This is a genomic window from Actinomycetospora straminea (genome assembly GCF_028737255.1).
In the GTDB taxonomy this organism is placed as follows: Bacteria; Actinomycetota; Actinomycetes; order Mycobacteriales; family Pseudonocardiaceae; genus Actinomycetospora; species Actinomycetospora straminea.
On sequence record NZ_JAQZAN010000024.1, the window covers coordinates 1 to 57,671 of the forward strand.

At 74.8% G+C, this 57,671-nt stretch carries 52 protein-coding genes and 1 tRNA gene (1 of these 53 running past the window's edge); 38 read left to right on the top strand and 15 right to left on the bottom strand.

What is annotated here, in order from left to right:
• On the bottom strand, positions 1 to 1,614 hold a 1,614-nt coding region (locus tag PH190_RS25610; protein ID WP_274234368.1), incomplete at its 3' end, for an AMP-binding protein.
• Between the two features lie 15 nt (positions 1,615 to 1,629).
• A complete protein-coding gene (sbnA, locus tag PH190_RS25615) occupies positions 1,630 to 2,616 on the bottom strand; it encodes a 2,3-diaminopropionate biosynthesis protein SbnA (RefSeq protein ID WP_274234369.1) in 987 nt (328 codons plus the stop codon).
• Between the two features lie 321 nt (positions 2,617 to 2,937).
• Between sbnA and shbA the strand changes: the two genes are divergently transcribed.
• The gene (shbA, locus tag PH190_RS30660) at positions 2,938 to 3,999 is read left to right on the top strand and encodes an RNA polymerase sigma factor ShbA (protein ID WP_337993856.1); all 1,062 of its coding nucleotides are present in this window, start codon (positions 2,938 to 2,940) and stop codon (positions 3,997 to 3,999) included.
• Positions 3,996 to 5,285 (top strand): hypothetical protein, encoded by a 1,290-nt coding sequence (locus PH190_RS25625; protein ID WP_274234370.1) that lies wholly within the window; start codon positions 3,996 to 3,998, stop codon positions 5,283 to 5,285. The genes shbA and PH190_RS25625 overlap by 4 nt, the downstream gene beginning before the upstream one ends.
• A gap of 25 nt (positions 5,286 to 5,310) precedes the next feature.
• Here PH190_RS25625 and PH190_RS25630 read toward each other — a convergent pair.
• Positions 5,311 to 5,394 (bottom strand) — tRNA-Leu (locus PH190_RS25630).
• 64 nt (positions 5,395 to 5,458) lie between these two features.
• On the opposite strand from PH190_RS25630, the gene PH190_RS25635 reads away from it, so the two are divergent.
• Both PH190_RS25635 and PH190_RS25640 read left to right on the top strand, forming a co-directional pair.
• Entirely contained in the window at positions 5,459 to 6,775 is a 1,317-nt protein-coding gene (locus PH190_RS25635; RefSeq protein ID WP_274234371.1) for a M20/M25/M40 family metallo-hydrolase, read from the top strand.
• Positions 6,775 to 7,722 (top strand): NADPH:quinone oxidoreductase family protein, encoded by a 948-nt coding sequence (locus PH190_RS25640; protein WP_274234372.1) that lies wholly within the window; start codon positions 6,775 to 6,777, stop codon positions 7,720 to 7,722. Before PH190_RS25635 ends, PH190_RS25640 begins: the two co-directional genes overlap by 1 nt.
• Positions 7,723 to 7,943: 221 nt before the next feature.
• Here PH190_RS25640 and PH190_RS25645 read toward each other — a convergent pair whose 3' ends face one another.
• Together PH190_RS25645 and PH190_RS25650 are read right to left on the bottom strand one after the other, a co-directional pair.
• The gene (locus PH190_RS25645; RefSeq protein ID WP_274234373.1) at positions 7,944 to 8,192 is read right to left on the bottom strand and encodes a DUF5703 family protein; all 249 of its coding nucleotides are present in this window, start codon (positions 8,190 to 8,192) and stop codon (positions 7,944 to 7,946) included.
• Between the two features lie 102 nt (positions 8,193 to 8,294).
• Positions 8,295 to 9,284 (bottom strand): aldo/keto reductase, encoded by a 990-nt coding sequence (locus PH190_RS25650; RefSeq protein WP_274234374.1) that lies wholly within the window; start codon positions 9,282 to 9,284, stop codon positions 8,295 to 8,297.
• A gap of 102 nt (positions 9,285 to 9,386) precedes the next feature.
• Here PH190_RS25650 and PH190_RS25655 point away from each other — a divergent pair, with 102 nt between their 5' ends.
• From PH190_RS25655 to PH190_RS25680, 6 genes are all read left to right on the top strand, one after another.
• Complete coding sequence (locus tag PH190_RS25655) at positions 9,387 to 10,235, top strand: undecaprenyl-diphosphate phosphatase (protein ID WP_274234445.1); 849 nt, start codon at positions 9,387 to 9,389, stop codon at positions 10,233 to 10,235.
• 24 nt (positions 10,236 to 10,259) lie between these two features.
• Positions 10,260 to 11,012 (top strand): histidine phosphatase family protein, encoded by a 753-nt coding sequence (locus PH190_RS25660; protein ID WP_274234375.1) that lies wholly within the window; start codon positions 10,260 to 10,262, stop codon positions 11,010 to 11,012.
• Between the two features lie 70 nt (positions 11,013 to 11,082).
• Positions 11,083 to 11,652, top strand: a complete 570-nt coding sequence (locus tag PH190_RS25665) for a DUF3090 domain-containing protein (protein WP_274234376.1) — start codon at positions 11,083 to 11,085, stop codon at positions 11,650 to 11,652.
• A gap of 4 nt (positions 11,653 to 11,656) precedes the next feature.
• Complete coding sequence (locus PH190_RS25670) at positions 11,657 to 12,487, top strand: SCO1664 family protein (protein ID WP_274234377.1); 831 nt, start codon at positions 11,657 to 11,659, stop codon at positions 12,485 to 12,487.
• 81 nt (positions 12,488 to 12,568) lie between these two features.
• Positions 12,569 to 13,510: an MBL fold metallo-hydrolase gene (locus tag PH190_RS25675; protein ID WP_274234378.1), complete on the top strand. Its 942-nt coding sequence runs from the start codon at positions 12,569 to 12,571 to the stop codon at positions 13,508 to 13,510.
• Positions 13,507 to 14,811 carry an MFS transporter gene (locus PH190_RS25680; RefSeq protein ID WP_274234379.1) on the top strand — a complete coding sequence of 435 codons (1,305 nt, stop codon included), beginning with the start codon at positions 13,507 to 13,509 and terminating at the stop codon, positions 14,809 to 14,811. The genes PH190_RS25675 and PH190_RS25680 overlap by 4 nt, the downstream gene beginning before the upstream one ends.
• Here PH190_RS25680 and PH190_RS25685 read toward each other — a convergent pair.
• The 4 genes from PH190_RS25685 to PH190_RS25700 form a co-directional block, all read right to left on the bottom strand.
• Positions 14,757 to 15,557, bottom strand: a complete 801-nt coding sequence (locus PH190_RS25685) for an enoyl-CoA hydratase/isomerase family protein (RefSeq protein ID WP_274234380.1) — start codon at positions 15,555 to 15,557, stop codon at positions 14,757 to 14,759. The two genes, PH190_RS25680 and PH190_RS25685, sit on opposite strands and share 55 nt — an antisense overlap.
• A 71-nt stretch (positions 15,558 to 15,628) precedes the next feature.
• Positions 15,629 to 16,387, bottom strand: coding sequence for an SDR family NAD(P)-dependent oxidoreductase (locus PH190_RS25690; protein WP_274234381.1), 759 nt, complete (start codon positions 16,385 to 16,387; stop codon positions 15,629 to 15,631).
• Between the two features lie 34 nt (positions 16,388 to 16,421).
• Complete coding sequence (locus PH190_RS25695) at positions 16,422 to 17,072, bottom strand: class F sortase (protein WP_274234382.1); 651 nt, start codon at positions 17,070 to 17,072, stop codon at positions 16,422 to 16,424.
• Positions 17,069 to 17,413, bottom strand: coding sequence for a hypothetical protein (locus PH190_RS25700; RefSeq protein ID WP_274234383.1), 345 nt, complete (start codon positions 17,411 to 17,413; stop codon positions 17,069 to 17,071). The genes PH190_RS25695 and PH190_RS25700 overlap by 4 nt, the downstream gene beginning before the upstream one ends.
• A gap of 209 nt (positions 17,414 to 17,622) precedes the next feature.
• On the opposite strand from PH190_RS25700, the gene PH190_RS25705 reads away from it, so the two are divergent.
• The 6 genes from PH190_RS25705 to PH190_RS25730 all read left to right on the top strand — a co-directional run bounded on the left by PH190_RS25705 (position 17,623) and on the right by PH190_RS25730 (position 25,654).
• Positions 17,623 to 19,059, top strand: a complete 1,437-nt coding sequence (locus PH190_RS25705; protein ID WP_274234384.1) for an ATP-binding protein — start codon at positions 17,623 to 17,625, stop codon at positions 19,057 to 19,059.
• Complete coding sequence (locus tag PH190_RS25710; RefSeq protein ID WP_274234385.1) at positions 19,049 to 21,031, top strand: vWA domain-containing protein; 1,983 nt, start codon at positions 19,049 to 19,051, stop codon at positions 21,029 to 21,031. Before PH190_RS25705 ends, PH190_RS25710 begins: the two co-directional genes overlap by 11 nt.
• Positions 21,032 to 21,328: 297 nt before the next feature.
• A complete protein-coding gene (mshC, locus tag PH190_RS25715; protein ID WP_274234386.1) occupies positions 21,329 to 22,579 on the top strand; it encodes a cysteine--1-D-myo-inosityl 2-amino-2-deoxy-alpha-D-glucopyranoside ligase in 1,251 nt (416 codons plus the stop codon).
• A gap of 19 nt (positions 22,580 to 22,598) precedes the next feature.
• Complete coding sequence (locus PH190_RS25720) at positions 22,599 to 22,955, top strand: DUF2237 family protein (RefSeq protein ID WP_274234387.1); 357 nt, start codon at positions 22,599 to 22,601, stop codon at positions 22,953 to 22,955.
• A 30-nt stretch (positions 22,956 to 22,985) separates the two neighbouring features.
• On the top strand, positions 22,986 to 24,410 hold the full coding sequence (gene eccB, locus PH190_RS25725) for a type VII secretion protein EccB (protein ID WP_274234388.1): 1,425 nt from the start codon (positions 22,986 to 22,988) through the stop codon (positions 24,408 to 24,410).
• A 38-nt stretch (positions 24,411 to 24,448) separates the two neighbouring features.
• Complete coding sequence (locus tag PH190_RS25730) at positions 24,449 to 25,654, top strand: MFS transporter (protein ID WP_274234389.1); 1,206 nt, start codon at positions 24,449 to 24,451, stop codon at positions 25,652 to 25,654.
• Positions 25,655 to 25,851: 197 nt separating this feature from the next.
• Here the strand turns inward: PH190_RS25730 and PH190_RS25735 are convergent, their stop codons facing one another.
• Positions 25,852 to 26,988: an MFS transporter gene (locus PH190_RS25735; protein WP_274234390.1), complete on the bottom strand. Its 1,137-nt coding sequence runs from the start codon at positions 26,986 to 26,988 to the stop codon at positions 25,852 to 25,854.
• Positions 26,985 to 27,863, bottom strand: coding sequence for a PAC2 family protein (locus PH190_RS25740; protein ID WP_274234446.1), 879 nt, complete (start codon positions 27,861 to 27,863; stop codon positions 26,985 to 26,987). Before PH190_RS25740 ends, PH190_RS25735 begins: the two co-directional genes overlap by 4 nt.
• A 128-nt stretch (positions 27,864 to 27,991) precedes the next feature.
• On the opposite strand from PH190_RS25740, the gene metH reads away from it, so the two are divergent.
• From metH to hisG, 4 genes are all read left to right on the top strand, one after another.
• Positions 27,992 to 31,537 carry a methionine synthase gene (gene metH / locus PH190_RS25745; protein WP_274234391.1) on the top strand — a complete coding sequence of 1,182 codons (3,546 nt, stop codon included), beginning with the start codon at positions 27,992 to 27,994 and terminating at the stop codon, positions 31,535 to 31,537.
• Between the two features lie 5 nt (positions 31,538 to 31,542).
• On the top strand, positions 31,543 to 32,244 hold the full coding sequence (locus PH190_RS25750; protein ID WP_274234392.1) for an HAD family hydrolase: 702 nt from the start codon (positions 31,543 to 31,545) through the stop codon (positions 32,242 to 32,244).
• Positions 32,245 to 32,325: 81 nt separating this feature from the next.
• A complete protein-coding gene (locus PH190_RS25755; protein WP_274234393.1) occupies positions 32,326 to 32,589 on the top strand; it encodes a phosphoribosyl-ATP diphosphatase in 264 nt (87 codons plus the stop codon).
• Positions 32,590 to 32,624: 35 nt separating this feature from the next.
• On the top strand, positions 32,625 to 33,521 hold the full coding sequence (gene hisG, locus PH190_RS25760; RefSeq protein WP_274234394.1) for an ATP phosphoribosyltransferase: 897 nt from the start codon (positions 32,625 to 32,627) through the stop codon (positions 33,519 to 33,521).
• Positions 33,522 to 33,545: 24 nt separating this feature from the next.
• Here the strand turns inward: hisG and PH190_RS25765 are convergent, their stop codons facing one another.
• The gene (locus PH190_RS25765) at positions 33,546 to 34,358 is read right to left on the bottom strand and encodes a thioesterase family protein (protein WP_420791711.1); all 813 of its coding nucleotides are present in this window, start codon (positions 34,356 to 34,358) and stop codon (positions 33,546 to 33,548) included.
• Positions 34,355 to 35,308, bottom strand: a complete 954-nt coding sequence (locus PH190_RS25770) for a RecB family exonuclease (protein ID WP_274234395.1) — start codon at positions 35,306 to 35,308, stop codon at positions 34,355 to 34,357. The genes PH190_RS25765 and PH190_RS25770 overlap by 4 nt, the downstream gene beginning before the upstream one ends.
• Positions 35,309 to 35,754: 446 nt before the next feature.
• Here PH190_RS25770 and PH190_RS25775 point away from each other — a divergent pair, with 446 nt between their 5' ends.
• The 18 genes from PH190_RS25775 (at position 35,755) to PH190_RS25860 (ending at position 54,717) form a co-directional block, all read left to right on the top strand.
• Positions 35,755 to 36,777 carry a tRNA (adenine-N1)-methyltransferase gene (locus tag PH190_RS25775; protein WP_274234396.1) on the top strand — a complete coding sequence of 341 codons (1,023 nt, stop codon included), beginning with the start codon at positions 35,755 to 35,757 and terminating at the stop codon, positions 36,775 to 36,777.
• Between the two features lie 157 nt (positions 36,778 to 36,934).
• Entirely contained in the window at positions 36,935 to 38,740 is a 1,806-nt protein-coding gene (arc, locus tag PH190_RS25780) for a proteasome ATPase (protein WP_337993855.1), read from the top strand.
• Between the two features lie 37 nt (positions 38,741 to 38,777).
• Positions 38,778 to 40,013, top strand: coding sequence for an esterase/lipase family protein (locus PH190_RS25785; RefSeq protein ID WP_274234398.1), 1,236 nt, complete (start codon positions 38,778 to 38,780; stop codon positions 40,011 to 40,013).
• Positions 40,010 to 41,233, top strand: coding sequence for a multidrug effflux MFS transporter (locus PH190_RS25790; RefSeq protein ID WP_274234399.1), 1,224 nt, complete (start codon positions 40,010 to 40,012; stop codon positions 41,231 to 41,233). The genes PH190_RS25785 and PH190_RS25790 overlap by 4 nt, the downstream gene beginning before the upstream one ends.
• 10 nt (positions 41,234 to 41,243) lie before the next feature.
• Positions 41,244 to 42,761 carry a depupylase/deamidase Dop gene (dop, locus tag PH190_RS25795; RefSeq protein WP_274234400.1) on the top strand — a complete coding sequence of 506 codons (1,518 nt, stop codon included), beginning with the start codon at positions 41,244 to 41,246 and terminating at the stop codon, positions 42,759 to 42,761.
• An 85-nt stretch (positions 42,762 to 42,846) separates the two neighbouring features.
• Positions 42,847 to 43,041, top strand: coding sequence for a ubiquitin-like protein Pup (locus PH190_RS25800; protein ID WP_116710823.1), 195 nt, complete (start codon positions 42,847 to 42,849; stop codon positions 43,039 to 43,041).
• A 165-nt stretch (positions 43,042 to 43,206) separates the two neighbouring features.
• The gene (prcB, locus tag PH190_RS25805; protein ID WP_274234401.1) at positions 43,207 to 44,052 is read left to right on the top strand and encodes a proteasome subunit beta; all 846 of its coding nucleotides are present in this window, start codon (positions 43,207 to 43,209) and stop codon (positions 44,050 to 44,052) included.
• Positions 44,053 to 44,112: 60 nt separating this feature from the next.
• Positions 44,113 to 44,943: a proteasome subunit alpha gene (prcA, locus tag PH190_RS25810; RefSeq protein ID WP_274234402.1), complete on the top strand. Its 831-nt coding sequence runs from the start codon at positions 44,113 to 44,115 to the stop codon at positions 44,941 to 44,943.
• 71 nt (positions 44,944 to 45,014) lie between these two features.
• A complete protein-coding gene (locus PH190_RS25815) occupies positions 45,015 to 45,971 on the top strand; it encodes a LysR family transcriptional regulator (RefSeq protein WP_274234403.1) in 957 nt (318 codons plus the stop codon).
• A gap of 85 nt (positions 45,972 to 46,056) precedes the next feature.
• On the top strand, positions 46,057 to 47,373 hold the full coding sequence (locus tag PH190_RS25820; RefSeq protein ID WP_274234404.1) for an FAD-dependent oxidoreductase: 1,317 nt from the start codon (positions 46,057 to 46,059) through the stop codon (positions 47,371 to 47,373).
• A 10-nt stretch (positions 47,374 to 47,383) separates the two neighbouring features.
• Positions 47,384 to 48,664: an aconitase X catalytic domain-containing protein gene (locus PH190_RS25825; RefSeq protein WP_274234405.1), complete on the top strand. Its 1,281-nt coding sequence runs from the start codon at positions 47,384 to 47,386 to the stop codon at positions 48,662 to 48,664.
• Positions 48,661 to 49,146, top strand: coding sequence for an aconitase X swivel domain-containing protein (locus PH190_RS25830; RefSeq protein ID WP_274234406.1), 486 nt, complete (start codon positions 48,661 to 48,663; stop codon positions 49,144 to 49,146). The genes PH190_RS25825 and PH190_RS25830 overlap by 4 nt, the downstream gene beginning before the upstream one ends.
• A complete protein-coding gene (locus PH190_RS25835) occupies positions 49,143 to 49,625 on the top strand; it encodes a Rieske (2Fe-2S) protein (RefSeq protein ID WP_274234407.1) in 483 nt (160 codons plus the stop codon). The genes PH190_RS25830 and PH190_RS25835 overlap by 4 nt, the downstream gene beginning before the upstream one ends.
• Positions 49,622 to 50,752 (top strand): amidohydrolase family protein, encoded by a 1,131-nt coding sequence (locus PH190_RS25840; RefSeq protein ID WP_274234408.1) that lies wholly within the window; start codon positions 49,622 to 49,624, stop codon positions 50,750 to 50,752. Before PH190_RS25835 ends, PH190_RS25840 begins: the two co-directional genes overlap by 4 nt.
• Complete coding sequence (locus tag PH190_RS25845) at positions 50,749 to 51,873, top strand: amidohydrolase family protein (RefSeq protein WP_274234409.1); 1,125 nt, start codon at positions 50,749 to 50,751, stop codon at positions 51,871 to 51,873. Before PH190_RS25840 ends, PH190_RS25845 begins: the two co-directional genes overlap by 4 nt.
• Positions 51,870 to 52,913, top strand: coding sequence for an ABC transporter substrate-binding protein (locus tag PH190_RS25850; protein ID WP_274234410.1), 1,044 nt, complete (start codon positions 51,870 to 51,872; stop codon positions 52,911 to 52,913). Before PH190_RS25845 ends, PH190_RS25850 begins: the two co-directional genes overlap by 4 nt.
• A gap of 50 nt (positions 52,914 to 52,963) precedes the next feature.
• Positions 52,964 to 53,845, top strand: a complete 882-nt coding sequence (locus PH190_RS25855; protein ID WP_274234411.1) for an ABC transporter ATP-binding protein — start codon at positions 52,964 to 52,966, stop codon at positions 53,843 to 53,845.
• Positions 53,846 to 53,847: 2 nt separating this feature from the next.
• Entirely contained in the window at positions 53,848 to 54,717 is an 870-nt protein-coding gene (locus tag PH190_RS25860; RefSeq protein ID WP_274234412.1) for an ABC transporter permease, read from the top strand.
• Position 54,718: 1 nt separating this feature from the next.
• Here the strand turns inward: PH190_RS25860 and PH190_RS25865 are convergent, their stop codons facing one another.
• Positions 54,719 to 56,248, bottom strand: a complete 1,530-nt coding sequence (locus PH190_RS25865) for a bifunctional phosphatase PAP2/diacylglycerol kinase family protein (RefSeq protein WP_274234413.1) — start codon at positions 56,246 to 56,248, stop codon at positions 54,719 to 54,721.
• Positions 56,245 to 57,671: the 3' portion of a bifunctional phosphatase PAP2/diacylglycerol kinase family protein gene (locus PH190_RS25870; RefSeq protein ID WP_420791713.1), read on the bottom strand. Its footprint extends 76 nt past the window's final position; the window shows 1,427 of its 1,503 coding nt (coding positions 77–1,503); the start codon falls outside the window, past its right edge; the stop codon is at positions 56,245 to 56,247. Before PH190_RS25870 ends, PH190_RS25865 begins: the two co-directional genes overlap by 4 nt.

The window sequence follows — 57,671 nt, forward strand, 5'->3', positions numbered from 1 at the left end:
CAGGGCGGCGGTGGACAGGGCGGCGGTGGACAGGGCGGCGGTGGACAGGGCGGCGGTGGACAGGGCCACGGTGGGGGCGCTGTCGGACGGGGGCGCGGACATCGTGACCCGGACGCGGGGACGCGGGGAGGGCGGCAGCGCAGGCCGTGGTGACAGCAGTGGCGGGGGCGCCGGGAGCGGCGGGAGCGGTGGCGTCGGCGCGGCCGGCCGCCGGGCCACGACGGGCACCGTGGGCCGGGCGCCGCGACCGCCGGCGTCGGCGAGCCGCCCGAGGAACTCGACCTCGCCGTCCTCGGTGACGCGGCCGAGGTCGCCGGTCCGGACCACGCGGCCCGAGGGGTTGCCCGGGATGTCGACGGGGTCGGGGACGAAGGTCTCGCGGTCGAGGTCGGCGCGTCCGACGTAGCCGCGCGCCACCCCGGCGCCGGCCAGGCCGATCTCGCCGACCGCGCCCGGCGGCAGCGTCCGCGCGGGCCGGCCCGGGTCGAGGACGACGACGCGGCCGGTGGGCAGCGGGACGCCGAGGGTGGCGGTGCGGTCCGGCCGGAGCTCGGTCCACAGCGCCGCGACGGTCGCCTCGGGCGGGCCGTACACCCCGACCAGGCGGCGGCCCGGGCGGTGCCAGCGGGCGACGAGGTCCGGCGGGTACGACGGGCCCGGGACGACGACGAGGCGCAGGTCGGGCAGGTCCACGTCGATCCCGGCGAGCAGGTCGGGCCCGGCGCACAGCACCGAGATCCGCCGATCGCGCAGGTGGCGGCCGAGGGCGGCCGGCGCCCGCTCGACCCCGCCCGGCGGCACCACGACGGTGGCGCCGCGCGCCCAGGCCAGCCAGGTCTCGAGCACCGCGAGGTCGGAGCCCGGCGCGGCGCCGCGGTGCACGCGGTCGCCGGGCCGGACGCCGAGCACGTCACCGAGGACCCGCACGAGCGCCACGGCCGCGGTGTGGTCGACGGCCGTGGCCCGCAGGCCGCCGCCGTCGGTGGTGGGGACGACGTAGGCGAGCGCGTCCCGGCGGGGGCCGCACTCGACGTCGAGCAGGGCGCGCCCGTCCTGCTCGGCGACCAGGGCGGCGGCCCGGTCGAGGGCGACGACGTCCGCGCCCGCCGCCACCGCGAGCCCGGTCAGGTCCGGGGTGCCCCGGTCGGTGGCGAGGACCGTCGTGACGCCGACGTCGACGAGCAGCGTCGTCGTGGTGTCGGCCGTGAGGCCCGGAGCGACGGTGACCGTGGCCGCGCCCAGCCGCGCGACGGCGAGCAGGGCGGTGTGGGCGGCGTCGGGGCGGTCGAGCCGCAGCGCCACCCGGTCACCGCCACGCACCCCGCGGACACGGAGGTACCGCGCGAGCCGGTTCGCGTCGGCGTCGAGCTCCCCGTAGGACAGGGTGCGGTCGGGGGTCTCGAGCGCGGCCGTGTCGAGCCGGTCGGCGTCCCGCCACGACGCGCAGCGCGTCGCCACCAGGTCGTCGAGGCGCTCCCCGGCACGGGCGCGAGGGCCCTGGGCCTCCCGCCCGTCGATGAGGACGTGGTCGGCGTGGGACGGGTCGGGCGCCGGCGGCTCCGCGAGGCGGAGCAGCGGGCGCGGTGTGTCGGACCCGGTCGGCAGGATCGGCACCCGGGACGGCATCGCTCAGGCCGATCGGGCGTCGACGACGGAGGGATCCCGCCCGAGCACCGCCTCGCCGTAGTGCTCGAGCACCCAGGAGCGCGAGTAGACGGTGTCGAGGTACCGCTCGCCCATGTCCGGGGCGATGGCCACCGCGGTGAGGCCCGGCGTGCCGTAGCGGTCGAGCCAGGCCGTCGCGCCGCTGACCACCGTCCCCGTCGAGCCGCCGAACAGGAAGCCGCGCGTGGCCAGGCGGTGGCAGGCCCGGACGGTGTCCTCCTCCTCGACGCGCACGACGTCGTCGACGAGCGACGCGTCGAGCTGCGGGGGCGGCACGCTCATGCCCAGACCCGGGATCAGGCGCCGCGAGGCCGGGCCGCCGAAGCTCACCGAGCCCACGGCGTCGACGGCGACGATGCGCACGTCCGGGTTCCACCAGCGGAACCAGCGCGCGCACCCCATGAGCGTCCCGGTGGTGCCCGCGCCGACGAACAGCACGTCGAGCTCGGGGAACTCGCGGGCGATCGCCGGTGCGGTCGTGCGGTGGTGGGCCCGCCAGTTGGCGGGGTTGGCGTACTGGTCGAGCCAGACGTAGCGCGGGCTCGAGGCGCAGAGCCGCTGGATGTGGTCGATGCGGGCGCCGAGGAGGCCGGTCACCGGGTTCGGGTCGGTGACGGTGTGGACGTCGCTGCCGAGGGTCCGGATGAGCCGCCGGGTGGTCTCGTTGCAGCGCGAGTCGGTCACGCAGAGGAACCGGTAGCCTTTGCTCGCCGCGACCATGGCCAGCGCGACCCCGAGGTTCCCCGACGACGACTCGACGAGGACCGACCACTGGTTGAGCAGCCCGTCGCGCTCGGCCGCCTCCACCATCCCGCGCGCGGCCTTCAATTTGATGGACCCCGCGAAGTTGAATCCCTCGCACTTGAGGTAGAGCGCGTGACCGGTCATCGCGCGCAGGTCCACGAACAGTTCGTCCTCGTTGTACTGGAGGGGATCAGAGATGATGGTCACGACGGTTCCCCCCGTAGCGTTGTGTGCCCGGTCGACGACGCAGAATGGTCGATGCGGGTACCGGTTCCTCGCGCTCCGACGTCGCCCGGAATGTCGTCGCCCGGCGCGCGAGCACGCCGAGCGGCGCCCCGCCGTCCCCGATGCCGAGCCGCGGACCGACCGGCCGGCGCGTCGCGCGTCGCGTCCGTCCTCCGCCCGCTCCACCCATGGCGACCCCCTGCACCCCGTCGTGCCGGACCTGTGTGTTCCAGTTCACCGATGCCCGGGGTTTCGTTACTCACAGGTGGTGTTTGCTGAGACGATTCACCCGTGTGGGGCAACATGGAGCGCGAGACCCGGCGGTGTCGGAGCAATTCGGACAGTGATCTGTCGCCGTCCGTGACGACGTCTCGACGATCGGGGCGCCTTCCGGGGATATCGACTTCGCCTCACGTCCTGTGCCGCGCGCCGACCGTGGACGCTCGGCGTCGGGCCGTCCCACCCGCACCGCGGCCCGTGGGCGTCGTCGTCCCGGCTCGACCCGCGGCACGACGGAACGGTCCCGGCCCTCCGGGCTTCGGAGCGGTAACGATTCCTTGTCGTCCCCCGCGCACGGGTGCACAGTCAGGGATCCCCGACGTGCGGGCGGCCACTCCGTGTGGGGCCACCACCTCCCGGCCCGCCGTTTGCGCAGTGCGCGGCCGTCACGCCGGGAAACCGTTCACCGCAGCGCCGCGGGTGGGGGAAACCGTGTTGACCGACGACCTCGACGGGCAGGCAGGAAGGGCGTCGCGGGGGGACCGCGCAGCGCTCACTGAATTGCTCGGCGTCCTGACGCCGATCGTCGAACGCTATTGCCGCGCGCGGTTCGGCGGACGGGAACGACCGACGACGTCGCCCGAGGACCTGACCCAGGACGTGTTGCTCTCCGTCATCACGGCCCTACCGCGGTGGCGCCGCGCCGACGGGCCCTTCCTCGCCTTCGTCTACGGCATCGCGGCCCACAAGGTGTCCAACGCGTTCCGCTCGCTGGGCCGGGACCGCAGCGCGGCGACCTCCGACGTGCCGGAGCTGCTCGACACCGCCGAGCTCGCCTCCGGCCCCGAGCAGCAGGCCATCGACGCCTGGACCCGCCACCGGCTGGGCCGTCTGCTCGAGCACCTGCCCGACCGCCAGCGCGAGATCCTGGTCCTGCGCACGGTGGTGGGGCTCTCGGTCGAGGAGGTCGCCCACGCCGTCGGCACCACGGCCGGCGCGGTGCGCATCGCGCAGCACCGGGCCCTCTGCCGACTGCGCCGCGTGCTGGAGGGCGATCTCGCCGCCACCCGGCGCCCGGCGCGGGGCGCCGCCCCCTCGGACCGGGCCGTCCGGCACACCGCGGCGCCGACCGGCGGTGCCGGGTGACCGACGACCTCCCCGGCTGCGGGGCCTGCGCCGACCGCGATCCCGCGGACGAAGGACCCTGCCGTCACCACCGGCTGCGGCACGCCCTCGCCGACGACGACGCCTTCCTCGACGACGTCGCCGCCGGGACGCACGCGGTCGCCGAACCGGTCGTCGACCACCCCGACGAGGAGGTGGAGCGGGAGCTCGCCGCGACCCTCCTCGCCTGGCGCGGGACCGTCTGCCGGTGCCCGGCGACGTGGTCGATCGACGTCGACCGCGCGGCCCTGCTGGTGCGCCGCGCCCGGACGGCCGGACGGCCCCGCCGGCTCGTCCCCGCCGGCACCCTCGCCGCCGCGGTCGTCGCGGGCCTGGTCGTGGTGACCGTGTGGTCGGGGGTCGGCGTGCGCCCCACCCCGCCGGCGGGCGACGACGTCGTGCTGCTCGCGTCGGCGGACCTGGACGAGGCCTCGGCGGCGATGCAGCGCGGTGACCTCGACCGCGCCACCGACGCACTGGCCCGCGCCGACCAGCGGCTCGCCGTGGTGCCACCGAGCGGCCTCGACCGGGAGGCGAGCGAGGTCCGCGCCCGCTGGCGCGCACTGCACGACGAGGTCGCGGCCCGCCCGGCCCCGCCCCGCCGCAGCACCGCCGCGTCCGGGGGCACCCCGCGGTCCTCCGAGCCTCCGCGGACGTCCGCCACACCGCCCCGGAGCACGCTCGTCGCGGCGCCCGGGTCCGAGCCGTCCGTCGACGGCCCGACGCGGACCCCGACCCGCACGCCCGGCCGCACCCCCGCGGCGCCACTCCCCGGAGCACCGGACGACCACGACACCGAGCCGGCTACCGAGCCGAGCACCGCACCGAGCACCGAACCGAGCACCGAACCGGCGACCGAGCCGAGCACCGAGCCTGCCGCACCGCCGCGGACCGAGCGCCCGACCGAGCGCCCGACCGAGCGTCCGACCGAGCACCGGACGGAGCGGTCGAGCGAGCGCGGGGCGGGGCGTCCGACCGAGCGCCCGACCGAGCGCCGGGAGCCCGACCGCGCCGGCCGCGCCAGCGACCCCGACAGGACCCACCGGACCGAGCCGCCGGCGCAGGCCCCGGAGCACGGGTCGTCGCCCGCACCCTCGACGCGGCTGTCGACGACGGCCGCGTCGCCGGTCGGCGAGCGGCCGGCCTCGTCGTCGCGGGCCCGCGAGGACGAGGAGCGCCAGGACGAGGAGCGCCAGGACGACCAGGACGAGGCGGACCAGCAGGACGACGAGGACCACGAGCCCGACGACGAAGACCACGACGACTGATGGCCGTCGGGGAGAGAGGAGAGTGTGTCCGAGGGGGGACTTGAACCCCCACGCCCTACTAGGGCACTAGCACCTCAAGCTAGCGCGTCTGCCATTCCGCCACTCGGACTTGCGTGGGACCAGCGTAGACGACGCCGCGCCGCCCGATCACGGTGGGTGGCAGGATGCGGCGCATGGGTCGTGCCGAGGACGAGGTCGTGACGCTGACCAGCGAGCTCATCCAGATCGACAGCCAGAACACCGGCGAGCTCGCGACGACGACGGGTGAGGCCGAGGCCGCCGCCTACGTGGACGCGAAGCTGCGCGAGGTGGGCTACGAGACGGAGGTGGTCGAGTCGGGGGCCCCGGGGCGGCACAACGTGTTCGCCCGGCTCAAGGGTGCGGATCCGGACCGGCCGGCGCTGCTCGTGCACGGCCACCTCGACGTCGTGCCGTTCGACGAGAGCGAGTGGTCGGTCCACCCGCTGTCCGGCTCGGTCCAGGACGGCTACGTCTGGGGCCGCGGTGCGGTGGACATGAAGGACATGGACGCGATGATCCTGGCCCTCGCGCGCCAGTTCGCGGCCGAGGGCACGGTGCCGCCGCGGGACCTGGTGTTCGCGTTCCTCGCCGACGAGGAGGCCGGCGGCGCCTACGGCTCGCACTGGCTCGCCGAGCATCGCCCCGACCTGTTCGCGGGCTGCACCGAGGCGCTCGGCGAGGTCGGCGGCTTCTCCCTGACCCTCGGCGAGGACGTCCGGGTCTACCCGGTGATGACCGCCGAGAAGTCGATCGCGTGGATGAAGCTGCGGGTGCGCTCGCGCCCCGGGCACGGCTCGATGGTCCACGACGAGAACGCCGTCACGATCCTCTCCGAGGCCATCGCTCGCCTGGGTCGTCACCGCTTCCCGCTGGTGCTCACGGAGTCGGTCCAGGGCTTCTTCGACGAGGTCACGACGCTGACGGGCATCGAGTTCCCCACCGACTCCGCCGCCGCGCTCGACTCGGCGGTGGCGAAGCTCGGCGGGGTCGCCCGGGTCGTCGGCGCGACCACCCGCGACACCGCGAACCCGACGATGCTGCAGGCCGGCTACAAGGCCAACGTCATTCCGTCGGTGGCCGAGGCGACCGTCGACTGCCGCGTGCTGCCCGGGCGGCAGGAGGCCTTCGAGCGCGAGCTCGACGAGCTGCTCGGGCCCGACGTCGAGCGCGAGTGGATCCGCAACCTCGAGGCCGTCGAGACCCCCTTCGACGGTGAGCTCGTCGACGTCATCACCCGCGCGGTGCAGGAGGAGGACCCGCAGGCCCACACGCTGCCCTACATGATGTCGGGCGGCACCGACGCCAAGGCGTTCGTGAAGCTCGGGATGCGCTGCTTCGGGTTCGCCCCGCTGCGCCTGCCCCCGGACCTCGACTTCACGGCGCTCTTCCACGGCATCGACGAGCGGGTGCCGGTCGACGCCCTGCAGTTCGGCACCCGGGTGCTCGAGCGCGTCCTGCTGCGGTCCTGATGCGCGCCTGGCGGGTGCCGGAGCTCGGCCCGTTCGCCGAGGTCCTCGAGGTCGCCGACGTCCCGCGCCCCGAGCCGGGGGAGGGGCAGACGCGCGTGCGGATGGCCGCGGCCGCGCTGAACTTCGCCGACATCCTCTACGTCGACGGCCGGTACCAGGACCGGGTGCCGCCGCCGTTCACGCCCGGGCTCGAGGTGGCCGGGGTGACCGACGACGGCCGCCGCGTCATCGGGCCGGCGGTGATGCCGCACGGCGGGTTCGCCGAGGAGGCGGTACTGCGCACGACGTGGCCTTGGCCCGAGGGGATGAGCGCGGCCCAGGCGGCGGGGTTCTTCGTGGCCTACCAGACGGGCTGGTGCGCGCTGCACCACCGCACGACGCTGCGCGCGGGGGAGACGCTGCTCGTCCTCGCCGCCGCGGGCGGGGTCGGGGCGGCCGCCGTCCAGCTCGGCACGGCCGCGGGCGCGCGGGTGATCGCGGTGGTCGGCGACGCGGACAAGGCCGCGGTGGCGCGCTCCCTGGGCGCCGACGAGGTGCTGGTCGATCCCGACGACCTCGTGACCGCCGTTCGCGAGCTCACCGACGGCCGCGGCGCCGACGTCGTCTACGACCCCGTGGGCGGCGACACCTTCGACGCCGTCCGCCGCGCCGTGGCGTGGGAGGGGCGGCTGCTCGTCATCGGCTTCGCCGGCGGGCGCCACGCCGACGCGCCCACCAACCACGTGCTGGTGAAGAACTACGACGTGGTGGGCGTGCACTGGGCGGCCTACCAGCAGCGGTCCCCGGACCTCGTCGCCGCCTGGCAGCGCGAGATCGAGGCGCTGTGGGACCGCCGGGCGATCGACCCGCTCGTGGGCGCCGAGTACGCGTTCGAGGACCTGCCCGCCGCCCTGACCGAGCTCGCGGCCCGCCGGACCACCGGCCGCGTGGTGCTCCTCGCGCCCTGACGGACCGAGGCCGGCGTCGCGTCGCTGACGGGTCGCGGGCCGATCCCTCCGACCGCTCGGCGTCGGGTGCGATCGGAGGACCTATGCACGAGATCGCGTCGAGAATGCACGGCACCGACGGGTCCGCCACGGCCAAATCGGTCCCGCGCGGCGTCGGTCTCGACGCGATCTTGGGCATAGGTCAGCGCGAGGACCTCGCGCCCCGCCTCACCCCGAGGGGCTCAGGTCGCGAGCCCCGCGGCGAGGGAGCGGGAGAGCCTGCGCCGCAGCCACACCTTCCGGGTGCCGTCGGCGTAGAGCAGCGTGCGGGCGAGCTCCCAGCCACCGAACTCGGCGCGGATGCCGAGCTGGACCGTGGCCGAGATCCGGGTGACGTCCGGAGGCAGCCGGACGGGCTGGTACTCCCAGTCCCCTTCGACCACCGCCGAACCCACGAGAGCCCCGCCATCGCGGGCACCAGCGTCGTTCACGAGCCGACCACCTCCGGGACACCTGACGGAGCGGGAACCACCGTACGCACAGGCGGTCATCCCGCGCACGCGTCGCGCGGGCGCCGCGGGACCTGGATCGCGTCACTCCCAGGGCGGGAGGTCCGGCTCCTCGTCCTCGCTGTCGGGGTCGACCGGCGAGCTGACGTCGTCGAGCGCGCCCCGGATCGCCGAGGGCAGCACGAGCTCCTCGGCCGCGAGCGACCCGAGCAGCTGGGCCCCGTCGCGGGCCCCGACGACGGGCGCGACGACGCCGGGCCGGTCGCGGACCCAGGCCAGCGCGACCGCCAGCGGCGAGGTGCCGAGTCCGTGGGCGGCGGTGACGACGGCCTGCACGATCCGCGCGGTGCGCTCGGTGCGGTGCCGCCCGACGTAGCCCGCGAGGTGCTCCGACGCGCCGCGGGAGTCGGCGGGCACGCCCTCGCGGTACTTGCCCGTGAGCACTCCGCGGCCGAGCGGGGCCCACGGCAGCAGCCCGAGGCCGTGGTGCTCGGCGGCCGGCAGCACCTCGGACTCCACCGAGCGCTCGAGCAGCGAGTACTCCGACTGCACCGACACCAGCGGCAGCGACGTCAGCGCCTGCCGCGTCGCCGCCGACGCGACCTGCCAGCCCGCGTAGTTCGCGACGCCGGCGTAGCGGGCGCGCCCGGTGGTGAGCGCCACGTCGACGGCGGCGAGCGTCTCCTCCAGCGGCACGTCGTCGTCCCAGGCGTGCAGCTGCCAGAGGTCGACGTAGTCGGTGTTGAGCCGGTCGAGCGAGTCGTCGAGGGCCGTGAGCAGGGCCGCCCGCGAGGCGCCGCCACCGAAGGGCCCGTCGTCGCGCCGGGCGCCCGCCTTCGTCGCCACCACGACCTCGCCCCGCGGGATGACGTCGTCGAAGAGGCCGCCGAGGATCCGCTCGGCCTCGCCGCCGGCGTAGACGTCCGCGGTGTCGACGAGGGTCCCGCCGGCGTCGAGGAAGGCGAGCAGGGACGCGCCCGCCTCGTCCGCGTCGGTGTCGCGGCCCCAGCTCATCGTGCCCAGGGCCAGCCGCGAGACCCGCAGCCCGCTCGTGCCCAGGCGTCGCTGCTCCACGGGGAAACACCTTACGAAGAGGTCACGGGCGAGCCCCCGGGGGCACGCCGTCACGTCACGGCGGGTGCACTACCGTCCGTCGCCGTGACGGCGGGTGCACCGATGAGCTGGCTCGAGGCGGTGGTCCTCGGCATCGTGCAGGGACTGACCGAGTTCCTGCCGGTGTCGTCGTCGGCGCACCTGCGCATCACCTCGGCGTTCTTCTTCGGCAACGACGCGGGCGCGGCCTTCACGGCGGTGACCCAGCTCGGCACCGAGACCGCGGTGCTCATCTACTTCTTCTCCGACATCTGGCGCCTGCTCAAGGCCTGGTTCGTCGGCCTCGCGCGGCGCGAGGAACGCGGCTACGACTACAAGCTCGCCTGGTACGTGATCCTCGGCTCGATCCCCATCGGCGTGCTGGGGCTGGCGTTCGAGGACGCCATCAAGGGCCCGGCGCGCAACCTGTACCTCAACGGCGCGGTATTGATCATCTTCGCCCTGGTCCTCGCCGCCGCCGAGCGCTACGGGCGCCAGCGCCGAGGCCCCGACCAGCTCACGCTGCGCGACGGCATCGTCATGGGCTGCGCGCAGGCGATGGCGCTGATCCCCGGCGTCTCGCGCTCGGGCGGCACGATCAGCGCGGGCCTCTTCCTCGGGCTCGAGCGGGCGGTCGCCGTCCGGTTCTCGTTCCTGCTCGCGCTGCCGGCGGTGTTCGCCTCGGGGCTGACGCAGATCCCGGACATCCTCGACCCGTCCGCCGCCGACGTGCAGGGCAGCCTCGTCGTGGTGCCGAGCATCCCGCAGATGATCGTCGCCACGCTCATCGCGTTCGCGCTCGGCTACGCCTCGATCGCCTGGCTGCTGCGCTTCGTCGAGAACCACACGATCTACGTATTCGTCTGGTACCGCGTGCTGCTGGGCCTGGTCGTGCTGCTCGCCGTGAGCAACGGGGTCGTGCCGGCCACCTGAGGATCCGACGTAGTGTCGGTCCTCGTGACCACCGTGATCCTCCTGCGCCACGGCCGGTCGACGGCCAACGTCTCGGGCGTGCTCGCCGGCCGCACCGAGGGCGTCGGCCTCGACGACCACGGGCGGTCCCAGGCCGAGAAGCTAGTCGACCGGCTCGCGGAGCTGCCCCTGGCCGCGGCCGTGACGTCGCCCCTGCAGCGCTGCCGGGAGACCCTCGCGCCGCTGCTCGCCGCCCGCGGGCTCGAGGCGACGGTGGAGGAGGACCTCTCCGAGGTCGACTACGGCGACTGGACCGGCCGCAAGCTCGGCGAGCTGGGCAAGGAGGACCTCTGGAAGGTCGTCCAGGCGCACCCGTCCGCCGCGGTGTTCCCCGGCGGCGAGGGACTGGCCGGCATGCAGGCCCGCGCGGTCGCCGCGATCCGCCGCCACGCCGCGCGCATCGGGGCCGAGCACGGCGAGAAGGCGCTGTGGGTGGCGTGCAGCCACGGCGATGTGATCAAGGCCGCGGTCGCCGACGCGCTGGGCCTGCACCTGGACTCGTTCCAGCGGATCGTCGTCGACCCGTGCTCGGTCAGCGTGATCAGCTACACGCCCACGCGACCCTTCGTGGTGCGGGTCAACGACACCGGCGGGGACCTGTCCGCGCTGGTCCCGAAGCCGGACACGGACGAGACGGGGGAGACGGGGGAGCCCGGCGGCGACGAGAGCACCGCCGCGGCGGGCGACGACGTCGTCCCCGCGGAGGCCACCGTCGGCGGATCGACGGGAGTAGCATGAGACGGCCGTCCACGCCAGAGGACACCATCCCTCGGCGGCGCCCCGCCCGGAGTCCTACGATCGAGATGCCATGCCCAGGGTGATCCACGTCTTCCGCCAGCCCGACCGGTTCGTCGCCGGCACCGTCGGGCAGCCCGGTGAACGCTCCTTCTACCTGCAGGCCACGGAGCAGGCCAGGAAGGTGAGCGTGCTGCTGGAGAAGCAGCAGGTCTCCGTGCTCTCGGAGCGGATCGGCACCCTGCTCGAGGAGGTCTCGCGCCGCTTCGGCGCCGAGGTCCCCGTCTCGGTGCCCGAGGACGAGGTCGACACCTCGCCGCTCGAGGTGCCGGTCGAGGAGGAGTTCCGGGTCGGCACGATGGGCCTGGGCTGGGACGCCGAGTCCCGCAACGTCGTCGTGGAGCTGCTCGCGGTCACCGAGGAGGAGATCGACGAGTCGGTCGTCCTCGACGACACCGACGAGGGCCCCGACGCCCTGCGCGTGTTCCTCTCGCCGGCCGGGGCCCGCGCGTTCGCGACGCGGGCCGAGCGGGTCGTCTCCGCCGGTCGCCGCCTGTGCCCCTTGTGCACCCAGCCGCTCGACGCCGCGGGCCACATCTGCCCGCGCCAGAACGGTTTCCGCCGCGTGACCACCCCTGAGTAGGCGCGTGGACGCGGAGCGGAACGGAACCCACCGACCCGACACCTCGGAGTCCGAGGAGCTGCTGCTCCACGGGCGCATCGAGGTGGAGGGACGCCTCACCGAGGCGTCGAACACCACGCTGCTGTGCTCGATCTCGACGAACGGGCTCGAGGAGCGGTGCGTCTACAAGCCCGTCCGCGGCGAGCGGCCCCTCTGGGACTTCCCGGACGGCACGCTCGCCGGCCGCGAGGTGGCGACGTACCTGGTCAGCGAGGCGGCGGGGTTCGGCGTCGTCCCCCCGACGGTGCTGCGCGACGGGCCGTTCGGGCCCGGCATGGTGCAGCGCTGGATCGAGACCGACGACGAGCGCGAGCTGGTCGACATCCTGGCCCCCAAGGACGTGGGCAAGGGCTGGCGCACGGTGCTGCGCGCCCGCGGTATGGACGGCGACCCGGCGCTGCTCGTGCACGCCGACGACCCGGCGCTGCGGCGGATGGCGGCGCTCGACGTCGTCGTCAACAACGCCGACCGCAAGGGCGGGCACGTCCTCGCGGGCGCCGACGGCGGCGTCTACGGCGTCGACCACGGCATCTGCCTGCACCGCGAGGAGAAGCTGCGCACGGTGCTGTGGGGCTGGGTGGGCGAGCCGCTGACCGACGACGTCGTCGAGTGCCTGCGGACGCTGCGGGCGAAGCTCTCGCCCGGGAACCCGGCGGGCCTGGACGACACGCTGCACGAGCACCTGACCCGCGCCGAGGTCAGCGCCCTGCGCTCGCGGGTCGCGCGGCTCATCGACGCGAACGAGCTGCCCGCCCCCGGGGGCCGCTGGCCCCCGATCCCGTGGCCCGCGTTCTGACCCCACCCACCCCATGTGAGCGAAATTCCCGGCCATGGCCGGGAATTTCGCTCACATAGCCCTGAGCCGAGGTACGACGCCGTGCCGTCCGCACGCCGCGATCCGCGCTGGCCGCGCGACTTCCACCACCGCCGCACCGCGGGCCTGCTCAACCCGCTGCAGGTGCTCGAGCTGGCCCGCTCCATGCCCGGGGCCGAGGGCCGCGACGGCGCGCGGGTGCCGGTGGTCGACGCGCGGCCGCTCCCGCCCGCGGGGCCCGGCGAGATCGCGGTGACCTGGCTCGGCCACTCCTCGGCGCTGCTGCGCGTCGACGGCGTGACGCTGCTCGTCGACCCCGTGCTCGCCGGCGGCATCCCCGGCGCGCGCCGGCGCCTCACCCCGCCCGCGCTGACGCCCGAGCAGCTGCCGCCGCTGGACGCCGTGCTGATCAGCCACGACCACTACGACCACCTCGACGCGCCCACCCTGCGCCGGCTGCCGCGGGACACGCCCGTGCTGGTCGGGGGCGGTGCGGCGCCCTGGTTCGCGCGGCGGGGCTTCACCGACGTCACCGAGCTCGACTGGTGGGAGGGCACCCGCGTCGGCGGGGTGCAGGTCGAGTTCGTCCCCGCCCACCACTGGTCGCGGCGGACCCTGCTCGACACCTGCCGCCGGCTCTGGGGCGGCTGGGTCGTCACGGGTGCCGACGGCCGCAGCGTCCTGCACGCCGGCGACACGGGCTACGGGCCGTTCCCGGCGCGCATCGGCGCGCGGCACCGGGACATCGCGGTCGCCCTGCTTCCGGTCGGCGCCTACGCGCCCCGCCGGCTGCTGCGCGGCGTGCACATGGACCCTGCCGAGGCGGTCCGCGCGGCCGGGGACCTCGGCGCGCGCCACGTCGTCCCGATCCACTGGGGCACGTTCGTGCTCTCCGGCGAGCCGGTGCTCGAGCCGCTGGAGCGGGTCCGCGAGGAGTGGGTCCGGGCGGGACGGGACGGCGCCGACCTCTGGGACCTCCCGATCGGCGGGACGCGGGTCCTGTGAGCTCGTCGACCCTCACCGTCGTCCCCCCGCGCCGCTCCGGGCGCGCCCTCGCCGTGTGGGGCGTCGCCGTCCTCGCGTACGTCGCGGCGGTGCTGGGTCGGTCGTCGCTCGCCGCGACCGGGGTCACCGCCGCCGAGCGCTTCGACGTCTCCTCGGGCGTGCTGTCGCTGCTCGCGGTGGTGCAGCTCGCGGTGTACGCCGCCCTGCAGATCCCCGCGGGCGTGCTCGTCGACCGCGTCGGGCCGCGCCGGGTGATCGCCGGCGGGGCCGTGCTCGTCGCCGCCGGGCAGGTGGTGCTCGCGCTCGCGGCGCCGTTCTGGCTGGCCGTCGCCGGGCGGATGCTCGTCGGCGCCGGCGACGCGGTGACCTTCGTCAGCGTCCTGCGCCTCATCCCGTCGTGGTTCCCGGCGCGCCGGGTGCCGCTCTACAACCAGCTCGCGGGCATCCTCGGCCAGCTCGGGCAGGTGGTCTCGGCCGTGCCGCTCGCCGCGCTGGTCGTCGGGACCGGCTGGACACCCGCCTACCTCGCCGCCGGCGGCACCGCGGTGCTCGTCGCCGTGCTCGTCCTCGCCGTGGTGCGCGACGGTCCCGCGGGATCGCCGGCGCCGGCGGGCCCGGCCGTGAAGGGCGGCCTGGGCGCGGCCCTGCGCGAGCCCGGGGTGCGGCTGGCCTTCTGGTGCCACCTCGCCTCGCCGTTCCCCGGCAACGTGTTCGGTCTGCTGTGGGGGTTCCCGTTCCTCACCGGCGGCGAGGGCCTCACGGGCGGCACCGCCCGCGGCCTGCTCGCGCTCTACGTCGTCGCGGGCATCGCGATCGGACCGCTGCTCGGCACGCTCGCCGGCCGCTTCCCGCACCGCCGGGTCGCGCTCATCGTGGCCGGCACCGTGGCCCAGGCGGTGATGTGGCTCGTCGTGCTCGCCTGGCCCGGCCCCGCGCCGCTCGCCCTGCTCGTGCTGCACGTGGTCGTGCTCGGCGGCGGGGGGCCGGCCTCGCTCGTCGCCTTCGACATCGCGCGCGCCGCGGTGCCGCCGCAGCGGATCGGGCGCGCCTCGGGGATCGTCAACGTCGGGGGCTTCGTCTCGACGGTCCTGGTCGTCCTGCTCGTCGGCGTCGCCCTCGACTTCCAGGGCGCCGGCACACCCGACACCTACACGCTCGAGGCGTTCCGGCTCGCGATGCTCGTGCAGGGGCCGGTGTGGCTGGTCGCGCTGCTGGGGATCGGGCACTCCGCGCGGCGGGTGCGCGCTCAGTCGGCGGCCGACGGGAACCGCGGCGCGCGCTTCTCCCGCAGCGCGGTGTAGCCCTCGACGACGTCGGGCCCCATGAAGGTCAGCATCTCGTAGGCCGCCGACTGGTCGAACGTCGGACCGGCGCTGCGGAGCCAGTTGTTGAGCGTGCGCTTGGTGAGTCGGATGGCCTGCTGGCTGCCGGTCGCGAGGACGTCGGCGACGCGCAGGGCCTCGTCGAGCACCTGGTCGCGGGGCAGGGCCTTCGCCACCATCCCGAGGCGCTCGGCCTCCGCGCCGGTGATCATCTCGCCGGTGAGCAGGTAGTAGCGCGCCTTCGCCATCCCCGCGAGCAGCGGCCAGATGATCGCCGCGTGGTCGCCGGCCGCGACCCCGAGCTTGACGTGCCCGTCGCCGAGCTTCGCGTCCTCGGCCGCGATCGCCACGTCGGCGAGCAGCGCGACGACCACCCCGGCGCCGACGGCCACCCCGTTGATCGCCGAGATGATCGGCTTGTCGCAGCCGATGACGTTGTAGACCATCTCGGACATCTCGCGCAGCATGTGCTGGACGCGGTCGTAGTCGCCGGCGATCCGCTCGACCATGGCGAGGTCACCGCCCGCGGAGAACGCCTTGCCGGCGCCCGTGATCACCGCGACGCGCACGTCCGGGTCGGCGTCGACGTCGCGCCACACCCGCGCGAGCTCGCCGTGCATCTCCTCGTCGGCGGCGTTGTACTTGTCGGGCCGGTCGATCGTGATGAGCAGGACGCCGTGCTCGCGGCGCTCGAACGTCAGCTGCCGGTAGTCGTCGAGGGACACGGGGCCTCCTGGGGGCTCTCGCGCGGGCAGTGGTCGGCTCATCGGGTCAGCTCATCGGGTCAGCTCAGTCGTCAGCTCATCGACAGGCCGCCGCTGACCGACAGCGTCTGGCCGGTGATGTAGGCGGCCTCGGGCGAGGCGAGGAAGGCGACGGCGTGCGCGATGTCGGCCGGCTGCGCGAGCCGGCGCAGGGGGATCGCGCGCACCAGCGCGTCGTGCAGCTTGGGGTCGTGCTCGGTGACGGCGGCGAGCAGCGCGGTGTCGGTCGGTCCGGGGCTCACGCAGTTGACGCCGATGCCGTGACGGGCCATCTCGCGCGCCGTCGTCTTCGTGAACGCGATGATCCCGCCCTTGGCCGCGGAGTACACGGCCTCGCCGGACGAGCCCACGCGCCCGGCGTCGGAGGCGAGGTTGACCACCCGCCCGCCGCCCTGGGCCACCATCAGCGGCAGCACCGCGTGCGAGGTGTGCAGGACGCCGTAGAGGTTGACCGCGATGATGCGGTCCCAGTCGGCGGGGTCGGAGTCGACGAAGGGCCCGATGACGTCGATGCCGGCGTTGTTCACCAGCACGTCGATGCGCCCGTGCCGGTCGCGGACGGCGCCGACCATGGCGTCCACCGAGGCGCGCGAGGCGACGTCGGTGGCGAGGCCGGTCGCGCCGCCGCCCAGCGCCCGGGCGGTCTCCTCGGCGGTGGTGCCGTCGACGTCGGTCGCCACCACGGTCGCGCCCTCGGCGGCGAGCACCTCGGCGATCCCGCGCCCGATGCCCCGCCCGGCGCCGGTGACGACGGCGACCCTGCCGTCGAGCCTGCCGTCCAGCCTGCCCATGCCGGTGATCGTGACACGGTGAGGACCGTGGGCGTCAGCCCCGACCGACCAGTCGCGCGGAGACGATGACGTTGTCCGTGTACGAGCGGCCGGTGCGGTCCAGCGCGCCGCCGCAGGTGATCAGCCGAAGCTCGGGGCCGGCGGTGTCGCCGTACACGTCGCGGGTCGGGAACCAGTTCTTCGACACCTGCACCGTCCCGACCACCGAGAACACCGCGACCGACCCGTCGCGGCGGGTCACGGTGATCCGGTCGCCCGCGGTCGCCGCCGCGAGGTCGGCGAACACCCCGCGCCGCCCGTCGCCGTCGACGTGCCCGACCAGCACCGCGGGCCCGCGTTCGCCCGGCGTCGGGCCGTGCCGGTACCAGGCCGCCTGCTCGGGCGTGTGCACCGACGGCGCCTCGATCCGCCGCTGCTCGTCCACCCCGACCGGCACGAGCGACGAGCACGCGTCGATCCGGTCGACGGTCAGCGCCACCGGCTCCGACGCGGACATCGGCGTCGCGTCGGCGCGCCACGGCGCCGTCGTGGGCGGGCAGGGGTCGGCGCGCGCCGCGGTCGCGACGCCCATCGCCGCGCAGACGGCGGCCAGGACGAAGGCGAGCACGGCGAGCGCCCGCACCACGAACGAGGAATCGGGGGCCGGGAGCGGGCGGCGACGCCGCGCACGACGGTGCCGGCTCACCGCCGCGACGCGGGCCGCGCGGGGCGGGTGCGCAGCGTGCCCACGGTGATCAGCACGAGCCCGAGGGCCCACCACCAGGCCACCGACGGCGTGACCGGCCCGTCCTCGGGCTCGGTGACCTCGGGGACGACGTCGGCACGCGACCCGTCGCCGGTGGGCGCGGCACCCACCGGGACCACCGCGACCTGGCCGCCGTCGGGACGGTAGCCCGGCGCGCCCGCCGGGATGTTGGCGTAGTACGCGGTCGGCGCGGTGGGCGCGGAGGGCACTGCCGTGGCGGGCCCGGCACCCCCGAGCAGGACGATGGCCGACACCCCGGCCACCAGCACGGATCGCGCCATGTTCTCCCCCGACGACCTCCTCCAGCCCCACGCGGGAGGAGAGCCCGCAGTCAACTCCGGTGAGTGTCGAGACAGCACGCAGCGTGACGGCGCGTCGCGGGACACCTTCGGGGGATTCGTCGCCCGGGTCCGTGTGCCGGTCCTGGGTGGGACCGTCCGTACCCCGCTCTCGGCGGCCGGATCGCGATCGTCGTCGTAGCGTGGGGGAGGTGAGCTCCTCCTCTGCTCCTTCCGTACCCACCGATCTCCCCACCACCGCCGGCGAGCTGGCCCGCAGCGGCCACCCGGCGGCGACGGCCCGCAGCGTGCGGACCGAGCTGCGCGACAACCTGCTGACCCGCCTGCGGGACGGTGTGGACCCCTGGCCGGGGATCGTCGGGTTCGACCGGACCGTGCTCCCGCAGTTCGAGCGCGCCGTCCTCGCCGGGCACGACGTGGTGCTGCTCGGCGAGCGGGGTCAGGGCAAGACGCGGCTGCTGCGCAGCCTCGTGAACCTGCTCGACGAGTGGACCCCCGTCATCGAGGGCTCCGAGCTGGGCGAGCACCCCACCGAGCCGATCATCCCCGCGAGCCGGCGCCGGGTCGCCGAGCTGGGCGACGACCTGCCGATCACCTGGCGCCACCGCGACGAGCGCTACGCCGAGAAGCTCGCGACGCCGGACACCTCCGTCGCCGACCTCATCGGCGACGTCGACCCGGTCAAGGTCGCCGAGGGCCGCAGCCTGGGCGACCCCGAGACGATCCACTACGGCCTCGTGCCGCGCGCGCACCGCGGGATCGTGACGATCAACGAGCTGCCCGACCTCGCCGAGCGCATCCAGGTCGCCCTGCTCAACGTCATGGAGGAGCGCGACATCCAGGTCCGCGGCTACACGCTGCGCCTGCCGCTGGACATCATGCTCGTGGCCAGCGCGAACCCCGAGGACTACACCAACCGCGGGCGGATCATCACGCCCCTCAAGGACCGGTTCGGCGCCGAGGTCCGCACCCACTACCCGCTCGAGGTCGCGGGCGAGGTCGCCCTGGTCCGCCAGGAGGCCCACCTCGTCGCGGAGGTGCCCGACCACCTCGTCGAGGTGCTCGCGCGCTTCACCCGCCACCTGCGCCAGTCCGGCGCGGTCGACCAGCGCAGCGGCGTCTCCGCCCGCTTCACGATCGCCGCCGCCGAGACCGTCGCCGCCGCGGCGCTGCGCCGCGCCGCGGTGACCGGCGAGGACACCCCCGTCGCCCGGCCCGTGGACCTCGAGGCCGTGCCGCCGGTGCTGCGCGGCAAGCTCGAGTTCGAGTCCGGCGAGGAGGGCCGCGAGGCCGAGCTCCTCACCCACCTGCTGCGCCGCTCGATCACCGAGACCGCCCGCGCCCGCCTGGCCGGCGTCGACCTGGCCCCGCTCGCCGACGGCGTCTCGGCCCTCGAGGGCTCGCGACGCGTCGTCACCGGCGACCGCGTGGCCGCGCGCCAGGTCGTCGACGCCCTGCCGTCGATGTCGGTGGTCTACACGGTGGCCGAGCGTCTCGGTGCCGCCGGCACGGAGGCCCCCGGGCCCCTCGCCAGCGCCGTCGAGCTCGCGCTCGAGCACCTCTACCTCACCCGCAAGCTCGCGAAGGACGACGACGCCGAGGACGGGACGGTGGCGTATGGCGGCTGACCCCACCGGCCCCGAGGGGCAGGGCCCGGCCAGCGGGCGCTACTCCTACGGCCGGTACTACGACGGCCCCGACCCGCTCGCCCCGCCGTTCGACCTGCGCGAGGCGATGGACGAGCTCGGTCGCGACGTCATGGAGGGCACGTCGCCGCGCCAGGCGATGCAGGAGCTGATGCGCCGCGGGCTGGGGGAGCAGCGGGGTCTCGACGACCTCATGCGCCGGCTCAACGAGCGCCGCAGCCGGCTGCAGCGCACACACCGGCTCGACGGCACCCTGCAGGAGGTCCGCGAGCTCCTGGAGCAGGCGCTCGAGGCCGAGCGCAACTCGCTGCAGGCCGAGGACTCCGACGACGCCCGGTTCCGCGAGATGCAGCTCGACGCGCTGCCACCATCACCGGCGGGCGCCGTGCGCGAGCTCGAGGAGTACGACTGGCGCAACGCCGAGGCGCGCCAGGCCTACGAGCAGATCCGCGACCTGCTCGGCCGGGAGGCGCTCGACCAGCGCTTCCAGGGCATGAAGCAGGCGATGGAGAACGCCACCCCGGAGGACGTCGAGGCCGTCCGCGAGATGATCTCGGACCTCAACGACCTGCTCGAGGCGCACGGTCGCGGCGAGGACACCACGGACCAGTTCCGCGAGTTCATGGGCAAGCACGGGCAGTACTTCCCGGAGAACCCGCAGACCACCGACGAGCTGATCGACCTGCTGGCCGAACGGTCCGCGGCGGCCCAGCGGATGATGAACTCGCTGTCGGCCGAGCAGCGCGCCGAGCTCGAGGGCCTCATGCAGCAGGCCTTCGGCGACCCGCGGCTGGCCGAGCAGCTCGGGCGTCTCGACCAGCAGCTGCAGGGCTTGCGGCCCGGCGAGGACTGGCAGGGGCGCGGCCGCTTCCGCGGCGAGGACCCGCTCGGCATGGGCGAGGCGACCCGCGCCATGGAGGAGCTCGGGCAGATGGACGCCCTGGCCGAGCAGCTCTCGCAGTCCTACCCGGGCGCACGCATGGAGGACATCGACCTCGAGGCGCTCGAGGCCACGCTGGGTGAGCAGGCGCGCGTCGACGCGCAACGGCTCGCGGAGCTCCAGCGGGAGCTCGAACGCCAGGGCGTGTTCCAGCGTGCGGCCGACGGCTCCTTGATGCTCTCGCCGAAGGCGCTGCGCCAGCTCGGCCAGTCGTCGCTGCGCGACGTGGTGGGGTCGATGTCCACCCGGCGTGGCGAGCGCGAGACGCAGCGCTCGGGCGCGGCGGGCGAGGCCACCGGCGCCACACGGCCCTGGTCGTTCGGCGACACGGAGCAGTGGGACGTGCCGCGGACACTGCTCAACGCGGAGATGCGGCACGCCTCGGGCGACCCGCGGACCCTCGACGTCACCGACGTGGAGATCGTCGAGACCGAGCAGCGCACGCGCGCGGCCGTGGCCCTGTGCGTCGACACGTCGTGGTCGATGGTGGCCGACGGGCGCTGGGTGCCGATGAAGCGCACGGCGCTGGCGCTGCACCACCTCGTCTCGACGCGCTTCCGGGGCGACGCCCTGCAACTCGTCACGTTCGGCCGGCACGCCAAGGAGGTCGAGCTCGGCGAGCTGACCGCCCTGGAAGGGGCCTGGGAGCAGGGCACGAACCTGCACCACGCGCTGCTGCTGGCCGGTCGGCACCTGCGCAGGAACGCCGACGCGGCGCCGGTCGTCCTCGTCGTCACCGACGGCGAGCCGACCGCGCACCTCGAGTCGGACGGGCACGCGGTGTTCGACTACCCGCCGAGCCCGGAGACGCTGCGGGCGACGCTCGGGGAGGTCGACGCGCTCGCCCGGCTGAACGCGGCGATGACGGTGTTCATGCTCGGCGACGACCCGCGGCTCGAGGCGTTCGTCGACCTCGTGGCCCGCCGGGCCGGTGGGCGGGTGGTCAACCCGGACCTCGACGGGCTCGGAGCCGCCGTGGTGAGTGACTACCTGGCGAGTCGCCGACGACGCTGAGCACATCAGCCGACAGGAGAGCACCCCATCCGGGTGATCGAGTGGTGGGCAACCGGGCGTCACGACCACGAGGGGCAACAGCGCGTAAGCTCGGCCGTGGCTGGAGCCGATCCCCCCCGCGGCTCCTGGCCACCCCGGCCGGGTCCGTCATCCCGTGCGGGGCCGGCGTGCTCGCCCACGCCGCGCCCCGCCGACAGGACCCGGCCGGGGTCCCGCCCTCTCCTTCGCGCCACCCCCGGCGAGCGGTTCGCCACCAGCCCCGGCTTTCTCCCGGCGAGCGGGCATAGGCTCGGGCCCATGCGAGCGTGGTCACCGGTCGACGTCCCGCGGATCCCCGGCAGTGCGCCCCCGTTGCGCCTCCACGACACCGCCAGCGGCGGGGTCCGCCCCACGGCGCCGGGGTCGACCGCGCGGATGTACGTCTGCGGCATCACGCCCTACGACGCGACCCACCTCGGCCACGCAGCGACCTACCTGGCGTTCGACCTCATCAACCGCCTCTGGCTCGACGCCGGTCACGACGTCCACTACGTCCAGAACGTCACCGACATCGACGACCCGCTGCTCGAGCGCGCCGACCGCGACTCCGTCGACTGGGTCGTGCTGGGCATGCGGGAGACCGCCCTGTTCCGCGAGGACATGGCGTCGCTGCGGATCCTCCCGCCGCGCGACTTCATCGGCGCCGTCGAGGCCGTCGACGAGATCAGCGAGCTGGTCGGCAAGCTGCTGGCCAACGGAGCGGCCTACCGCGCCGACGACGAGCAGTACCCGGACGTCTACCACGACCACACGGCCACCCGGGACTTCGGCTACGTCTCGCGCTACTCCGACGCGCGGATGCGCGAGATCTTCCCCGAGCGCGGCGGCGACCCCGACCGGCCCGGCAAGCGCGACCCGATCGACGCCCTGCTGTGGCGCATGGCCCGCGACGGCGAGCCGTCGTGGGCCTCCGACCTCGGCGAGGGCCGGCCCGGCTGGCACGTCGAGTGCGCCGCGATCGCGCTCAACCGCCTCGGCGACCAGTACGACGTGCAGGGCGGCGGCTCCGACCTCGCCTTCCCGCACCACGAGTACGGCTCGGCGCACGCCGAGGCCCTCACCGGCGCGCACCCGCTGGCCCGGCACTACTGCCACGCCGGGATGATCGGGCTCGACGGCGAGAAGATGTCGAAGTCGAAGGGCAACCTCGTCTTCGTCTCCCGCCTGCGCGGCGACCGCGTCGACCCGATGGCGATCCGCCTGGCGCTGCTCGCGGGGCACTGGCGCAGCGACCGGTCGTGGACCGCCGACGTCCTCACCGCCGGCCAGGCGCGCCTGCACCGCTGGCGCGAGGCCGCCGCCGCGCCCACCGGGCCGGACCCCGAGGACACGATCACTCGGGTGCGCACCCACCTCGCCGACGACCTCGACACCCCGGGCGCGCTGGCCGCGCTCGACGCCTGGGCCGACGAGGTGCTCGCCCGCCGCGACGCCGCCGGCTGGACGCCCGACGGCCCGACCCGCGTCGCCGACGCCGTGGACGCGCTGCTGGGGGTCACGCTGCGCTGAGGCGGGGTACGCCCGGGGCATGGCTCAGAACGTCCTCGGCGGCCGGCTCGCCGACTGCGGTCACGACCCGAAGACCGGCTTCTACCGCGACGGCTGCTGCGAGACCGGTCCCGACGACGCGGGCGTGCACACGGTGTGCGCCCGCGTCACCGCGGAGTTCCTGTCGTTCTCCGCGGAGCGCGGCAACGACCTCACGCGCCCCGACGCGAACTTCCCGGGCCTGCAGCCCGGCGACCGCTGGTGCCTGTGCGCGACGCGGTGGAAGGAGGCCCTCGACGGGGGCGTCGCCCCGCCGGTCGTCCTCGAGGCCACCCACGCCCGCACCCTCGAATGGGTCGACCTCGCCGACCTGGAGAAGCACCGGATCACCGAGTGAGCCGCACGCCGATGCGGTAGGCATCGCCCTGTGCCGTCGGACCCGCCCACCGCGACCCAGGTCCAGGCGCACCGGTTCGCGGTGCGCCGCCTGGAGTCGGCGTTGGTCGGCCGCGACCCCACGCCGCGCCACGATCCGGGCCGGCGGCAGAACCGCGCCCTGCTCGTGGGCGCGGTCCTCGGGGTGCTGGCGCTCGTCGGGTTCGCGGTCGTGGGCCTCGTGCGCGGGGACGAGGGCTGGCGCGACGAGGCCGTGGTGCGCGGGGAGCCCTCGGGCGCGCTCTACGCGGTCGCGCACGGTCCCGACCGCCTGGTCCCCGCCCTCAACCTGACCTCCGCGCGTCTGCTCGCCGCGGCGGCGGGCAACGCCGCGGACGCCGGTGGCCTCGCCGGCCCGCCGGTCCCGGTGCGCGACGACGCGCTGGCGCAGGCCCCGCGCACCGCGCCGGCCGGCATCCCCGGCGCGCCCGCGGTGCTGCCCGACCCGGCGGCGCCGGTCGCCGACGCCTGGGCGGTTTGCGACCGCGCGGTCCTCGACCCCTCGGTGCCCGATCCGGCCGCCGACCCCGTCGTCACCACCGTCGCGCTCGGCGGGCTCCCCGCGCCCGGGCGCCCGCTCGCCGCCGAGGAGGCGCTGCTGCTGCGCGGGCCGGACAGGTTCTGGCTGGTCAGCCAGGGTCGGCGGGCACAGATCTCCCCGGATGCCGGCTCGGTGGTGCGCGGCCTCGAGCTCACCGGGGCCCGCGCCCGCACCGCCAGCCCGGCCCTGCTCGGCACGCTGCCCGAGGCGCCGGCGCTGCGGCCGGTCACGGTGCCGGGCACCGGCACGACGCCCACCGAGCCCCGCACCGCCGGGCTGGGCGTGCCCGTGGGCGCCGTCGTCAGCCCGGACGGCGCGCGCTTCCACCTCGTGGCCGCCGACGGGGTGCAGGAGGTGCCGGCGGTCGTCGCGCAGCTGGCGAGGTTCGCCAACCCCGACCCGGCCGCCGACCCCGGCATCGCCGCCGTCCCGGCCGGGCGCCTCGCCGACGCCCCGCGGGTGACGGTCGTCGACGTCGCCGCCTACCCGGCGACCTTCCCGCGCCTCGTCACCTACGACACGGCCACCACCGTCTGCGCGCGCCCCGACGGCGCCGGCGCCACCGCCGTCTTCGCCGGCCCCGGGCTGCCCGGCCCGGTGGAGCCGACCCCGCTCGTCGGGCCCCCGCTCGACGGCGCCTGGGTCGCGGGTGGCGGCGCCTACGTCGTCCCCGTCGATCCGGCGGGGCCGGGTGGGGCCGGCGACCCCGCGACCGGCGTCCTCGTCGACCCGGGCGGACGCGTCTTCGTCGTCCCCGACCCCGGCGCGGCGGCCGCGCTCGGTCTCGGCGTCCCGCGGCCGGCGCCGCGAGCGGTGCTCGACCTCCTGCCGCGCGGGCCGACCCTGGATCCGCTCGCCGCGCAGACCGCCCGCTGACACCCCGCGAAGGCCCGGCATCCGGCAGGGTGCGGGGCATGGCGGACCTGCGGACCTCGACGCGGCGGGGCGCACTCGCCCCGGCCTGGGCGCTGTGGACCGTCGTCTTCGTCGTCGCCTTCGGCACGAACGTCCCGACGCCGCTGCTGCTGGTCTACCGCGACACGCTCGGGCTCGCCCCGACCACGCTGACCGCCGCCTTCGGCGTGTACGCCGCGGGCCTCATCCCGGCGCTCCTGCTCTCCGGCCCGGCATCGGACCGCCTCGGGCGCCGGCCGGTCGTGGTGCCGTTCGTCGTGCTCGCCGGCCTGGTCTCCGTGCTCTTCCTCGCCGCCGGCTCGTCGGTGCTCGTGCTCTTCCTCGGCCGGTTCCTGCAGGGCGCGGTGTCCGGGGTGGTGTTCAGCGTCGGTACCGCCTGGCTGGGGGAGCTGGTCGGCGAGCCCGGGCGCTCGGCCCGCCTGACGACGATCGCGCTCGCGATGGGATGGGCCCTCGGGCCGCTGGTCGCGGGGCTGATGGGGCAGTGGGTGGTGCTGCCGACCGTGCTGCCCTACCTCGTGCACGTCGCGCTGATGGTCGGCGCCGTCGCGCTCCTGCCGGGCATCCCGGAGACGCTGACACCCGACCGCCGGCGGGCGAGCGGGTCCGTCGTCAACCTCGGCGTCCCGCCGGGGACGCGGTGGGCGTTCGCGCTGGTCGTGGTGCCGATCGCGATCGGGGTGTTCGCGTTCCCCTCGACGGCGGTCACGGTGCTGCCGCTGCTGCTGACCCAGCAGATGTCCGGCGTGGCGGTGGCCGTGGCGGGGATCGTCGCCGGCGTCACGCTCTCCACCGGCGCGCTGGTGCCCCCGCTGCAGCGCCGCCTCGGCGCCGCCTGGTCGGGGCCGGTGGGGCTCGGGCTCGGTGCCCTGGGGCTCGGGCTCGCCCTGCTGTCGCTGGTGCTGTCGGCCTGGCCGCTGCTGCTGCCCGTCGCCCTGCTGCTCGGCGCGGGCTACGGGCTGTGCCTGGCCTCGGGGCTCGCGATCGTCGCCCGCCTGGCCGTGCCGAGCGAGCGGGGCGCCCTGACCGGCACCTTCTACGCCTGCGCCTACCTCGGCTTCGGGGTGCCGTACCTGCTCTCGGCCCTCGCCGGCCTCACGGCCAGCGGCAGCCTCGCCGGCCCGCTCGCGGGGCTGGGCGTCGCCTCCGCCGTCGTCGCCGCACTCCTGGCCCTGCCCGCCGCCCGGCGCCTCGGCGCCCGCTGACCGCGCGCCGGCGACGGGGGAGCGAGGGTCACCTCGGCTGCCTGCCACGCAGCGAGGGCGTCCCTCGCTCCCACCACGCGCGCCGGCGACGGGGGAGCGAGGGTCACCTCGGCTGCCTCCCACGCAGCGAGGGCGTCCCTCGCTGCCACCACGCGCGCCACCACGCGCGCGCCCCACGACGCGAGCGCGCGAGCGACTCAGCGCCGCGGCACGAGCACCGCGGCCCCGACGCGCAGCGCGCCCGCGAGGCCGACGGCCGCGACGGGGGAGAGGTGGTAGGGCCCGAGGAAGATCGCCGGCGCGGCGGCGGCCCCGAGGAACCGCCCCGCCTGGACCACCGACACCCCGCCGGCCGTCCCCCCGCGCAGCACGAGGGTGTTGACGCCGACCAGCACGCACTGGGCCGCGACGCCGGCGGCCGCCCACACGGCGCCGATCGCCACCACCGACGGCAGCAGCCCCACCGCGGCCACGAGCACCGCGCCCCCGACGGCGCCGGCGCGCACGAGCACCCCGGGCCCCAGGCGGTCGACGCCGCCGCCGACCACGCGCGCGGTCAGCAGCCCGGCGATCCCGAACCCCGTCAGCAGCGCCCCGCGCAGCCCGGCGCCCACGGCGAACGCGTCCTCGACCCGCAGCGCCACGAGGAACGCCAGCCCGCCCAGCGCCCCCCACGCGAGCCCCGCGACCAGGCCGAGCCGCAGCACCGACGGCCGCCAGGCGTCGCGCAGCCGCGGGCGCTGCTCGGTCGTGTCCGCCGCGTCGGCGGGCAGTCCGGCCGCCGCGAGCAGGGCCGCGACGACGGCGACGCCCACGAACGCGCCCCGCCAGTCGACCTCCGCGGCGAGCCCGCCCACCAGCGGCGCGAACGTCATCCCGGCCGCCTGCAGCGAGCCCATCACCCCGAGCGCGCGCCCGAGCCGTTCCGGCGGGGTCGCCGCCGCCAGCGCCGCGAGCAGCAGCGGTGTGGTGAACGCGTTGGCCGCGCCCTGCAGCGCCCGCGCGCCGAGGAAGAGCCAGCCGCTGCCGGCCACGGCCGCGAGCAGCGACACCACGACGTAGGCGACGTAGGCGATCCGCACCGTCCGGGGCGCGCCCCAGCGCTGACCGAGCGTCCCGGACACGAGCATGAGCAGGGCGAACGGCAGCAGGTAGGCCGTCAGCGACGCGGACGCCGCCGCGGGGGAGAGGCCGAGGTCCGCGCCGAGCTCGGGCAGCATCGACGCGGTGATCCCGCCGCCGAACGGGCCGAGGAAGCCCCCGGCGTAGAGGGCCGCGACCCGCAGGCGGTCGAGCGCGGGGCGAGGTGGTGCCGCGGGGGAGGGGCCGGTCACCGCTCCCAGGGACCCTTGCCGGGACCGGGCGGACCGCCCGCCGTGCCCCCGGGACCACCCTGGCCGCTGCTGCCCGGCCCGCGCCTCCGCAGGTAGCGCTCGAAGTCGGCGGCGATCTCCTCGCCCGAGGCCTCCTCGAGGTCGGTCTCGGCGTCGCCGGCCTCCTCGAGGGCCTTGACGTACTCGCGCACCTCGTCGTCCTCGTCGGCCATCTCCGAGACCGTGCGCTCCCACTTCTCGGCCTGCTCGGGCAGCGCACCCAGCGGCACCTCGACGTCGAGGACCTCCTCGACGCGCTGGAGCAGGGCGATCGTGGCCTTCGGCGCGGGCGGCTGCGAGACGTAGTGCGGCACCGCGGCCCAGAACGAGATGGCGGGGATGCCGGCCTGCACGCAGGCGTCGTTGAGGACACCGGTGATGCCGGTCGGGCCCTGGTAGCGCGAGCTCGAGAGCCCGTAGCGGGCCGCGGAGGCCTTGTCGAACGACGAGCCGGTCACCGGGACCGGACGGGTGTGCGGGGTGTCGGCGAGCAGGGCGCCGAGCGTGATGACGGTGGTGACACCGAGCTCCTCGGCCTTCGCGACGATCTCGGCGACGAACGAGCGCCACCGCATGTTCGGCTCGATGCCTCGCACGAGCACCAGGTCACGCTCGGATCCGGGTGGGCGGCAGAGGGTGAACCGGGTGGTCGGCCAGTCGATGGCGCGGCTGATGCCGTCGACCAGGCGCACGGTCGGGCGCGAGACCTGGAAGTCGTAGTAGTCCTCGGGGTCGATCGCGCCCAGCTCGGTGGCGTCCCAGTTCAGGGCGAGGTGCTCGACCGCGGTGGAGGCGGCGTCACCCGCGTCGTTCCAGCCCTCGAACGCGCACAGCATGACCGGGTCCGACAGTTCACGAGCAGGGATCCCGGGGTCGTCGGAGACTGACACCGGCCCAGCTTACGTGTCGTGACGAGGCTCGCAGTGGAGCCGGACCTGCTCGGCGATCACGTTACGATCGCGTGATGACTACTTCGGGTGAGTCTGCCTTCCTGTCCGCTCTGCACTCCCGGGTCCTCATCGGCGATGGTGCCATGGGGACCGCACTGCAGGACCAGGACCTCTCACTCGACGATTTCCAGCAGCTCGAGGGCTGCAACGAGATCCTCAACGTCTCCCGTCCCGACGCCGTGCTCGCGGTCCACCAGGGCCACCTCGAGGCCGGCGCCGACGTGATCGAGACGAACACCTTCGGCACGAACTGGCCGAACCTCAACGAGTACGACATCCCCGAGCGCATCCGCGAGCTCGCCCTCGAGGGCACCAAGATCGCGCGCCGGGCGGCCGACGAGTACGCGACGCCCGACCGTCCGCGCTTCGTCTTCGGCTCCAACGGCCCCGGTACGAAGCTCCCGACGCTCGGTCACGCGCCCTTCGCGCAACTGCGCGACGCCTACGTCGAGTCGGTCCTGGGCCAGCTCGAGGGCGGCGCCGACGCGATCCTCGTCGAGACCTGCCAGGACCTGCTGCAGTCCAAGGCCGCGATCCTCGGCGCGTACCGGGCCATGGACCAGTACGGCAAGCGCGTCCCGGTGATCTGCCACGTCACCGTCGAGCTCACCGGCACGATGCTCGTCGGCTCGGAGATCACCGCCGCGTTGACGGCCCTCGAGCCGCTCGGCATCGACGGCATCGGCCTGAACTGCGCCACCGGCCCGGCCGAGATGAGCGAGCACCTGCGCGCCCTCTCGCGGCAGTCGCGCATCCCCGTCAGCGTCATGCCCAACGCCGGCCTGCCCGAGCTCGGCCCGAACGGCCCCGAGTACCCCCTGCAGCCCGACGAGCTCGCCGACTACTGCGCCTCGTTCATCACCGACTACGGGCTCCAGCTCGTCGGCGGCTGCTGCGGCACCACCAACGACCACGTGCGCGCGCTCGCCGAGAAGTGCCGCGACCTCACGCCCACCGAGCGCAACCCGCAGCCGGAGCCGGGCATCTCGTCGATGTACCACTCGGTGCCGTTCCGCCAGGACACGGGCCTGCTGATGATCGGCGAGCGCTCCAACGCGAACGGCTCGAAGGCGTTCCGCGAGGCGATGGTCGCGGACGACTACGAGAAGTGCGTCGAGATCGCCAAGGCGCAGACCCGCGAGGGCGCGCACTGGATGGACCTCTGCATCGACTACGTCGGGCGTGACGGCGTCGCGGACATGGACCGCCTCGCCCACGACGTGTCGACGGCGTCGACGCTGCCGGTGGTGCTCGACTCCACCGAGCCCGAGGTGCTGCAGGCCGGGCTCGAGCAGCTCGGCGGCCGTTCGGCGATCAACTCGGTGAACTACGAGGACGGCGACGGCCCGGACTCGCGGTTCCAGAAGATCATGCGCCTCGTCCGCGAGCACGGCGCCGCCGTCGTCGGCCTGTGCATCGACGAGGAGGGCCAGGCCCGCACGGCGGAGTGGAAGACCCGCGTGGCCTTCCGCCTCATCGAGGACCTGACCGAGAACTGGGGCATGCGGGTCGAGGACATCATCATCGACTGCCTGACCTTCCCGATCTCCACCGGCCAGGAGGAGGTCCGCAAGGACGGCATCGAGACGATCAACGCGATCAAGCAGCTCAAGGAGCGCTACCCCGAGGTCCAGACGACGCTCGGCCTGTCGAACATCTCGTTCGGCCTCAACCCGGCCGCGCGCCAGGTGCTCAACTCGGTGTTCCTCAACGAGTGCACCGAGGCCGGCCTCGACACCGCGATCCTCAACGCCTCCAAGATCCTGCCGTTCTCGCAGATCGACGAGGAGCAGCGCCAGGCCGCGCTCGACCTCGTCTACGACCGCCGCGAGCAGCACGACCCGCTGCAGCACTTCATGAACCTCTTCGAGGGCGTGTCGGCGCAGTCGGCCAAGGACGAGCGGGCCGAGAAGCTCGCCGCGATGCCGCTGTTCGAGCGCCTCGCGCAGCGGATCATCGACGGCGACCGCAACGGCCTCGAGGAGGACCTCGACGCCGGCATGCAGGAGAAGGACCCGCTCGAGATCATCAACACCGACCTGCTCGGCGGCATGAAGGTCGTCGGCGAGCTCTTCGGCGCGGGCAAGATGCAGCTGCCGTTCGTGCTCGCCTCGGCCGAGGTGATGAAGGCGGCCGTCGCGCACCTCGAGCCGCACATGGAGTCCACCGAGAACTCCGGCAAGGGCAAGATCCTGCTGGCGACGGTCAAGGGCGACGTCCACGACATCGGCAAGAACCTCGTCGACATCATCCTGTCCAACAACGGCTACGACGTCGTGAACATCGGCATCAAGCAGCCGATCAACGCGATCATCGAGGCCGCGGACGAGAACAAGGTCGACGCGATCGGGATGTCCGGGCTGCTGGTCAAGTCGACGGTGGTCATGAAGGACAACCTGCAGGAGATGAACGACCGCGGGATCGCCGAGAAGTACCCGGTGCTGCTCGGCGGCGCGGCCCTGACCCGCTCCTACGTCGAGAACGACCTCGGCGAGCTCTACCAGGGCGACGTCCGGTACGCGAAGGACGCGTTCGAGGGCCTGCGGCTCATGGACTCGGTGATGACCGGGGAGGGCCCCTCCGAGGAGGAGAAGGCCAAGATGGCCGAGCGCAAGGAGCGCCGCGAGCGCTCCGAGCGCATCAAGGCCAAGCGCGAGGCCGAGGCCGGCGAGGAGAACCCCGCGTTCGACCCCGACGCCGTCTCGGACGTCGCGCGCCGCATCGAGGTCCCGACGCCGCCGTTCTGGGGCACCCGGGTCGTCCGCGGCCTGCGCCTCGCTGACTTCGCGGCGATGCTCGACGAGCGCGCCACCTTCTTCGGGCAGTGGGGCCTGCGCGGCCAGAAGGGCGACGAGGGCCCCTCGTACGAGGAGCTCGTCGAGACCGAGGGCCGCCCGCGCCTGCGCTACTGGCTCGACCGGCTGCAGGCCGAGGGCATCACGAGCCACGCCGCGCTGGTCACCGGCTACTTCCCGGTGATCTCCGAGGGCCAGGAGGTCGTCGTGCTCGACGAGGCCAAGCCCGACGCCGGCGAGCTGCACCGCTTCGCGTTCCCGCGGCAGAAGCGCGACCGGCGCCTGTGCCTGGCCGACTTCTTCCGCACCCGCGACGAGGCCCGCGAGCTCGGCGGCGTCGACGTCATGCCGATGAACCTCGTGACCATGGGCCAGCCGATCGCGGACTTCGCGAACACGCTGTTCGCCGAGAACTCCTACCGCGACTACCTCGAGGTGCACGGCCTGGGCGTGCAGCTCACCGAGGCGCTGGCGGAGTTCTGGCACCGCCGGGTGCGCGAGGAGCTGACGTTCGCCGACGGCTCGACGATGGCCGACCAGGACCCGGCCGACGTCAACGAGTACTTCAAGCTCGGCTACCGCGGCGCCCGCTTCTCGCTGGGCTACGGCGCCTGCCCGAACGTCGAGGACCGGGCGAAGATCGTCGACCTCCTCCAGCCGGGGCGGATCGGCGTCGAGCTCTCCGATGAGGACCAGCTGCACCCCGAGCAGTCGACCGACGCGTTCGTGGTGCACCACCCGGAGGCCAAGTACTTCAATGCCTGATCTCCGTGCCTGATCTGGCTGCCGTCCTGTGGGACATGGACGGCACGCTGGTCGACTCCGAGTGGCTGTGGGACGTGTCCCTGGCCGACCTCGCCGCGCACCTCGGCGGCGAGCTCTCGGTCGAGCTGCGCGAGGACCTCGTCGGGTCGTCGCTGCCGCGCTCGGTGTCGGCCGTGCGCGCCGCGGCGGGGCTCGACCCCGACGACCCGGACGGCGTCGCGGCCGACGGCCGGTGGCTGCTCGAGCGCACCAAGCGGCTCTTCGCCGTAGACCTCCCGTGGCGTCCCGGGGCCCGGGAGGCCCTCGTCGCGGTGCGCGCGGCGGGGCTGCCGACCGCGCTCGTCACGAGCACCTACCGCGAGCTGACCGACGTCGCGCTCGACACCATCGGGCGGCAGTTCTTCGACGTCACCGTGTGCGGCGACGAGGTGTCGGCGACCAAGCCGGACCCCGCGCCGTACCTGCGGGCCGCGGAGCTGCTCGGCGTCGCGCCCCACGCGTGCGTCGCCGTGGAGGATTCGCCGACCGGCACGCGCTCCGCGGTGGCCGCGGGCGCGACCGTCGTGGTGGTCCCTTCGGAGGTCTCGGTTCCGCCGGGGGAGCGACGGCTGCTGCGCCCGGACCTCGTCGGGCTGTCCGTCGACGAGCTGCGCGAGGCGTTGCTGATCGGGAGCGACGACCACCGGTCGCGAGCCGGCGCGCGGTGAGCGCACGGTGACCGTCCGGCGCACCCCGGATGGGGCCGGCAGTGTGCGACCGGTTCCGTCCCCGTGCGACGATGGCTCGACGTGAAGACGTTCGAGGAGCTCTTCGACGAGCTCGAGGTCAAGGCGCGGGACCGACCGGCCGGATCCGGGACCGTGGCCGCTCTGGATGCCGGGGTGCACGCCCAGGGCAAGAAGGTGCTCGAGGAGGCCGGCGAGGTGTGGATCGCGGCCGAGTACGAGACCGACGAGAAGCTGGCCGAGGAGATCTCCCAGCTGCTCTACCGCGTCCAGGTCATCATGCTCGGCCGCGGGCTCACGCTCGCCGAGGTCTACAAGCACCTGTAGTCGACACCACGGGGGTGTCGGGAGGAGAAGGACCCATGCTCCGCGTCGCCGTTCCCAACAAGGGATCCCTGTCGGAGGAGGCGTCGACGATGCTGCGCGACGCCGGTTACCGGCAACGGACGGACAGCCGCGACCTGAGCCTGCACGACGAGGCGAACGGGGTCACGTTCTTCTACCTGCGGCCGAAGGACATCGCGACCTACGTCTCCGAGGGCCAGCTGCACCTCGGCATCACGGGCCACGACCTGACCGAGGAGTCCAGCGCCTCGGTCAACCAGCTGCTCCGTCTCGGGTTCGGGCACTCGAAGTTCCGCTACGCCGCGCCCGCGCGCAACGAGTGGACGGTCCAGGACCTCGCCGGCAAGCGGATCGCGACGTCGTACCCGCGTCTCGTCCGGGCCAACCTGGCCCAGCAGCGCATCGCGGCGAAGGACGTCATCCGCCTCGACGGGGCGGTCGAGATCTCGATCGAGCTGCAGGTGGCGGACGCCATCGCCGACGTCGTCAGCTCGGGGCGCACGCTCGCCCAGCACGGGCTGGTGACCATCGGGGACCCGATCACCGAGTCCGAGGCGGTGATCATCGACCGCAACGCCAAGTTCGACCAGGTGCCCGACTCGCCGGAGACCGAGCGCTCGAAGTCGCGCTTCGTCGAGCGCCTGCGCGGCGTCGTCTACGCCCGCCGCTACGTCATGCTCGACTACGACTGCCCCCGTGACCTGCAGGACCGCGCCGTCGAACTGACGCCGGGCATCGAGTCGCCGACCGTCGCGCCGCTGTCGAACGAGAAGTTCGTCGCGGTCCGCTCCATGGTCGAGCGCAAGCGGGTCAACGACATCATGGACGAGCTCGCCGACCTGGGCGCCACGGGCATCGTCACCTCGTCGCTGCAGTCGTGCCGCGCCATCGGCGCGGGCAACGGGAACCGCTGACCCTCGCCCCGACGGTCCGACCCCTCAGCGAGGGCGGACCGTCAGCGCCTGCGCGGCGCGGCCGACCGGGCCGTGCTCGTCGTGCAGCACCGAGAACGCCGTGCCGAGCCCCTCGGGGCCGATGACGCTGTCGGCGTCGAGCCCGATCCACTCGCCGCGCGGGGCGCGGTGGACGTGGAGCGTCAGGTCGGTGTTGACGAACAGCCAGTCGTTGAGGTCGAGGCGCGCGGCCGCGCCGTTGGTGGAGTCGGCGATCGAGGCGAGCCGCTGCCACGGCGTCGGCTCCTCGCCTTCGACGACCGGCACCCGCAGCCGGCCCCACGCCCGCCCCGGCCCGGACTCGCCGAGGTGGCCCTCCAGCCAGCGCCAGTCGATGGCGTCGAGGTAGCCGGGCAGCCAGCCCGCCGGGCTCGGGATCGCGCGGCCCTCCTCGGGACCGGGCATCGACGGGCCGGGCGCGGTGGCCGCCGCCGCGGTGTCGGTGACCGCCAGGCGCCAGCCCGCCGCCCGCGCGACCGCCCGGCCGGCGGCGGCGAGCTCGGCGACGACGAGCTCGATGGTGCGCCCGGCCCGCTCGACGCGCGCGGAGACGGTGAGCTCGCCCATCGGCACCCGCCCGAGGACCTCGACGGTCAGGCGCGAGAGCAGCATCTCCTCGCGCGGCGCGCACTGCTCCAGCGCGCGCACCAGCAGCGCGCTCGGCGGTCCCATGTGCTGGCCGTCGGGGAACCAGGGGCCGGCGGTGGAGCCGGTGGCGAGCACCCGCTGCGTGCCCGGCGGGTCGTCCGCGACGGGCGGCAGCAGGCGGAAGAAGGGCTCGGTCACGAGCGCGGTCACGGGGCGTCTCCCACGGGCTGTCCGGAGGGTGTGGCGGAGCGGGGGCGGGGCACGGGCAGGGGGGCCGGGGTGGTGGGTGCCGCCGGCGACGTGGCCGTCGCCGGTGTACCCACGGACGTGTCTCCGGGCCAGCCCGGATAGGGCGGGGGCGTGCCGCCGTGTGCGGGGCAGCGGTCGCGGAACGGGCACCAGGTGCAGCCGGGGCCGGGGTTCGGGCGGAAGTCGCCGGTGGGCGCGGCCCTCGTGATCGCGGCCCAGACCGCGGCGAGCACGCGGGCGAAGCGGTCGAGCTCGTCGGCGGTGGGCCGCAGGGTCAGCGTGGTGGTGTCGGCGAGGTGGAGCAGCCGCAGCGTCGGCACCACGCCCCGGGTCCGCGCGAGCAGCAGCGCGTAGAAGCGGACACCGAACAGCGTCCGCCCCTCGGCGTGCACCGACGGCGCGGGCCCGGACTTGTAGTCGACGACGGTGAGCCCGCCCGGCCCGGTGTCGAGCCGGTCGAGGTAGCCGCGCAGCGGGGAGCCGTCGGCGAGCTCCGCCTCGACGCGCAGCTCGCGGGCCTCGGAGGTGACGGTGCGCGGGTCCTCGAGGGCGAAGTAGCGGGCGAGCAGCCCGTCGACGCCCGGCTCCTCGCCGAGGAGCGCCCGCTCCGTGGGGTCGAGGGCGTCGAGCACCGCGACGGCGAGGTCCCGCGCGGTTCCCAGCCGGCGGGCCTCGGGCTCGAGGGCGTGGAGGCGCTCGAGCACCGTGTGCACCACCGTGCCCCGCAGCGCCCCGGGCGACGGCGTCTCGGGCAGCCGGTCGACCGCGCGGAAGCGGTAGAGCAGCGCGCAGCGCCGGAAGTCGACGGCCCGGGACGGCGAGAGCGCGGCCGGGCGCGGCGGGGCCCCGACCTCCGCCCCGACCTCCGCCCCGATCACCGCCCCGGCCTGCGTCGCCGTCTCCGTGCCCACGAGCGTGAGGCTAGATCACGGCACCGACAGCCCCGGGCGGTTCGGCGAGGTCCGAGCGCGAGGGGCACGCTGCGCATGATCGAGAGGCTGGCGGACCTGCCGACCGTGCCCCTCGCCGCGACAGCTCTCCAGAACGATCTCTCCAGAGTGTCGCCACGGTCGTCGCGCCGACAGCAGCCGCGACACCCTCGCGAGATCGACATGGAGAGCGTCGGGGGAGCGCGCCAGCCTCGGCGCACCGCGAGGGGCACGTTGCGCATGATCGACAGGCTCGCGGGCCTGCGGACCGTGCCCCTCGCCGCGGCACCTCTCCAGGACGATCTCTCCGGAGTGCCGCCAGCGCGTCGCCGCGCCGGACGACAGCCACGACACCCTCGCGAGATCGAGAGGGAGAGCGTCGACCCACGCCCCCGTCGGCAGGGGGCCGGTGCCTAGGGTGACTCGCCGTGCAGAGCGAGGAGGCCCGGGCCGACGAGGCGGTCGCCGCCGAGGGCGCGGACGCCGCGGACGTCGTGACGGCCTCGGACGCCGTAGACGTGGTCACGACCCCGGACGACGCGACCCCGGACGACCCGACCCCGGACGACGCGGCCCCTGAGGACGCGACCCCGGACGCCGGGGAGGTCGAGGAGCGCGGGCCCGTCCGCAGCGGCCCGTTCCGGCCCGGCGACCGGGTGCAGCTCACCGACCCGAAGGGCCGGCACTTCAGCCTCGTGCTCGAGCGCGGGCAGAGCTACCACACGCACCGGGGCGCGATCGCCCACGACAAGCTGATCGGCGCCCCCGAGGGCAGCGTCGTCCACTCCGCCGCGAACACCCCGTACCTCGCCCTGCGGCCCCTGCTGCCCGACTACGTGCTGGCCATGCCCCGCGGCGCGCAGGTGATCTACCCGAAGGACGCCGCACAGATCGTCATGTGGGGCGACGTGTTCCCCGGCGCGCGGGTGCTCGAGGCCGGCGCCGGGTCGGGCGCGCTCACGTGCAGCCTGCTGCGGGCGGTCGGGCCGGGCGGGCACGTGCGCTCCTACGAGATCCGCGCCGACCACGCCGAGCACGCCGAGAAGAACGTCGAGCGCTTCTTCGGCGAGCACCCGGAAAACTGGGATCTGCGGGTCGGGGACCTCGCCGACCACGACCCCGGGGAGACCGCCGACCGGATCGTGCTCGACATGGTCGCGCCCTGGGAGGTGCTGCCGGTCGTGCGCGACACGCTGGTCCCGGGCGGGGTGCTGGTGGGCTACGTGGCGACGACGACGCAGCTCTCGACGCTCAGCGAGGCCCTGCGCGAGCAGGCGTGCTGGACCGAGCCGCAGGCCTGGGAGGCGATCGTGCGCCCGTGGCACAGCGTCGGTCTGGCGGTGCGCCCCGAGCACCGGATGATCGCCCACACGGCCTTCCTGGTGACCGCCCGGCGACTCGCGGACGGCGTCACGCCGCCCCGCGTCCAGCGCCGACCGAGCAGGGGCTGACGCTGCGTGAACACCAGGGCCCTGAGGTGCAGGAGGAATCACCCTCGGTGACGTGATGCAAGGGCGGCTCGTGAGAACTCCGTCACCGGGACGCTACTCCACGGACACCTCGATTCGCGGGTACGGTTCTGGTCACGGAGTAGCGGAGGAGGGCGCCGTGACGACTGACGACGACCCCAGGGGCCGATCCGACCAGGGCCGGGACCGCGGACACGACCGTGGCTCGGCGGACATGGCAGCACAGGTGCGCTTCCTCGAGGACGAGGTCGCGCTGTTGCGTCGCAAGCTGACCGAATCCCCGCGGCACGCGCGCATCCTGGAGCAGCGGCTGGGCGAGGCGCAGCAGCGCGTCGCGCAGCTGACGGAGCGGAACGACAAGCTCACGGAGACCCTCAAGGAGGCCCGGGCGCAGCTCGTGGCCCTCCGCGAGGAGGTCGACCGGCTCGCGCAGCCGCCGTCGAGCTACGGCACGTTCCTCGAGGCGCACGACGACTCCACGGTCGACGTGTTCACCTCCGGACGCCGCATGCGCGTGGCGGTGTCGCCCGCGGTGGAGATCGCCGACCTGACCCGCGGGCAGTCCCTGCGGCTCAACGAGGCGCTCACCGTCGTCGAGGCGGGCTCCTACGAGCGCATCGGCGAGGTGGTCGCGCTGCGCGAGGTCCTCACCGAGGAGGACGGCACGCGCAACCGCGCCCTGATCATCGGGAACGCCGACGAGGAGCGGATCGTCCACCTGGCCGACTCGCTGCTCGACGCGGACGCGCCCGAGCTCAAGGCCGGCGACTCGCTCATGGTAGACACCCGCGTCGGCTACGCGTACGAGAAGGTCCCGAAGGCCGAGGTCGAGGAGCTGGTCCTCGAGGAGGTCCCCGACGTCGCCTACACCGACATCGGCGGGCTCTCGCGGCAGATCGACTCCATCCGCGACGCGGTGGAGCTGCCGTTCCTGCACGCGGACCTGTTCCGGACCTACCAGCTGCGCCCGCCGAAGGGCGTGCTCCTCTACGGGCCGCCCGGGTGCGGGAAGACGCTCATCGCCAAGGCGGTGGCGAACTCGCTGGCGAAGAAGGTCGCCGAGACCCGCGGCGAGGACAGCCGCGACGTCAAGGCGCACTTCCTCAACATCAAGGGCCCGGAGCTGCTCAACAAGTTCGTCGGCGAGACCGAGCGGCACATCCGGATGATCTTCCAGCGGGCGCGCGAGAAGGCGTCCGAGGGCACGCCGGTGATCGTGTTCTTCGACGAGATGGACTCGATCTTCCGGACCCGTGGTTCGGGTGTCTCGAGCGACGTCGAGACGACCATCGTCCCGCAGCTGCTGAGCGAGATCGACGGCGTCGAGGGGCTCGAGAACGTCATCGTCATCGGCGCCTCGAACCGCGAGGACATGATCGACCCCGCGATCCTGCGGCCGGGCCGGCTCGACGTGAAGATCAAGATCGAGCGTCCCGACGCCGAGGCGGCGCAGGACATCTTCTCGAAGTACCTGATCGACGGGCTGCCGCTGCACGAGGACGACATCGACGAGTTCGGCGGCAACCGGGCGGCGTGCCTCGAGGGCATGATCGAGCGGGTCGTCGAGCGGATGTACGCCGAGACCGACGAGAACCGGTTCCTCGAGGTCACCTACGCCAACGGGGACAAGGAGGTCCTGTACTTCAAGGACTTCAACTCCGGCGCGGTCATCGAGAACATCGTCGGGCGCGCGAAGAAGTCGGCGATCAAGTCCGAGCTGGAGAGCTCGCAGCCGGGCCTGCGCGTGCAGCACCTGCTGGACGCCGTCGTCGACGAGTTCGCCGAGTCCGAGGACCTGCCGAACACCACCAACCCGGACGACTGGGCCCGGATCTCGGGCAAGAAGGGCGAGCGGATCGTCTACATCCGCACGCTGGTCACCGGCAAGGGTGCGACGCAGGGCAAGGAGATCGACACCGCGTCGAACACCGGCCAGTACCTCTGACCGGGCCGGTACCTGTGACAGTGGGTACCGTGTAGGCATGAGCGACGAGTCACCCTGGCCGTCCCGCCCGGACCGCAACGAGGTCCGCGGGGCGGCCGGTGTGGCGTCGGAGGCCGTCGACATCATCTCGCGGCCGGTGCAGGGCACCCACGAGGCGATCTCCGGCACCGTGTTCGGCGTGCTGCGCCGCGTCGGGCTCGGGCCGGCGTCGAGGCCCGTGCAGGTGGTGCACGACGGCATCAGCACCGGCGTCTACGCGGCCGTCCGCGGCATCTCCCACCTCGCGGGGCGGGGGATCGGCGCCGCGGCCGCCCTGGCCCGTCCCGGCGACTGGCGTCCCGTCACCGGCACGCCCACGGGCGCGGTGCTCACCGGGGCCGTCAACGGGCTGGTCGGCGACCACATGGTGGCCCTCGACAACGACCTCGCCGTCCCGATGACGCTGTACACGGCGACGGTCGCCGACGACGACCCGCACGCCGAGCTGCCCGGCGACCCCGAGGCCCTGCGCGCCGTGGTCGCCGACCACCCCGAGCGCGATCTCACCCGCCTCGTGCTCTTCGTCCACGGCCTCGGTGAGACCGAGCACGCCTGGCGCCTCTACGGCGAGGCGAGCGCGGGGGAGGGCTACGCCGAGCGGGCCGCATCGGCGACCGGCGCGACGCCGCTGCTCCTGCGCTACAACACGGGGCTGCCCATCGCCGACAACGGCGCGGCGCTGTCCCTGCTGCTCACCGACCTGTGGCGGCGCTGGCCCGAGGAGGTCGCGCGCCTCGACCTCGTCGGGCACTCGATGGGCGGGCTCGTGCTGCGCCACGCGTGCCACCACGCCGTGCAGACGGGCCAGCCGTGGGTCGGCGCCGTCCGCCGGATGATCTACCTCGGCTCGCCGCACCGCGGGGCGCCGCTGGCCCACCGCGTCGACCAGATCGCCACCCAGCTCTCGCGGTGGTCGCGCTCGCGCACGTGGGGGGAGTTCCTGGACCGGCGCTCGGCGGGCATCCGCGACCTCGTCGCCGGGGTGTCGGACACCGAGGTGCCGCTGCTCGCCCACGCCTCGCACCACGCCGTGGCCGCCTGCGTCACGAGCTCGGCGCACCACCCGCTGGCCAACGCGCTGGGCGACCTGCTCGTGCCCGTGGACTCCGCCGGCGGCGCCGTGGCCGACGTCGAGCCGCTGACGTCGTCGCACCACTTCCACCTGCTCAACGACCCGGACGTGCACGAGCACCTCATGCGGTGGCTGACGGCGGAGGACGAGCCGGCCTCGTGAGCGGGCCCGCACCCGGGCACCGCGCGCGCCTCGTCGTCCTCGGCGCGCTCACCGCCGCCGCCCCGCTGAGCCTCGACACCTACCTCCCGGCGCTGCCGGCGCTCACCGCCGACCTCGCGACGACGCCGTCGGTCGCCCAGCTCTCGCTGACCTCCTGCCTCGTCGGCCTGGCGCTGGGGCAGCTGGTCGCGGGCCCGCTGTCCGACGTGCTGGGCCGGCGGCGCCCGATGCTGCTCGGCGCGGCGGGGTTCGCGATCGCCTCGGTCCTCTGCGCGGTGGCGCCGAGCGTCGAGGTGCTCGTCGGGTTGCGGCTGGCGCAGGGGCTGCTCGGCGCCGTGGGGATCGTGGTGGCGCGGGCGGTGGTCCGCGACACCAGCGACGCGACGACCTCCGCGCGCTCGTTCGCGACGTTGATGCTGGTCTCGGGCGTGGCGCCGATCGTCGCGCCGGTGCTCGGCGGGCAGCTGCTGCGGGTGACGAGCTGGCGCGGGGTCTTCGTGGTCCTCGCGGTGTACGGCGTGCTGACCGGGGTCGCGGTGCTCGCGCTCGTGCGGGAGTCGCTGCCGCGCGCACGGCGCCGGGCGGGCAGCGCGGCCGCGACGATCGCCTCGTTCCGGGTGCTGCTGGGCGACCGGCGGGTGGTGGCGTGCGTGCTGGCCGCGGGGTTGACGTTCTCGGCGATGTTCGCCTACATCTCGGGCTCCACGTTCGTGCTCCAGGACCTCTACGGGCTCTCGCCGCAGGGCTTCTCGGGGGTGTTCGCGGCGAACTCGGTGGCGATCGTGACGTCGGTGCAGGTCGCGGGCCGGCTCGCGGGCTCGGGGCGGGTGCGCCCGGAGCGCCTGCTCGTCGTCGGGCTCGGGGTCGCCGTGGTCGGCACCGGGGTGCTGCTCGTCTCCGCCCTCGTCGGCGCCGGGCTCGCCGGCATCCTCACGGGGCTCGTCGTCACCGTCGTCGGGGTCGGGCTCGTCCTGCCCAGCGCCACGACCCTGACCCTCGCCGACCACCCCGAGCACGCCGGCAGCGCCTCGGCCCTGCTCGGGACCGCGCAGTTCCTCGTCGGGGCCGGCACGGCGCCGCTGGTGGGCCTCGCGGGCGGGCGCACGGCGGTGCCGATGGCGGCGACCATGGCGGGCGCGGTGGTGCTCGCCGCCGTGGTCTTCGGCATCCTCTGGCGGGGCGCCCGCCCGGAGCGGGCCGCGGACGCCGAGCACGCATAAGGTCGGGGGCATGACGGCGCGGCGCATCATGGGCACCGAGATCGAGTACGGCATCTCCGTCCCCGGCGACCCGGCGGCGAACCCGGTGATCACGTCCACCCAGATCGTGCTGGCCTACGCCGCGGCCGCCGACGTCCCGCGCGCCCGCCGCGCCCGCTGGGACTACGAGGTCGAGTCGCCGCTGCGCGACGCCCGGGGCTTCGACCTCGGCCCGAGCGCCGGTCCGCCGCCCGACGCCGGCGACCTCGACGACCTGGGCGCCGCCAACGTCATCCTCACCAACGGCGCGCGGCTCTACGTCGACCACGCGCACCCGGAGTTCTCGGCGCCCGAGGTCACCACCCCGCGCGACGCCGTGATCTGGGACAAGGCGGGGGAGCGGGTGATGGAGGACGCCGCCGAGCGGGCCGCCACCGTCCCCGGCACGCCGCGCATCCAGCTCTACAAGAACAACATCGACAACAAGGGTGCGAGCTACGGCTCCCACGAGAACTACCTCTGCGCCCGCCAGACCCCGTTCCCGACGATCATCACGGGCCTGACGCCGTTCTTCGCGTCGCGCCAGGTCGTGGTCGGGGCGGGCCGCGTCGGGCTCGGGCCCTCGGGCGACGAGCCGGGCTTCCAGCTCTCGCAGCGCGCCGACTACATCGAGGTCGAGGTCGGGCTGGAGACCACGCTCAAGCGCGGCATCATCAACACCCGCGACGAGCCGCACGCCGACGCCGACAAGTACCGGCGCCTGCACGTCATCATCGGTGACGCGACGCTCGCGGAGTACTCGACGTTCCTCAAGGTCGGCACCACCGCGCTGGTGCTCTCGATGATCGAGGCCGGCGTCCGCTTCGACGACCTGCGCCTGCTCGAGCCGGTGCGCTCGGTGCACCGCATCAGCCACGACCCGACGCTCAAGACGCTGGTCGACCTCTCCGACGGCCGGAAGATGACCGCGCTCGACATCCAGCGCTCCTACCTCGAGCGCGCCTGGAAGCACGAGGAGACCACGGGCGACGGCGAGATCGACCCGATGACCCGCGAGGTGCTCGACACCTGGCAGGAGGTCCTCGACGACCTCGACACCGACCCGCTGCGCTGCGCCGACCGCCTCGACTGGGTCGCCAAGCTCAACCTGCTGCAGAGCTACCAGCAGCGCGACAACCTGCCCTGGGACTCGCCGAAGCTGCACCTCATCGACCTGCAGTACGCCGACGTGCGGCAGGCCAAGGGGCTCTACAACCGGCTGGTGACCCGCGGGTCGATCAAGCGCCTGGTCACCGAGGAGGAGGTCCGCGCGGCGGTGACGAAGCCGCCGGAGGACACCCGCGCCTACTTCCGCGGCCGCTGCCTCGAGCGCTACCCGGCCGAGGTGGCCGCGGCCTCGTGGGACTCGGTGATCTTCGACCTGGGACGCGAGTCGCTCGTCCGGATCCCCACCCTCGAGCCCCTGCGCGGTACCCGCGGGCACGTCGGGGAGCTCATCGACAACTCCGCCGACGCCACCGCGCTCGTGGAGGCGCTGACACGGGGATAGCCGTGGGGATCGCCGCGGGACACGGGCGGACCGCCCGGACGATCGGTAGTGTTCACGGCGCAGTACCGAGACCCGGGAGGCAGCCATGGCGCAGGAACAGACCCAGCGGCAGGGCGGGGGCGACGACGGCGAGGGCGGCGAGGACACCACCGCCGCCGGCCAGGAGCGCCGCGAGAAGCTCGGTGAGGACGTCGACACGATCCTCGACGAGATCGACGACGTGCTCGAGGAGAACGCCGAGGACTTCGTCCGCGCGTACGTCCAGAAGGGCGGCCAGTAACCTCTCGGTCGGAGGTTCGTCCTCCGTTCGGCCCATTCTCGTCCCGCCGCCCCCGCGGCCCGGTCCGCCGGGCCCGGGGGCGGCGCTCCATCTCCCACCCGGCCACCGCCCGGCCACCCACCCGGACACCGATCCCCGACCCGACTGCTCAGGAGCGCCCCACCGATGGAGCCCTCGTCGGCCCTGCCCCCGGCCTACTTCCACGCGGGGACGGCCTCGTTCGTCGACTTCCTGCGCGAGGTCCGGCCCGACCTGCTGCCCGGGTCGAACGCGCGGCCGGTGACGGCCGAGCAGGCCGGCCCGTCCGGGACCGGCACCGCCGCGCACGGCACGACGATCGTGGCCGCGACGTTCTCCGGCGGCGTCGCCATCGCCGGTGACCGGCGCGCGACGATGGGCAACCTCATCTCCTCGCGCGACATGCAGAAGGTGTTCGTCACCGACGACTGGACGGCGGCGGGCATCGCGGGCACCGCGGGGATGGCCGTCGAGGCCGTGCGCCTGTTCACCGTCGAGCTGCAGCACTACGAGAAGCTCGAGGGCGTCCCGCTCACCTTCGACGGCAAGGCGAACAAGCTCGCCGGCATGGTGCGGGGCAACCTCGGCGCCGCGATGCAGGGCCTGTCGTTCGTCCCGCTGTTCGTCGGCTTCGACGTCGATGCCGCCGACCCGGCCCGCGCCGGCCGGATCATCTCCTACGACGTCGTCGGCACCCGCAGCGAGGAGACCCACTACGCCGGGGTCGGCTCCGGCTCGCTGTTCGCCAAGTCGGCGCTGAAGAAGCGCCACGACCCGCAGGGCTCGCGCGACGACGTCGTGCGCACGCTCGTCGAGGCGCTCTACGACGCCGCCGACGACGACTCCGCCACCGGCGGTCCCGACACCATCCGCGGCATCAACCCGGTGGTCGTGACGATCGACGCCGAGGGCGCGACGATGCTCACCGACGACGAGGTCGGCACGGTCGCCGACGCCGTCGTCGCCGGGCGCCGCGAGCGCCCCGGCGGCTGATCCGGCCGGCCCACCCGAGACCCACCCCACCCGAGCCCAGACCCAGGAGCGCTCCCCGCCATGACGATGCCGTTCTACGCGTCGGTCGACCAGCTGATGCGCGACCGCTCGGACCTCGCGCGCAAGGGCATCGCGCGGGGCCGCAGCGTCGTCGTGCTGACCTTCGCCGGCGGCGTGCTGTTCGTGGCGGAGAACCGGTCGAACTCGCTGCGCAAGGTCTCGGAGATCTACGACGCGATCGGGTTCGCCGCGGTCGGCCGGTACAACGAGTTCGAGAACCTGCGCACCGCGGGCATCCGCTACGCCGACGTGCGGGGCTACACCTACGACCGCCGCGACGTCTCCGGGCGCTCGCTGGCCAACGCCTACGCCCAGATCCTGGGCGCGAGCTTCATCGAGCAGCAGAAGCCGTTCGAGGTCGAGCTCTGCGTCGCCGAGGTCGGCGAGACCCCCGACCGCGACAAGCTCTTCCGCATCACCTACGACGGGTCGATCTCCGACGAGCCCCGCTTCGTGGTCATGGGCGGCACCACCGAGCCGATCAGCGCGGCGCTCCGGAGCTCCTACGAGTCCGACCTCGAGATGCGCGACGCCCTGCGCATCGCGCTCGAGGCGCTGCAGTCGGCGAACGGGTCGTCGTCAAGCGCGTCCTCGTCGTCCTCGTCGTCCTCGTCGTCCGCGGAGGCCCTCGGGGTCGACGCCCTCGAGGTGGCCGTGCTCGACCGGGCCCGCCGTCCCCGCCGCGCCTTCCGCCGGGTCACCGGGGCGGCGCTCGCCGAGCTCCTGCCCGGGAACGCGGCGCCGGAGTCGTCGGCGGACGCCTCGGAGGGCACCGACACCGGCGCCGGCGACGAGGTCTCGGGCGCGGGCGGGGCCGACCCCCAGGCCTAGGAACGCCGCCGCGGGTATCGATGCCGCGGATGGCCTTCCGCGACCGGTGCCGCGGACACCACCCTGGGCGGGTGCGGACACCGTCGTCGTCACACCTGGCGAACCTCGACCTCAACCTGCTGGTGTCGCTGCGCGAACTGCTGCGCGAGCGCAACGTGACGCGGGCGGCCGCGCGGGTCGGGGTCACGCAGCCGGCCGCGAGCGCCGCGCTGTCCCGCCTGCGCCGCCACTTCGACGACGAGCTGCTCACCCGCCACAACGGGAGCTACGTGCTCACCCCGCTCGCCGCGCAGCTGGCGGAGCAGGTCGAGGGCGTGTGCGCGGCCGCGGAACGGCTCTTCGGCACGGGCCGGCAGTTCGACCCGGCGACGACCCGGCGCGGCTTCACGCTGCTGCTCGCCGACTACACGATCGCGGTGCTCGGGACGGCGCTCTCCTCGGCGCTCGCGGTGCGCGCCCCGGGCGTGGAGCTACGGCTGCGGCTGGTGCGGGAGTCGTTCACCGCCGACATCGCCGAGACGAGCCGGCTGATCGACGGCGTGGTGGCGCCGCCGTCGCCGCGCTTCGACCGCCCTGACCTGCGCTCGGTCGAGCTCTTCCGCGACCGCTGGGTCCTCCTGCTCGACGCCGCCCACCCCGCCGCGGACGACGAGCTCACCCCCGCGGTGCTCGCGGCCCTGCCCTGGGTGGTGCCGTTCGCGCCCGACCGCGGGTTCTCGACGGCGGTGCCGATGACCCGCGAGCTCGCCCGGCTCGGGATCGAGCCCGACACCCGCGTGCGCGTGGAGAGCTACCTCGGGGTGCCCCACCTGGTGGCCGGCACCGACCGGGTGGCGCTGGTGCAGGAGCGGCTGGCCCGGGAGGTCGCGCCGCGGCTCGGGCTCGTGGTGCGCGAGTGCCCGGCCTCGGAGCGCGCCCCGGCCGCCGCGGAGATCCGGGAGCGGTTCTGGTGGCACGCCGACCTCGACGGCGACCCCGCCCACCGGTGGCTGCGCGAGCTCCTCGTCGAGCTGGGCGCGGGCGTCTGACCCCCTCGCCATCAACGCGGTTGATGGTGAGGCAGCGCGAATCGCTATTTCCGCGCGCCACCCGTCCCTTCCTAGCGTGTGACGCATGCCGCACCCGCTCACCGACCTCCCGGTCCGCACCGTCGTGCGGGATGCGCTCCTGCACCCGGCCGACCCCGCCGAGCACCGGGTCGACGCCGACGTCTGCGTCGTCGGGGCCGGCATCGCCGGGCTCTCCGCCGCCGTGGAGTCGGCGCGCCTCGGCCGCGACGTCGTGCTCGTGGACGCGCTGCCGGTGCTCGGCGGGCAGATGGTGAACTCGCTGATCGGCCTGTTCTGCGGGGCGTTCGGCAACGCGCCGGAGCACCGCCGGCTCACCTACGGCCTGCTCGACGACATCTTCACCGACCTCGGGGCGAGCGGGGACATCTTCTACCGCGTCGGCCACACCATCACCGTCGGCTACGACGAGGTGCGGCTGGGGCGCTGGGTGGAGGACACCGTCCGCGAGCACGGGATCAAGGTGCTCACGGGCGCGTCGCTGGTGGGCGTGGACCGCGAGGGCGACCGGGTCCTCGGCGCCCGGTTCGCCACCCGCTACGGCGCGGTCGACGTCCGGGCCCACGGCTTCGTCGACGCCAGCGGCGACGCCGCCCTGTGCTGGGCGGCGGGCCTGCCCTGCCGCCTGCCCGAGCGGGAGATCTACGGCAGCCAGCAGCTGGTCGTCGAGCACCTCGACGAGTCCGACCCGCCCGAGCCCGCCGACCTCGCGGCGCGCGTCGCGGCCAAGGCCGCCGAGTACGGGCTGCGCCGCCACGACGGCCTCGCCTTCTACTTCCCGGGCCGCGGCACCGCGGTGCTCAACATGACCCACATCGAGGCCCCGCTCGACCCGATCGCGGCCGCCGAGGCCCAGCTCGAGGGCAAGGCCCAGGCCGACCGGGTGGTGGCGTTCCTGCGCGCCGAGTTCCCCGAGGTGTTCGGCAAGGCGTCGGTCCGCTCCTACGGGCTGCCCGGCCGCCGCCAGACCCGCTGGGTCGCCGGGGTCCACCAGCTCACCGTCGACGAGGTCCGCGCCGGCACCCGCTTCCCCGACGCGGTCGCCCGCACCGCCTGGCCGATCGAGCTGCACGACACCCCGTCCGGCTACGTGTGGGAGACCTTCGGGCCCGACCACCTGCACTACGTCCCGCTGCGCGCGATGACGCCGCCGGACACGGCGAACCTGCTGGTCGCGGGCCGCTGCGTCGACGGCGACGCCGCGGCGCTCTCGAGCGTGCGGGTGATGGGCCCGTGCGCGGCGATGGGCCACGCCGCCGCGCACGTCCTCGACCTCGTCGGCCCCGACGGCACCGTCCACGACGTCCCCGCCCGCCGGGCCGCCGAGCTCACCGACCGCATCCGGCCCAACGTCGAGGACTGAGGCGCCCGCGATGATCCTGACCGACGACGACCGCCGCCTGCGGGACGGCGACGAGGGCCCGGCGGTGGCGGCCGCCATGGACCTGCTGGTCCGCTACGGCGAGGCCCTGGACGCCGAACGCCTCTGCGACGTCCGCAACGTCGCGGGCACCACGACCCAGCCCTCCCCGGTGAAGGCCCGCCTGGTCGCCGAGGGCGGCTGGGACCGGGCGTTCTCGCTGATCAACCTCGACGCCGACGAGACGCTGCCGATCCCGCCGATGGCCGTCCCGACCTGCCAGCTCCAGCACGGCTTCGGCCGCGACGCGGTCGGTGTCGCGCCCTACCCGCCCGAGATGATCGCGCTGCAGGACGACGGCGAGGCCTTCGTCGGGGCCCGCGGGGTCTCGGTGCTCGCCACCTGCACGCCGTACCAGGTCGGCAACCTGCCGGTGCGCGGCGAGCACTGCGCCTGGATGGAGTCCTCGGCGGTCGTCTACGCCAACAGCGTGCTCGGCGCCCGCACCAACTGCGAGGGCGGCGCCTCCACCGGCGCGGCCAGCCTCACCGGACGCATCCCGTGCTGGGGCAACCACCGCGACGACGAGCGGCTCGGCACCCACCACGTGCGCGTCGAGACCCCGGTCGCGAGCTTCCTCGACTGGGGCCTGCTCGGCTACGCGGTCGGCGACGCCGTGCAGGAGGGCCGGCCCGTCGTCACCGGCGACCTCGCGCTCCCGGACCTCACCGACCTCAAGCACTTCGGCGCCGCCGCGGCCTCGTCGGGCGGGGTGGAGATGTACCACGTCCCCGGCGTCACGCCGGAGGCGACGAGCACCGAGGCGGCCTTCGGGGGGCGGCCGCCGCGGGACACCGTCGTCTTCGGGGCGGCCGAGCGCCGCGCGGCCTACGAGCGGCTCAACGACCAGGGGACGTGCGAGGACGTCGACTTCGTCCTGCTCGGCTGCCCGCACGCCTCGCTCGACCAGCTCCGCGACGCCGCCCGCGCCCTCGAGGGCCGGCGCCTCGCCGACGGCACCGAGCTGTGGATCATGGCGCCGCGGGCGCTGGTCGCCGTCGCCGAGCGCTCCGGCTACACCGCGGTCATCGAGGCGGCGGGCGGGCGGGTGCTCACCGACTCGTGCCCGGCGATGTCGCGCACCGCCCCCGCCGGCACCCGGGTGTTCGCCACCGACTCGGCCAAGCAGGCGCACTACCTGCCGGCGATCCTCGGGATCGAGGCGTGGTTCGGCACCACCGCGGAGTGCGTCGACGCCGCGGTGACCGGCCGCTGGCGGGGTGAGCTGCGGTGACCGACCTCCAGCGCCCCGCGACCCGCGCCGGCGTCGTCCTGCGCGGGCGCACCGTCGTCCCCGGCGTCGTCACCGGCGAGGCGCTCGTCTCCCCGGAGACCATCTCCGGCTGGGGCGGCATCGACCCCGCCACCGGCACGATCATCGAGGCCCGCCACCCCCTGGCAGGCGTCTGCTTCACCGGGAAGATCCTCGTCTTCCCCGGCGCCAAGGGCTCCTCGGGCTGGTCGGGGTTCTTCCAGACCACGCGCCTGCTCGGCACCGCGCCGATCGGCATGGTCTTCGCGGTCACCACGACGAAGGCGGCGCTCGGGGCCGTGGTCACCCGCGTGCCCGCCCTCGCCGACCTCGACGCCGACCCGGTCGCGGTCCTGCGCACCGGCGACCGCATCCGGCTCGACGCGACGGCCGGGGTCGTCGAGCAGCTGGACCGCCCGGACAGGACAGCCCTGACCGACACGACAGCGGGGGAGGACCGATGAGGATCGCGGTGATGCGCGCCGACGAGCTCGCGCCCGGCGAGCACCGCGTCGTGCAGGTCGGGCGGCGCTCGATCGGGGTGTTCCGCGTCGGCGACGAGTACTACGCGCTGGCCGACCACTGCCCCCACCAGGGCGGACCGCTGTGCCGGGGACGCGTCGCGCCGCTCGCCACCGCCGGCGCGCCCGGCGAGGTCGCCCTCGACCCCGACCGGCTCTTCGTCGCCTGCCCCTGGCACGGCTGGGAGTACGACGTCACCACCGGCCAATCGTTCCTGGGCCCGGGGGAGGCGCCCGTGCGCAGCTACCCCGCCGAGGTGCTCCCCGGCGACCTCACGCCCGACCCCGTCACCGGCCGCGTCCCCGGCCCCTACGTCGCGGACACCTACGCGGTGACCGTCGAGGACCGCGTGGTCGTCGTCGACACCTCCGCACGTCGAGCAGCAGCCCCGGCTCCCGGGGTGGAGGAGACAGCACCGTGACCGACACCCTGCCCGGCACCGCACCCGGCACCACAACCGACACCGCGGCCCGACCCCGGCGCGCGTCCCGCACGCCCGTCGTCGACGCCGACGTCCACCCGGCGGTGACCCCGCAGCGCCTGGCCCGCGAGCTGCCCGAGCCGTGGCGGCGGCGCTACGAGCGCTTCGGCGTGCGCGGGGCCCCGCCGCCGGCGATCTACCCGCGGACCCGCAACGGGGGCATGCGCGCGGACTCCCACCCGGCCTCGGGACCCCCGGGCAGCGACCTCGGGATGCTGCGCGAGCAGCTGCTCGACCCCTACGACGTCCTCGCGGGCGTGCTCATCCCGTTGCAGGGCCACACGTGGGGCGCCGAGGAGCCCGACTTCGCTGCCGCCCTGTGCCGGGCGCTCAACGACGTCCTCGTCGCCGACTTCCTCGACCCCGAGCCGCGGCTGCGCGCCAGCATCTGTCTCGCCCACGAGTCGCCCGAGCAGGCGATCGCCGAGATCGAGCGCCGCGCCGGCGATCCCCGGTTCGTCCAGGTCCTGTTCCCGAGCGGCACCCACCTGCCCCTGACCGACGCCAAGTACCGTCCGGTGCTCGCCGCGGCGGCCGAAGCCGGCCTGCCGATCGGGATGCACCTCGGCGGCACCGAGGGCCACCGCGGCGACGGCTGGCCGTCGTTCTACCTCGAGCAGCACGGCTGGTACGGCAACGCGATGGCGATGGCGCTGACCACGCTCGTCGCCGGCGGCGTGCTCGACGCCGTCCCGGACCTGCGCCTCGTGCTCGTCGAGGGCGGGCTGACCTGGGTGCCGTCGATGCTGTGGGGGCTCGACGAGGCCTGGGCGCGGTTCTCCGACGACGTGCCGTGGCTGCAGCGCCCGCCGTCGGAGATCGTGCGCGAGCGGTGCTGGTTCACCACGCAGCCGATCGACGAGCCGGAGAACCTCGAGCACCTGGCGGTGACGATCCGCCAGAGCGGGCTGGCGGACCGGATCCTGTTCGCGTCCGACTACCCGCACTGGGACTTCGACGACCCGGTGACGGCGCTGCGCGTCCTCCCGGCCGACCTGCGCCGGCCGATGATGGCCCGCACGGGCGCGGCGCTCTACGGCATCGAGCTGCCCGAGGGGGCGTCGTGACGGCCGGCGGGGTGGACGGGGTCGCCGGGGTGGGCGGGGCCGTCGACACCGACACCCACGTCGCGCCCGCGTCGCTGGCCGCCCTGATGCCCTACCTCGCCCCGTTCTGGCGCGACTACGCGGAGGGCGCCGCCCTGCGCCTCGACCCCGCCCAGGCCGGCGCCTACCCGCCGGGCGCCACCGACGGGCCCGCCCCGGCCGACGTGGCGACGCTGCGCGAGCGGGTGCTCGACGTGCCCGCCCCGGGCGGGGTGCCGGTGCGGACCGCCGTGCTCAGCGCCACCTCGGCGTTCGACGTCAGCCGCAACCCCTACTACGACGCCGCGCTCTGCGGGGCGCTCAACGACTGGGTGGTCGAGCACTTCCTCGACCACGACGACCGGCTGCGCGGGGGCATCGCGGTCCCCTCCGGCGACCCGGAGGCGGCCGTCGCGGAGATCCACCGGCGCGCCGACGACCCGCGGTTCGTCCAGGTGCTGCTCCCGGTCCGGGGCCACGACCACCGCTACGGCCACCGCCGCTTCCTGCCCGTGCTCGAGGCCGCGTCCGAGGCCGGGCTCGCGGTGACCCTGCACGCGTGGGGCCGGGCGGGGAGCGCGGCCACGCCCACCGGGTTCACCCACACCTACCTCGCCGACTACCTCTCCCAGGGCCACCTGGCCCAGGCGCAGCTGACGAGCCTCGTCGTCGAGGGGGTCCTCGACCGGCTGCCCGGCCTGCGCGTGGTCGTCGCCGAGTGCGGGTTCTCCTGGCTGCCGCCGCTGCTCTGGCGGCTCGACAAGGAGTGGAAGGGCATCTGGCGCGAGGTGCCGTGGGTGCGCCGCCCACCGTCGTCGTACCTGCACGAGCAGGTGCGCTTCACCAGCACCCCGGCCCACCTGCCGACCGACGCCACCGAGCTCGCCGACGCGCTCGAGGTGATCGGGGCGGCCCGGCTCGTCATGTACGCGGGCGACCACCCCCACGTCCACGGCGACGGCACCGCCCGTCTGCTCGCGGCGCTCGGCCCCACCGAGCGCGCCGCGGTCCTCGCCGGCACCGCGGAGGAGTTCCTGCTCCGCCGCACGCCCACCGACTCGTCCACCCCCCGATCGCACCGTCGCGAGGAGGCTCCCCGATGACCACCGCCCGAATCCGCCGACCGTGGGTGCGCCTGCTGGCCGGCCTGCTCGTCGCCTGCGCGGTGCTGGCCGGCTGCGGCGAGGGCGACACCACCGACGACGGCCGGCAGCGGATGACGTTCCTCAACATCCTGCCGATCGAGTCGCTGTCCTACGCCCCGGAGCTCATCGCGGACACGCGCGGGTTCTTCGCCGCGCGCGGGCTGGAGGTCCGGTTCGAGGCCACCCAGGGCTCCGCGCCGGCGATCCAGACGCTGCTGGCGGGGTCGGCGGAGATCAGCCGCATCGGCGACATCGAGACCATGATCGCGGCGGGGAACCGCCAGGCGCCCCTCGTCGGGGTCGGCGAGGTCATCCACCGCGGGACGATCCGCGTGGTCTCGGCGAACGACGACCCGATCACCCAGCCCGCCCAGCTGCGCGGCAAGCTCATCGGGACCCCGTCGGAGGGCGGGACGAGCTCCATCACCCTCGACCTGCTCGCCGCCTCGGCCGGCGTGCCCCCGGCCGAGGTCCGCCGCCAGGTGGTCGGGCTCGCGCCCGGCGTGTTCGACCTGCTCACCGCGGGCCGCATCGACGGCTACATGGTCTCCCTGGACACCTCGGTCCTCCTGCAGCGCACGCGCCCCGAGGCCGTCGTCCTCGACCCCAACCAGTCGATCACCGCCGGCGCGCAGATCTACGCCACCTCGGCGCAGGCCGCCCGGGACCCCGCCGAGCAGGACAAGCTGCGCCGCTACCTCGCCGCGATCGACGACGCCGTGCGGTTCATCGTCGCCGACGAGGCGAACGGCTTCGCCGGGACCATGGCCGCGATCGGCGGGAAGTACCAGGTGCCGGCGCTGCGCGACCCGGAGACCGCGCGCCTCGCCCTCGCGGCCTACGTCGACTCCTACACCGGCGGCGAGAGCCTCACCGGTATCGCGCCGCAGCGCTGGCAGCAGACCTACAACGAGATCGTCGGGGTCGGGCAGCTGCCCGCGGGCCTCGACCCGAACCGGTGGATCGACACGACGCTGGCGCCCGCGGCGCCGTCCTGACCCGCACCGATGCCGACCGGACACCCACCGCACCAGGCCAGGAGGCGGCGATGACGACGCAGCAGACCCCCACGGCGACGTGGACCCCACCACCCGTCCGACGCGACGAGTTCGACGCGTCCGGCGACACCGCCGAGCCCGTGGGCTCGCGCGCCGTCGGGCTGCGGGTCGCGGGCGTCGACAAGACCTACACGACGCGCCGCGGGGACGTGCACGCCCTGTCGGACATCGACCTCGAGGTGGGCCGGGGCGAGTTCGTCTCGCTCGTCGGGCGCTCGGGCTGCGGCAAGACGACGCTGCTGCGGGTCCTGTCGGGCCTGCTCGCGCCGACCGCGGGCACCGTCGAGGCCGGCGACCGCCCCGCGTGGGTGGCGGGACGCCGCGACGACGCGGTGTTCGCGGAGTTCGGCCTGGTGTTCCAGGAGGCCAACCTCTTCCCGTGGTTCACGGTGGTCGACAACGTCGCGCTGCCGCTCAAGCTGCGGGGGGTCGGCAAGGCGGAGCGGCGGGCCCGGGCGACCGAGCTGTGCGCGACCGTCGGCCTCACCGGGTTCGAGGACTCGTACCCGCGCGAGCTCTCCGGCGGCATGCGCCAGCGGGCCGCGATCGCGCGGGCGCTGGCGTGCGACCCGTCGGTGCTGCTCATGGACGAGCCGTTCGGCGCGCTGGACGCCATGACCCGCGACCGGATGAACCTCGAGCTGCAGCAGATCCACGCCGTGTCGGGGACGACGGTGGTGTTCGTGACGCACTCGATCAGCGAGGCGGTGTTCCTCGCCGACCGGGTCGTGCTGCTGACGCCCCGGCCCGGGCGCATCCGGTCCGTCACCCCGATCGACCTGCCCCGGCCACGCACGGTCGAGGTCGAGGCCACCGCGGAGTTCGGCGAGCTCGTCGTCGGGCTGCGTCGCCAGCTGGACGAGGAGGACTGACGGTGACGACCTCACTGGACCGGGACACCGACACCCGCACCGACGGCGCCCCGCCGCCCCCCGTCGACGCGGACGCCACCCCCGCCGAGGGCGAGTCGCCCTGGATGCGGCGGCTGCCGTGGGTCAGCGGGCCGCTGATGCTCGTCGCGCTGCTCGGGATCTGGCAGTTCGCGGTGTCCGTGGTCGGCGTCTCGGAGTTCATCCTCCCCGCGCCCGCGGCGGTCGTCGGGGCGCTCGGCGACCTCTTCGCCGACCCCGAGATCGGGAGCCACATCGGCGTCACCCTGTTCGAGGTGCTCGCGGGCTTCGGCATCGCGCTGGTGGTCGGGGTCGCCGTCGGCGCGACCCTCGGGCGCATCGCCTGGCTGCAGCGCGCGGTGCAGCCGGCGCTGGTGGCCCTGCAGGTGGTGCCGAAGGTGGCCTTCGTGCCGATCTTCGTCATCTGGTTCGGGTTCGGCCCGACCTCGAAGATCATCATGGCGGCGCTGCTGGCGTTCTTCCCGATCATGCTCAACGTGATGCTCGGGGTGCGCTCGGTGGACCGCGGCCACCGCGACGTCATGCGGGGCCTCGGCGCGAGCAAGTGGGCGACGTTCCGGGACATGGAGCTCCCGACGACGCTGCCCTACGTCTTCGCGGGCGCCGAGGTCGCCATCGTGTTCTCCGTGATCGGCGCGATCGTCGGCGAGTACCTCGGCGGCAGCCAGGGCCTCGGCTACCTCGTCGTGTCGAGCCTCAACGCCCTCGACGCGCCCCGGCTGTTCGCCGTGATCGTCCTGCTGGCAGTGCTGGGCTCGCTGCTCTACGTCGCGGTGACGACGGTGAAGAAGGTCGTCATCCCCTGGCACGACTCGGTCCGCACCGGGGTCTGAGCTACACCTCGCGCGGCCGGTAGACGGGGATCGCGCCCGGGGCGATCCGGAAGACGAACCGGTCGGCGTCGGGCTGCACCTCGCCGTCGGTCGCGAGCCCGACCGGCGGGCCGACGACGCGCACCGAGAGCCGGGTGCGGGTGTTGGCCACGTAGACGCGGCTGCGCGAGAGCGTGCCCGCGAGCACCGAGACGACGAAGCGGGTGCGCGAGAACGGCACGTCCGCGCGCAGGAAGCGCACGTCGAGCACGCGGGCGTCGAGGCGCGGGCGGAACAGCGGCGCCATGCCGCGCGGCTCGTAGCCGCCGTTGCCGACGAAGAGCAGCCAGATCGTCCGGCGCTTGCCGTCGATCTCGACGACCAGCGGCGACGCCTCGGCGAGCACGCGGACCAGCGCGAACGCCGCCGACGGCCACTTGCCCCAGCGCTCCTCCCAGCTCTCGCGGAGCCGGACCATGTCCGGGTAGCCGCCGAGGCTCGCGGTGTTGACGAACGCGACGCTGCGGGTCTCGCCCCCGTCGCCCGCGGTCATGTCGACGACGCCGACGTCGACGAGCACCGCGTCGCCGTCGCGGGCCGCGCTCAGCGCCGTCGGGGTGTCGTCGACGCCGACGTCGCGGGCGAAGTGGTTCAGGGTGCCCTCGGGCAGCACCATCAGCGGCACCCGCCGCCGCTGCGCGAGCCCGGCGAGCGCGGCCACCGACCCGTCGCCCCCGGCCACCCCGATCGCGCGCGGTTCGGTGCCGTCGGCGGTGGGGCGGTCGAGGGCGGCCTCGACCTCGTCGACGAAGTCGATGCCCGGCTCCGGCACGATCACCTGGGCGCGGGGCAGGACCTCGTGGATCTCCGAGGGCGGCGCCGGCGGCTCGGGCTCGCCGTCGGTGTCCGCGACGCCGATCACGGGCGCCACGATCTGGCCGAGCGTCTCCAGCGGCCCGGGCGTCCCGGCCGAGCTGTTGGCGACGACGACGAGCCCGGCGCCGTCCCCGAGGGCGGGGGCGTTGCCGGCCGGGCGGGCGCGGGCCGGGGCGTGGCGCACGACCGGCCACCAGCGGCGCGTCAGCAGCGCCACGCCGATGCCGAGTCCGGCGCCGGCGACCACGTCCTCGACCGTCCGTTCCCCGAGGACCACCCGGGCGGTCGACACCCCGACCGCGACCGGCGCCAGCACGCCCCCGAGCAGCGGCGACTCCATGGCGGCGGCGGTGACGAACGCCGTCGAGGACGCCGCGTGCGCGGACGGGAAGCGCCGGCCCCAGGGCCGCGCGCGGGGCAGCAGCGGCTTGGCCAGCGCGTGGGCGATCGCCGAGGTCGCGGCCGCGGCCATCACCCCGCGCACCCCGGCGCGGCGGCGCGGACCGCGCCCCGAGGCCATGAGCCCGCCGGCCACCGCGGCCCACAGGAGCCCGCGGTCGGCGGTGCGGTCGAGGCGGCCGAGCCAGCGGGGCAGGGCGGGGGAGCGGTCGACGCCGGGGAGGTCGCGCACGGGGAGGTCGCGCACCGGGAGGTCGCGCACCGGGAGGTCGCTCACCGGGCGGTCGCGCGGTGCGGCCAGCGCGCCTCGTCGCGGCGGTAGACGGGGACGGGGTGGTCGGCCACCCGGTAGCGCAGCCGGCGGGCACGCCCGACGACCTCGCCGTCGGCGGCGACGTCGACCGGCCCGTCGAGCAGCTCGATGTCCAGCGACCGCATGGCGCTCTCCTGGTAGATCCTGTTGTGCCCGAGCACGCCGGTGGCCAGGGCGAGAAAGGCCCGGGCCCGGGCGAACGGCCGGTCGGCGCGCAGGTAGCGGACCTCCAGCACGCCGGTGTCGAGCCGGGGCCGGTACGACGGCACCATCCCCGTCGGCACGTAGGGCCCGTTGCCGACGAACAGCATCCACACCGAGCGCTCCACCCCGTTGAGGCGGACACGGATCGGCCGGCTGCGCGCCAACGTCACGAGCAGCGCGACGACGGCGGCGGGCCATTTGCCCCAGCGCTTCTGCCACTTCTCGCGCAGGCGGACCATCTCGGGGTAACCGCCGAACGCCGAGGTGTTGACGAAGACGACCCGGCGGGGCTCCTGGCGGCCCTCGGCGTCGGCGTGCAGCCGCAGCTCCCCGAGGTCGACGGCGACGGCCTCGCCCGCGCCGGTCGCGTCGATCGCCTCCTGGGTGTCGTAGACACCGACGTCGCGACCGAAGTGGTTGAGCGTGCCGGCGGGGATCAGCGCCAGGGGCAGGTCGAGGTCCTCGGCCACCCGGGCCGCGGCGGCCACCGAGCCGTCGCCGCCGGCGATGCCCACCGCCCGCACGCCGGGCTCGCGGGCGGCGTCGATGAGCGTCTCGGCGAGGTCGGCCCCGTCCTCGAGGCGCAGGACCCGGGCGCGGGGGAGGGCGCCGACGAGCTCCTCGTACGGGTCGACGCCCGCCCGGCCCGAGCGGGTGTTGACGAGCACGACCAGGCCCTCGCCCTCGGGCAGCACGGGCGCGCCGGCCACGGGCCGGGCGGCGGCCTCGTCGATGCTGCGCAGCGGGAGCCAGCGGCGGGTGGCCAGGGCGGCGCCGGCCCCGAGGGCGACGCCCGCGGCGACGTCGCTGGTCCAGTGCACGCCGACGTGCACCCGGGAGTACGCCACCGTCGCGGCCAGCGGGACCACCCACGTCGCGGCCTTCGGGCTCTCCATCGCGACGGCGGTGGCGAACGCGGCGGCGGAGGCGGCGTGGCCGGAGGGGAAGGACGACGAGGTGGGCGGGTCGTCGAGGGAGCGGTAGTCGGGCAGGAGCTCGGCGGCGGGCCGGCGGCGGGGCACCAGGGGCTTGAGGACGGCGTTGGCCAGGAAGCTCGCCCCGGCGATCGCGAGCACCCCGCGCAGCCCGCCGCGGCGGGTGTGGCGTGTCCCGGCGGCGAGCACGCCGGCGACGGCGAACCACAGCCTGCTGTGGTCGGCGGACCGGCTCAGGGCGGCCAGCG

Coding starts and splice junctions, on each gene's coding strand:
- hisG (WP_274234394.1), top strand. CDS start 32,625: ATGCTCCGCGTCGCCGTTCCCAACAAGGGATCCCTGTCGGAGGAGGCG.
- PH190_RS25720 (WP_274234387.1), top strand. CDS start 22,599: ATGGCTCAGAACGTCCTCGGCGGCCGGCTCGCCGACTGCGGTCACGAC.
- dop (WP_274234400.1), top strand. CDS start 41,244: ATGACGGCGCGGCGCATCATGGGCACCGAGATCGAGTACGGCATCTCC.
- PH190_RS25800 (WP_116710823.1), top strand. CDS start 42,847: ATGGCGCAGGAACAGACCCAGCGGCAGGGCGGGGGCGACGACGGCGAG.
- PH190_RS25730 (WP_274234389.1), top strand. CDS start 24,449: ATGGCGGACCTGCGGACCTCGACGCGGCGGGGCGCACTCGCCCCGGCC.
- PH190_RS25690 (WP_274234381.1), bottom strand. CDS start 16,387: ATGGGCAGGCTGGACGGCAGGCTCGACGGCAGGGTCGCCGTCGTCACC.
- PH190_RS25785 (WP_274234398.1), top strand. CDS start 38,778: ATGAGCGACGAGTCACCCTGGCCGTCCCGCCCGGACCGCAACGAGGTC.
- prcA (WP_274234402.1), top strand. CDS start 44,113: ATGACGATGCCGTTCTACGCGTCGGTCGACCAGCTGATGCGCGACCGC.
- PH190_RS25855 (WP_274234411.1), top strand. CDS start 52,964: ATGACGACGCAGCAGACCCCCACGGCGACGTGGACCCCACCACCCGTC.
- PH190_RS25820 (WP_274234404.1), top strand. CDS start 46,057: ATGCCGCACCCGCTCACCGACCTCCCGGTCCGCACCGTCGTGCGGGAT.
- PH190_RS25825 (WP_274234405.1), top strand. CDS start 47,384: ATGATCCTGACCGACGACGACCGCCGCCTGCGGGACGGCGACGAGGGC.
- PH190_RS25740 (WP_274234446.1), bottom strand. CDS start 27,863: ATGCTGTGCGCGTTCGAGGGCTGGAACGACGCGGGTGACGCCGCCTCC.
- PH190_RS25700 (WP_274234383.1), bottom strand. CDS start 17,413: ATGGCGCGATCCGTGCTGGTGGCCGGGGTGTCGGCCATCGTCCTGCTC.
- PH190_RS25635 (WP_274234371.1), top strand. CDS start 5,459: ATGGGTCGTGCCGAGGACGAGGTCGTGACGCTGACCAGCGAGCTCATC.
- PH190_RS25710 (WP_274234385.1), top strand. CDS start 19,049: ATGGCGGCTGACCCCACCGGCCCCGAGGGGCAGGGCCCGGCCAGCGGG.
- PH190_RS25835 (WP_274234407.1), top strand. CDS start 49,143: ATGAGGATCGCGGTGATGCGCGCCGACGAGCTCGCGCCCGGCGAGCAC.
- shbA (WP_337993856.1), top strand. CDS start 2,938: ATGGAGCGCGAGACCCGGCGGTGTCGGAGCAATTCGGACAGTGATCTG.
- PH190_RS25665 (WP_274234376.1), top strand. CDS start 11,083: ATGCCCAGGGTGATCCACGTCTTCCGCCAGCCCGACCGGTTCGTCGCC.
- metH (WP_274234391.1), top strand. CDS start 27,992: ATGACTACTTCGGGTGAGTCTGCCTTCCTGTCCGCTCTGCACTCCCGG.
- prcB (WP_274234401.1), top strand. CDS start 43,207: ATGGAGCCCTCGTCGGCCCTGCCCCCGGCCTACTTCCACGCGGGGACG.
- PH190_RS25655 (WP_274234445.1), top strand. CDS start 9,387: ATGAGCTGGCTCGAGGCGGTGGTCCTCGGCATCGTGCAGGGACTGACC.
- PH190_RS25640 (WP_274234372.1), top strand. CDS start 6,775: ATGCGCGCCTGGCGGGTGCCGGAGCTCGGCCCGTTCGCCGAGGTCCTC.
- mshC (WP_274234386.1), top strand. CDS start 21,329: ATGCGAGCGTGGTCACCGGTCGACGTCCCGCGGATCCCCGGCAGTGCG.
- PH190_RS25850 (WP_274234410.1), top strand. CDS start 51,870: ATGACCACCGCCCGAATCCGCCGACCGTGGGTGCGCCTGCTGGCCGGC.